A 57,671-nucleotide genomic window follows, 5' to 3' on the forward strand; every position below is an offset into this window, starting at 1 on the left:
TACCTAAGGCACCTATAACTGCCACACTGCTTATTAACCAAGGATTTGAGCCAACGTGTAAAACAATCAGTAATACAATACACACACCAGCACCACTACTTACCCCCAATAATCCTGGCTCTGCCAACGGATTTTGAAATAAAGCCTGCATAATAGCGCCAGCAATGGCTAAACTTGCTCCTACCATCATGACAGCAAGTATTCTTGGTAGTCGAATTTGCCAAATAAATAATTTAGCTTCATCGGTTAACCATTGATGTGGAAATAAGGAAATTTCACCGAGAGAAAGGGAAAAAACAAAAAGTAGACACAATATTGATGCCATTAAGAATAATTTTTTTCTATCGCCAATACTTTGTTTTTTTTTAAGTTCAATAAGAGGATTATCTTTACTCATTTTATTCCCTATTAACACTACCGCTTTTTTCATCGTTTTTATTTATAAAATACCTTTAATGCAACATAACATGTTCGTATTCAATGATGAAAAGCTAATTTTAAAACACTTTAATTGGGAGTGAATAATGACAAAGAGATGTATCTATGATTACAGTATTTAACTAAATGATAAATAATAAAAAACTACGATTATTAAAAAATAAAACATCTTCTAAATTGGAGAGCCATCATAAAATTACAGATAAAAAAGCAAAAAAAACGGCCTTCAATAGAAAGCCGTTTTGGGTGTTTTTAATTTTTACTCTTTTGGTGTTGCGCTTTCAACCCGGCTTTTTAACTTTTGTCCAGGGCGGAAAGTAACAACACGGCGAGCCGTAATAGGAATGTCTTCCCCTGTTTTCGGATTACGACCTGGGCGCTGATTTTTATCACGCAGGTCAAAGTTTCCGAATCCAGACAGCTTCACCTGTTCTCCATTTTCAAGAGAACGACGCACTTCCTCAAAAAAGGCTTCTACAAGGTCTTTTGCATCGCGTTTGCTAACACCAAGTTTTTCGAACAGATTTTCTGCCATTTCAGCTTTTGTAAGCGCCATAGGTCTAGTCCCTCAAGGATGCTTGGAATCGCTGTTTCAATGCTGCGACACAGTTACTTACTGTTGCAGCAATCTCATCTTCTTCCAGTGTATGCTCGATATCCTGCAAGATTATGCTAATAGCGAGGCTTTTATAGCCCTCTGCTACTCCCTTACCACAATACACGTCAAATAAGTTTATGCCAACTATTTGATTTCCGCCAACTTTCTTACATTCAGCTAAAATATCTTCTGCAGCAACATCATTCGGAACAACTACAGCGATATCTCTACGATTCGAAGGGTAACGAGAAACTGCTTTTGCTTGTGGTAAACTACGATTTGCAATTGCATTCCAACGTATTTCGAATACTACCGTACGACCGTTTAAGTCAAGTTTGCGTTCAAGCTCTGGATGAACAACGCCAATACAGCCAATGTATTCATTTCTCAGATAAATCCCAGCACTTTGTCCCGGATGAAGCGCTGAATGATTAGCTGCTTTAAATGTAATTTCATCTAGCTGGCCTGTCAATTCCAGAATTGATTCAATATTACCTTTCAAATCAAAGAAATCAACAGTTTGCTTCTCTAAAGCCCAATGTTCTTCATAACGGTTGCCCGCGATCACACCAGCCAGCATCAGTTCCTGACGTATTCCATATTCTGCTTGATTATCAGGAACAAAACGCAGACCTGCTTCAAATAACCTAACTCTAGATTGTTGACGATTTTGATTATATACAGTAGTCGTTAATAATCCGGTCAGTAGAGACAATCTCATTGCTGACATATCAGCTGAAATTGGATTAGGTAGAATTAATGCGTCTTCATTTGGGTGTAATAAAGCTTGGATCTTCGGATCAACAAAGCTATAAGTAATGGCTTCTTGGAAACCATTGTCTACCAGCATTGTTTTAACGCGTTTTAATGACAAGTTCGCTTCACGATGATTAGTCATCACCAAATCAGCACGTAGTGGCACATCAGGAATATTGTTGTAACCATAAATACGAGCGACTTCTTCAATAAGATCTTCTTCGATTTGAACATCGAAACGCCATGAAGGAACGCTTGCTAACCAACCATCATTTTCAACAGTAACGTTGAAACCTAGGCGAGTTAATGAATCCAGAACTTGTGCATCATCAATAACGTGACCTAATAAACGGTCTAACTTGTTACGAGTTAATTTAACTGGTGCAATATTAGGTAAATATGCTTTATTGGTTACATCAATCACTTCACCAACTTCACCACCACAAATCTCTAACAGTAGCTTAGTTGCACGTTCCATTGCCTTGTATTGAAGCTCAGAATCAACACCACGCTCAAAACGATGAGAAGCATCAGTATGTAAACCATAACGGCGTGCACGGCCTGTGATGGATAATGGAGAGAAGAATGCGCATTCTAAAAATACATTTTTAGTTTCTTCATTAACACCTGATGATTCGCCACCAAAAATACCCGCCATACCTAATGCGTGTTTTTCATCAGCAATAACTAAAACATCATCTTTTAATGTAATTTCATTGCCATCAAGTAAAGTGAGTTTTTCACCTTCTTTACCCATACGAACAACGACAGCACCTTCAACGCGATCAAGATCGAACGCATGCAGTGGCTGACCCATTTCAAGTAGAATTAAGTTAGTAATATCAACAATTGGATCAATAGAACGAATACCACCACGGCGTAATTTTTCTTGCATCCATAAAGGTGTTTTTGCCTTCACATTCATATTAGTGAAAACACGACCTAAATATCGAGGACATGCTTCTGGCGCTTCAACACGAACAGAAAATGTCGCTGAAGAAGTTGCCGCAACCGGCGACATATCAGGTACTTGGCATTCCATTTTATTGATAACAGCGATATCACGAGCAACACCTAAAATACCTAAACAATCAGCACGGTTTGGTGTAATGCTAATTTCAATCGCATTATCATTTAATTTTAAGTATTCACGAATATCCATGCCAATAGGTGCATCGGCAGGCAATTCAATAATACCTTCATGATTTTCTGAAATAGCTAACTCAGAAAATGAGCACAGCATACCTTCTGAAGGTTCACCACGCAGTTTTGCTGCTTTAATTTTGAAATCGCCAGGTAATACAGCCCCTACTGTTGCGACTGCAACTTTTAAGCCTTGACGGCAGTTAGGTGCGCCACAAACGATATCTAATAATCTCTCACCGCCTACGTTGACTTTAGTCACACGTAATTTATCTGCGTTTGGATGTTGCCCACACTCAACAACTTCGCCAACAAACACACCGTGAAAATCACCGGCAACAGCTTCAACACCATCAACTTCAAGGCCAGCCATTGTCAACTGTTCAGAAAGTTCTTCGCTACTAATCGCTGGGTTTACCCACTCACGTAACCAAAGTTCACTGAATTTCATGAGATAATCCCACCTTATTTAAACTGTTTGAGGAAACGAAGATCGTTTTCGAAGAATGAACGTAAGTCGGTGACACCGTAACGCAACATAGTTAGACGTTCCATACCCATACCGAACGCAAAACCTGAATAAACTTCAGGATCGATACCAACATTACGTAATACATTTGGGTGAACCATACCGCAGCCCAACACTTCTAACCATTTACCATTTTTGCCCATGACATCGACTTCAGCAGAAGGCTCTGTGAATGGGAAATAGGAAGGACGGAAACGAATTTCCATATCTTCTTCAAAAAAGTTTTTCAGGAAATCGTGCAGTGTTCCTTTTAAATTGGTAAAGCTAATGTCTTTATCAACAATTAAACCTTCAATTTGGTGGAACATTGGTGTGTGAGTCTGATCGTAGTCATTACGATATACACGACCTGGTGCAATAATGCGGATAGGTGGCTGTTTATCTTGCATGGTACGAATTTGCACGCCAGATGTCTGCGTACGCAGTAAACGTTTCGCATCAAACCAGAATGTATCGTGATCAGCCCTTGCTGGATGATGTGCAGGAATATTTAACGCATCAAAATTATGATAATCATCTTCAATTTCAGGGCCTGATTCTACAGAAAACCCTAATTCGCCAAAGAAAGTTTCAATACGTTCAATTGTACGAGTTACTGGGTGTAGACCACCGTTTTCAATACGGCGACCAGGTAAAGAAACATCAATTTTCTCAGCAGATAAACGTTCGTTTAATAATGCTGATTCCATAATCTCTTTACGAGAGTTCAGCGCTTGCTGAACTTCTTGTTTAGCCTGGTTAATGACAGCCCCTGCAGCTGGACGATCTTCCGCGGGTAAGTCGCGCAGCGTGGACATCTGAAGCGTTAAATGACCTTTTTTCCCCAAGTATTCAACACGAACCGAATCCAGCGCAGCAACATCCTGTGCCTCTTCGATAGCTGCTTTAGCTTGAGCAACGAGTTCAGCGAGATGTGGCATCGTTTCCTCTTCCTTTGACCTGATGAGGTCTATTAGTTGTTATCAATGATGACGAATAAAATTGCCCTTTTTGGTTTCTAACCCAGTATTGGGATCTGAAAACAAAAAAGCCTCCATATTGGAGGCTCAGGCGCTACTTTTCGTTTCTTTTCTTACGCGCAAAAGCCCCTTAATTTAGGCGCTAAAGTAAAAAAAGAAACGGAAAAAAGCGATATTTAACATGAGTAATGTCTCTTCAAATATTAACTTATTGAATTTATATCATTAAGCCACAAATTTAGACAAAATAAAAGAGGGAGAAAACTCCCTCTTCCATTGACTTAATAATTAAGCCAGAGCACCTTTCGCTTTTTCAACTAAAGCAGCAAATGCTACTTTGTCGAATACAGCGATGTCAGCCAGAATCTTACGGTCGATTTCAATGGATGCTTTTTTCAGACCATTGATGAAACGGCTATAAGACATACCGTTCTGACGAGCTGCTGCGTTGATACGCGCAATCCACAGCTGACGGAACTGACGTTTTTTCTGACGACGGTCACGGTACGCATATTGACCAGCTTTGATAACAGCCTGGAAAGCTACACGATATACACGTGAACGTGCACCGTAATAACCTTTAGCTTGCTTTAAAATCTTCTTGTGACGAGCACGGGCAACAACGCCGCGTTTAGCACGAGCCATATTAAACTCCTAATGTCTATATTCTGTTAAAAAAATGATACTTATGCGTATGGTAAGCAAGCTACGACCAGACCTAAATCTCCTTTAGAGACCATGCCTTTTGGACGTAAATGACGTTTACGCTTAGTTGATTTTTTAGTCAGAATGTGACGGAGGTTAGCATGTTTACGCTTAAAGCCACCACCAGCAGTTTTTTTAAAGCGCTTAGCTGCGCCGCGTACTGTTTTAATCTTTGGCATTTCTATAATCCACTTCGCATTGTTAATAACATAAAATAATGAGGCGAATAGCAATCAGCCATTAAGGCTGACGCTATTACTTGAATTGCCCGACTATTTCTTCTTCGGCGCGAGCACCATGATCATCTGGCGACCTTCAATCCGGTTAGGGAATGATTCAACAGTTACCAGTTCATCCAAGTCGGTACGGATACGGTTAAGCATTTCCATACCAATTTGTTGGTGAGCCATTTCACGACCGCGAAAACGCAGTGTGACTTTGGCTTTATCGCCATCTTCAAGAAAGCGAATCAGGTTGCGTAGTTTGACCTGATAGTCACCTTCATCTGTACCAGGACGGAATTTAACTTCCTTGACCTGAATAACTTTTTGTTTCTTTTTCTGTTCTTTGAGAGTCTTACTTTTCTCATAGAGGAATTTGCCGTAGTCCATAATACGACAAACCGGCGGCTCGGCATTAGGACTAATTTCAACTAAATCAGCACCTGCTTCCTCGGCTTTCTCAAGAGCCTCTTTCAGACTAACAACTCCAATCTGTTCGCCATCCAAACCTGTTAAACGAACTTCATGAGCGCGAATCTCACCATTGATGCGATTCTGACGCGTTGATTGAATTCTTTTTCCGCCTTTAATACCTTATTCCTCCAACTGATGAAGACTTCTGCTTCTAATTTCTTGCAGAAGCTTTTCTTTAAATTCGCTAACGTCAATACTGCCAAGGTCTTTTCCTCGACGAGTACGAACCGCCACTTTGCCTGATTCAACTTCTTTATCACCACAGACAAGCATGTACGGAACACGACGTAGAGTATGTTCACGAATTTTAAAGCCAATCTTCTCATTTCTCAAGTCTGCTTTTGCACGAATTCCGGCATCTTGCAATTCTTTGACGAGTTTTTGTACATAATCAGCCTGTCCATCCGTGATATTCATCACGACAACCTGCTGTGGTGCCAACCAAGTTGGGAAGAATCCTGCGTACTCTTCTGTCAGAATACCAATAAAACGTTCTAAGGATCCTAGCACTGCTCGGTGAAGCATAACAGGTACTTTACGCTCGTTGTTTTCAGCTACATAAGACGCACCTAAACGACCTGGTAGTGAGAAGTCTAATTGTACTGTACCACACTGCCATGCACGATCTAAACAATCGTAAAGTGTAAATTCAATTTTAGGGCCGTAAAATGCCCCTTCACCCGGCTGATATTCAAATTCAATATTATTATCAGACAAGGCTTTTGCTAAGTCTGCTTCTGCAACATCCCATAATGCATCTTCACCGATACGTTTTTCTGGGCGAGTAGACAGCTTAACAACGATTTTTTCAAATCCGAAAGTAGAATATACATCATAAATCAATTTGATGCAGTCATTTACTTCACTTAAAATTTGTTCTTCAGTACAGAAGATATGTGCATCATCTTGTGTAAAGCCACGAACACGCATTAAACCATGTAATGCGCCTGACGGTTCATTACGGTGGCAACTACCGAATTCAGCCATACGTAGTGGCAAATCACGGTAAGAACGTAAACCTTGTTTAAAAATTTGTACGTGACCAGGGCAATTCATTGGTTTAATACAATATTCACGGTTTTCCGAAGAAGTAGTGAACATATTTTCTTTGTAGTTTTCCCAGTGACCTGTTTTTTCCCAAAGAACACGATCCATCATAAATGGACCTTTTACTTCTTGGTAATCATATTCTTTTAATTTACAACGTACAAATGTTTCTAACTCACGGAAAATTGTCCAACCATCATTATGCCAGAAAGCCATACCTGGTGCTTCTTCTTGCATATGATATAAATCAAGCTGTTTACCAATTTTACGGTGGTCACGTTTTGCGGCTTCTTCTAAGCGGTCTAAGTAGGCTTTTAGCTGTTTTTTATCAGCCCAAGCTGTGCCATAAATGCGTTGTAGCATTTTATTATCGCTGTTACCGCGCCAATATGCACCTGCGATTTTCTGTAACTTAAAGTTATGACAGAAACGCATGTTTGGAACATGAGGTCCACGGCACATATCAACATATTCTTGGTGATGATAAAGACCTGGTTGAGAATCTTGGCTAATATTTTCGTCAAGAATAGCAACTTTATAATCTTCACCACGGGAAACAAATGTTTCACGAGCTTCAGCCCAGCTTACGCGTTTTTTAATAACATCGTAATCTGTTTTCGCCAACTCTAGCATGCGTTTTTCTAGAGTTTCTAAATCTTCCTGCGTGAGAGAATGGTCTAAATCTACATCGTAGTAGAATCCATTTTCGATAACAGGACCAATCGCCATTTTGGTGTGTGGCCATAATTGTTTAATTGCATGTCCCAGTAAGTGGGCACAAGAGTGACGAATAATCTCAAGACCTTCATCATCTTTTGCGGTGATAATCGCCAGATTCGCATCATGTTCGATTAATTCACAAGCATCCACCAGCTCACCATTAACACGGCCTGCAATACATGCTTTCGCAAGTCCAGGACCGATATCTGCAGCGACATCCATGACAGAAACTGCATTTTCAAATTGACGTTGGCTTCCGTCAGGAAGAGTAATAATTGGCATTTAAAATCCTTATTTACAGTGGTGACCCATACGCAAGATCACTTGTAAGCTTTTTATTTCATCTATATTCAGTACGTTACGACAATTTCTCACTTTACCTCGCGAGGTTTGCACACAGTTATGTACACATATTTATTTTATAAATATCCATAGCATCACTGAGCCTTATCATAACTCAGGAGGGATATTATCACAGACAGTAAAGATTTATACATTTATCTGCCTATATTTCCTCAAGAAAATACGAAATAGAAACCACAAGAAAATCTCACTCATCACATTGTGTTAATTGACTCAATATTCTTTTCTCTATCTCTTTTTTATCATCTCTATTTTTTATTGTATGGTTATATTCAAGATGTCGGAGTAAATAGCTAAAACAGGTTTTTTCCTTGCCATGATCATCCGCCAAGTAATTATATCCATTGCATTTATAATTACTTGTATTTACTAGATTATTATCCAATAGTGCTATAATTAAGTTCTTACTTCCATTACTAAAAATAAAGGTATTTATATCAAAAGGCATAATCCCTTCATCACAACCAGATGCGGACAATGCAGATGTATCCATAAGAATTTGAGTAAAGAGTTCAGGATTTTTCTTTCCTTCATCAACAATATATTTAATGTCATCTTCAATGATTGCAAAACCTAATTTAATAAAAGGATCATTTTTATCGAGATGTTTTTTAAGGTATTGAGCATATTTTAATCGGTGATTTCTGAGTGCGTATATAAACTCTTTTCGATCAAAAATAATATAGTTTTTAAATTCAGGACGCTGTAGAAGAATATAGTCAATCTTTTTCACATAATCATCAAAGGAGCCTGTATACATTAATCCTTCTTGAAAAGTTTGTATTATGGTATTGCCAAGTTCCTTTTTCTCTTTTTCTGGAAGAGTGCTATAAAATTCTTTATCGATAAATAAATCGACCACATTCTCATTCCATTCTGCTATTGAGAATTCATTGTCAAACAATGGGTAGTCAGTCAGTTTATAAAATAGAGCGAGTGATGCTGTCTTCTTATTTTGTTTTACACATTCAGTTAAAAACCAGAGTGATTTTTTATCAAATGTTTTTACCAAAGCTGTGTTATAAAAAAAATCGACTTCAATGCTATAAGGATCAGGGCAACTCCCTTTCCAAATTTTATCTAATGTTTCTAAGTCACCTTTTTGTAAAAGCTGAATAACTCTCACTTTTTTATCTCGCATCATTTTTTGTGGGAAATAACTTGCATTATAAGCTAAAAATGACAATGTGAAGGCTATCCAATAGCCCACTATTTTAGGGTTTCTTTTTCTGACAATATGAAGATAAATAAATGGGAGACAGAAAAATAATAGACCTAAAAAAATAAATTTAGGATCATTGCTCTTAATAAGAGCAAGCTCTCCCTTTGAAACTAAAGTGGCATTAAAATAGAAAAATATATTAATTAATATTAAAATCAAAGAGAACAAGATGGATTTTTTTAGTGGAGGCTGGATATATTTAAATGCTGATATCACAACAAAAAAATAATAAACGGGCGCTAAATACAAAATGGCCATTGCAATAAAAACGATAGTCATTATGAAAACAGCAATCTCACCACTCATAAGCATCCTTATTTTGTATTATGTAAATACACTTGTTTAATATATTTACTATTCTCCTATCATTTGCATAATCATATTATAGTGTGAGTTTTTCGTTATTCTGTGTTCCTCTTCTTATTTTCTATTATAAATAATACTTATTATTTAAATCATAAATACAGATGCATAAATCATCAAAAAACACTTATCTCTTTGCAATTTATAACTCGTTTCATTACCATCAGTACCCATCAAGCGGAAACCGTGGCTTTAAAAATAACATTCTCTGGGGCGGGCCAGAACTTTCATCGTTAATATAAAGGTATATAACGTGTTTTATCTAAAGCCTCGTCCTCGTAAATTAGTCTATGCCATTACTTTTGAAACTCTCGCGATTTTATTAAGCACTGTTTTACTGGCAATATTGAGCCAGAGCCAATCACATAATTCACTTCCTGTTGCAATCGCTGTTTCTGTTATTGCTCTAATTTGGAATTATATTTTTAATTCTTTCTTTGAATTAATTGAGTCGAAATTAAGGATCAAAAAACGTACAGTCATAGTACGACTTACCCATGCAATAAGTTTTGAATTAGGTTTATTTTTCTTTACTATTCCGCTTTATATGTGGTGGTATAACGTTGGTTTTATAAAAGCTATAAGCATGGAAATCACCATTTTGATGTTCTTTTTTATCTATACCTATTTGTTTACGCTAATTTTCGATAAATTATGCCCTCGAATTTACTCAGCGAAAAATAAAGCAGCGCAATAATTAGGCTTTCCTATATTCTGTAGGACTTTTATTAAAGTATTGGCGAAATACTTGGCTAAATGCAGAATGAGAATCATACCCTACCGCTAAAGCAATATTCTCAATATTTGTGGATGTATATTTCAATAACTCAGCGGCTTTATTAAGTCGCTGTTTAGTCACATATTGCATAACAGACATACCTAGCTCGGATTTCATTTTTCGTTGTAGCGTGCTTGCTGAAGTATTAAATGCTAATGCAATATCGTGTGTTGTGAGTGGCGTATGTAACTTATTTGCTAACCACGCATCAAGATTATCACGCCAATCTTTTTGTATTTCCATTTGAGCAAGTAAAAGCCGTGTTATGGTTGAATATTGCTCGGGAGGTTGGGGATATTGATGCAACCATTCTAATAACCCTATAGCGGCAGGTGACAAAGCAAATTGCCCCCCCTTTTCACTTAATTGCCATTGTGAGGTTACGGGCAATTCTAAGATAAGATTTTTATTATCTTTATTGCCAGAAAAAGCGTGATTAATAGTCGGAGGGATAATTAAGCAATTTTGATTAGAAATAAGAAAATCTTCTCGATTAAAGTTAACCTCCATCGAGCCAGACAATCCAAAAATAATCTGCCATAAATTATCATGCTGATGAGATACCGTCTCTTGTGTATAACATCGTAAATGTAATTGAGGTAATAACAAAAGACACTCCTCCTATTCAATGCGCTGGTTGATAAACACTATATCAAAACTCAACAGAACATCACTATCGAAGAGTATCTTGTTAGGAAATTATTATGTTAAACAAACTTAAGCCAAACGCGAGCCATTTGGTAAAGGCGAATTAAATTCAGCTAATACAATCGCACCTGTTTCATCTGGTGCTCCGGTAATTAGTACTTCGGATTTAATGCCAGCTATACGCTTAACAGGGAAATTACAAACACATAAAATACGGCGTCCAACAAGTTCTTCAGGAGTGTAATTTACCGTAATTTGGGCACTAGACCGTTTGATACCTAATTCACCTAAATCTACCTCCATAACATAAGCAGGTTTATTGGCTTTTTTATTTATTTCTGCACTAATAATCGTTCCTACACGCATTTCTACACGAAGAAAATCATCCCATTCAATTACATTTGTCATTTTTTACCAATCTATTTTATTTACAGTGATATCTTAATTACTGAGTTATAGATTAGCATGCATCATGCAACCTCACCTGTAGCAAGACAATCATTCTCTGTTGAGAGAGAGTCATCCTATTCTCTTTTTTCGCTATTTTAATTATTAATAATTTTCCGTATTTTTAACCATTATTTAAATAATCGTACCATTTCATAAATTTGTTATGTATAAAAAGTATTCTTAAATGACGATCCTTTTCACCACTAACGTAGGGAAAATATGAAATGAAAAAAATAACAGATTGGGTAACTCTTGAAGGAAAACTCGTACGCTTAGTGCCACTTAGTATGGATCACTATTCAGACTTATATGAGTTAATTAAAAAAGATAAACCCAATGAGCTTTGGTTTACAACTGTTCCTTCAGTGACAGAATTGAAACGTGATATTGAACATAAGCTTCAATTGCAGCAAAAAGGATTAATGTTGCCCTTCACCATTTATTCTCAAGCCAATAATCATGTTGTAGGCATAACAACCTTTATGAATATTGATAACCAAACACCAAGGTTAGAAATAGGCTCAACGTGGTATGCAAAAGAAGTACAAAGAACAGGAATTAACACTGAAGCTAAATACCTATTACTTAAATATGCGCTAGAAGAGTTACAGTGTATTGCTGTTGAATTTCGTACTCACATATTAAACCAAACAAGTCGTAGAGCGATTGAGCGCCTAGGTGCAAAGCTCGATGGCATTTTACGTAACCATAGACTAACAACAGGCGGTCAAAAAAGGGATACATGTGTTTATAGTATTACTGATTATGACTGGCTCTCAGTAAAAATGCATTTAGAGTGGTTAATGAAGAAATACCAATAAACAGTAAGATTATTATGCTTAAAAATAACTTTTTTGCTGTTTAATTTGTTATCATAAATACTCCTTAATTACCTGTTATTATAGGAGCTTTTATATTCCATGCACTCTGCTTACCAGTTTTTTCAGGCTATTGGCCTTGGTCTTATTTTACTTTTACCTTTAACTAATCCATTAACGACTGTTGCTCTCTGGCTTGGTCTTTCAGGAAATATGACCAAAGAACAGCGTAATCAACAATCTTTAATGGCATGTGTCTATATTTTCCTCATTATGACCATCGCGTTTTATGCAGGTCGCGTCATAATGACAACCTTTGGTATTTCGATACCCGGTCTTCGTATTGCTGGTGGGATGATAGTAGCTTTTATTGGCTTTAGTATGCTGTTTCCTAATACACCTAATGTTGATGATCCTATTGCTGACGATAATAATCCTCACCACAATCCCAAAGAACCCAATATTGCCTTTGTTCCTTTAGCAATGCCAAGTACCGCAGGACCAGGAACCATTGCAATGATAATCAGTACCGCTGCATCAATACCTTCGCGTACTGATATTGCTCAATGGGTATTATATGTTGCCCCTGTAACGACCTTCTTTTTAATTAGCGTGATTGTTTGGCTGTCACTTCGTGGCTCCACCCGCATTATGAAATATTTAGGTCACAGTGGTATTGATGCTATTTCTCGTGTAATGGGATTTTTATTAATCTGTATGGGTGTTCAATTTATGATTAACGGCGTTCTTGAAATTATTGCAGATTTGCCTGCTTTATTAAAACAGGCCCAAGCCGTAGCTAATTTGCCAGATTAATTATCCCCTGCATGGTAAGCAGCTCTTACTTTAGCTAAATAACGTGGTGCTTGAGTTGCCGGATGGTTTTTTTCAACGTAACGATAAAAATCGTCCGCACTCATTGAATTAATTTTAGCTATCGCATTATCTCTATCTTTATCAAATGTTCTTAATAAAGCGCCTGCGCCATTAACATAAGCAAGAATGGTGGCGTAATAAAGTGTTTCAGGATCAGCAATACCAACAAGGTGGCGCTCTCTTAATAATTGAATATAAGCAGTACCTAAATCAATATTAATAGCGGGATCTTTCAATTGAGCTGTTGTTGGTTGCCCCGCTTTTCCTCTATTTTGATAAACATCTCTTCCTGCTGTCGATGCTTTAATTTGCATTAATCCAACTGCATTTGATTTACTAATCACCTCTGGTCTAAAGTTAGATTCAACTTGGATGATCGCTTTAATTAATGTCTCATCAACATTATAACGGCTAGAGGCTTGCTGTATGTGGTTATCAAAAGGGGTTGCTTTCCATTGTGCCGTAGATATTGAAGCATTATTAATACGACTATTTATCGGTTTTTGGCTTAAAAATCGAGATGTATCTTTTTGAATTGGTTGACGAGCATGATCAGCACAACCAGCAAGAAGCAAAATTGCCAAAGAAAAGATGATTTTTACTTTCACGTTTTATCCTTTTGCATAAAGGGTTGTACAAGACATATTTGTATATCAACAAGTTGGAAATATATTATTCTATTTTCACACAAAAATGCATGTTAAAATATGGCAAAGCGCGAGAAATAAATCAATCTATTACTACTTCTAGTGTGTGCGTTTTATCTCAAATTTATCCTATTCCCTGTTTTCCTCCCAAAATCTCTCAATCAGAATTGAAGCAGCCATAATAGGTTTATATTGAGCTATTGCATATTCTAAAATAAATCATATGAATTAATTACGTTAAAAGGAGTTTTTATGGGAACTATAAAAACTGTAGAAGTATAACAAGTGTTGGTTTTTGAGGAAAAGTGAGCTTTATAAGTAATAAAAATAAGCTCTTGCACAAATAGTTACGAACGATTGTTAATTTTTGTGACAAAACCCGACAATCTACTTAACATTTGTTGGAATACATGTTGTTATCTTATTTCTAGTCGTTATCAAATGAAGCTTTTTACACAGAGATAACTTGACTTCTTTGAAATGATATTGATAATCATTATCAATTGAGAAAATAACTCTGCAACTATAAGGCAATAATAATATGGATATATTTCGCTCTGTAAACAAATTTTCACTAACGGCTTTATGCCTTATGGCAACTGTCTTTTTAACCACGCCTACACAAGCAAAAGATAAACTTAAAGTCGTCACTACCTTTACTATTATTCAAGATATCGCACAAAATGTCGCTGGAGATGCGGCGATTGTTGAATCAATTACAAAACCTGGTGCTGAAATTCATGATTATCAGCCTACCCCAAAAGATATTGTAAAAGCCCAAAAAGCTGATTTGATCTTATGGAATGGTTTAAATCTTGAACGCTGGTTCGAACGTTTTTTTAATGAGTTACGTAATGTTCCTGCGGTTGTAGTAACTGAAGGCATCACTCCAATGGCAATTAGTGAAGGCGCTTACAAAAACAATCCGAATCCACACGCATGGATGTCACCAAATAACGCATTAATTTATATTGAAAATATTCGTAAAGCACTTGTTGAACACGATCCTGATAATGCAGCAATTTATAATCAAAATGCAGCAAATTACGCAGAAAAAATTAAACAACTTGATACACCATTAAGAGAAAGATTATCTCGTATACCACAAGAAGATCGTTGGTTAGTGACCAGCGAAGGCGCTTTCAGTTATTTAACACATGATTATGGCTTTAAAGAAGTTTATTTATGGCCAATTAATGCAGAAGAACAAGGCACTCCGCAACAAGTTAAATATGTCATTGATACAGTAAGAAAACACAATATCCCTGTAGTCTTTAGTGAAAGTACAATTTCAGATAAACCGGCTAAACAAGTCAGCAAAGAAACTGGGGCAAAATATGGCGGTGTTCTTTACGTTGACTCACTTTCCGCTGAAGGCGGTGAGGTTCCTACTTATATTGATTTAATTACTATCACTGTGGATACAATTGCGAAAGGATTTGGTCAATGAGTAAAATAAAAACGAATCCAACGTTGACAGTTGATAACGCCACTGTCACCTATAACAATGGTCATACCGCTATCTTTGATGCAAGTTTCTCTATCACGGGCGGCACAATTTGTGCCCTCGTCGGCATCAATGGTAGTGGTAAATCTACTCTGTTTAAAACCATTATGGGGCTAGTAAAGCCCTCTAAAGGTAAAGTGACATTAAACGACAATCCTATTCAACAAGCGTTAAAGCAAAACATGATTGCTTATGTACCACAAACAGAAGAAGTTGACTGGAATTTTCCTGTGCTTGTTTCTGATGTTGTAATGATGGGTCGTTATGGAAAAATGGGTTTTTTTCGTATTCCATCAAAACATGATCATGAAGTTGTTGAAGCATCGCTAGAGCGTGTAGGGTTATCTGGATTAGGTCATCGTCAAATTGGTGAGCTTTCTGGTGGTCAGAAAAAGCGCGTTTTCTTGGCACGAGCAATGGCTCAAGAAGGTACTGTTTTATTACTCGATGAACCCTTTACTGGTGTCGATGTTAAAACCGAAAATGCTATTATCGAACTTTTACGTAATTTACGCGAAGAAGGTCATCTCGTTTTAGTTTCAACACATAACTTAGGAAGTGTGCCTGAATTTTGTGACCACGTTATTTTAATAAATAGAACTGTATTAGATAGTGGGCCAACTGAAACAACCTTTACCCAAAAGAACTTAGAACACGCATTTGGCGGTGTATTGCGTCATATTAGCTTGTCGGGCTCTGATCTTCACGATGACGATGATCCACGCTCACTTACTGTAATTACTGATGATGAACGCGCGGCCGTTTTTTATGGTCATCAAAAAGAACATACTCCAGCGCACCAAAGTCAGCGCAAACAAGGAGATTAGCCATGCTAGATTTACTCCTACAACCTTTTGAATATAACTATATGGTGAAAGCTATTTGGGTTAGTGCCTTAGTAGGTGCTGTCTGTGCGTTTCTTTCATCCTATCTTATTTTAAAAGGTTGGTCATTAATGGGAGATGCCCTTTCCCACTCCGTTGTTCCTGGCGTTGCGGGGGCTTATATATTAGGTTTACCTTATGCGGTCGGTGCTTTTTTTACGGGTTTGCTCGCTGCATTATCAATGACATTTATTCGCCATATCACACGCCTTCGTGAAGATGCCGTTATTGGCTTTATTTTTTCCACTTTTTTTGCCTTTGGTCTGTTGCTGGTTTCGCTTAAACCGACAGCCGTCAACGTTCAGACCATCATCCTCGGAAATATTCTAGGTATTGCAGATGAAGATGTATGGCAAGTTGTTATTATTACAGGTGTCTCTTTTCTCGTCTTATTTTGTATCTGGAAAGACTTACTGGTAGTTTTTTTTGATGAAATCCATGCCAGATCTATTGGTCTATCACCTTTAAAATTAAAAATTATCTTTTTTACTTTATTAAGTGCTTGCACCGTTGCTGCACTTCAAACTGTTGGTGCCATTCTGGTTATTGCAATGGTTGTAACACCTGGCGCAACAGCTTATCTACTCACCGATCAATTTAAACGACTTGCTATTATTGCTATCTGCATTGGCACAATAACCAGTGCTGTAGGTGCCTATCTTAGCTATTTCTTTAATGGCGCAACGGGTGGCGTCATTGTCACAATGCAAACTGTACTTTTTTTATTAGCATTCTTATTTGCACCTAAACACGGCATGTTAGCTGCTCGTCGCCGTGCTCGCCAAAGCTCACAACAGTTAATCTCACAATCTCATCAGCCCCAAGAAGCGCCAAAACAAGAAGAGGTGAAACTATGAATGAGCTAATTGAATTTTTCATTGAACCATTTCAATATCCTTTTATGCAACGGGCTATCATTGCCGCTATCATTATCGGGATCGCCTGCGCTATTTTATCTTGTTATATGGTTTTAAAGGGCTGGTCCTTGATGGGAGATGCTATCTCTCACGCTGTGTTACCCGGCGTAGTGCTTGCTTATGTCACTGCCATTCCATTAACGGTCGGTGCCTTTCTTTCTGGCTTGTTTTGCTCGTTTGCCACAGGCTATTTAAAAGAGCACAGTCGTATTAAAGAAGATACCGTGATGGGAATTGTATTTTCAGGTATGTTTGCCGTAGGTTTGGTTATTTTTGCCAGTGTCGATACAGACCAACATTTAATGCATATTTTATTTGGTAATATTCTGGGTATAACGCCAGATGTATTAACTCAAATTAGTATTATTTGTTTAATTACCATCACAATCATGCTAGTTAAGCAAAAAGATTTTATGCTTTATTGTTTCGATCCTAATCAAGCAAGGATCGTCGGTTTACCTGTTACCTTATTGCACTATGGCTTACTGTCTATTTTGGCATTAACTATCGTTGCTTCAATGCAGGCCGTTGGGATTATTTTAGTTGTCGCTATGCTTATTTCTCCGGGGATCACTGCGTATTTATTAACACGTAGTTTCTCTCGTATGATAATGCTAGCTATTATATTTTCTGTCGCATCCAGTGTGATTGGTACATTTATTAGTTTCCATATTGATGGAGCAACAGGCCCATGTATTGTGCTAACTCAAGCTATATTCTTTATTATTGCGTTATTCTGTAATCAGATTAAATTAGCAAAAATAAAGCGACAAACAAAACCCGCGAACGCCTGATAATCTCCTTTATCTTCGCAAAAACGGGATAATCATCCCGTTTTTTAGCTTTATACTTTATTGATTTAATTAAAGTGTTATTGTCATAAGATAAACATCGCTCGTTATTATTTTATTTGGGTCTACTGAGTAAACAACTTTGCGAGGTGTAAGTATGTGGCAGAATATAGGTCGTTTACTGGAATCAAACTTAGGATTTTCAGCAAAGATAAACGAAAAAACTCACCTTTCTAGTGGCGATATTCACCATACATGGAAAATTTATTATGGTGATACACCCGTCTTTGTAAAATCTAACTTACGTGAGTTTCTGCCTAATTTTAAAAATGAAGCAGAACAACTTGAAATGCTGGCAAAAAGCCAAACAATTCGTACTCCTCGCGTTCTTGGCATTGGTAATAGCAAAGATGCCAGCTTCTTACTCCTTGAATTCTTACCTGTTCAACCTTTTACACCACATAGTGCCTATTGCTTTGGTCAACAATTAGCAAGACTACACCAATGGGAAGATCAACCTAGTTATGGTTTTGATTTTGATACCCAAATCGACACAACTCCCCAACTAAATGGCTGGGAAAAACGCTGGAACCACTTTTATTCTGAAAAACGGATTGGTTTTCAACTGCAATTGGCATCAGAAAAAGGGATGGTCTTTGGTGATATCGATGAGATAACCCAAATTATTCATCATCGTCTAGCTGATCATAATCCACAACCGTCTTTGCTTCATGGCAACTTATGGCCTAAAAACTGCGCAGCAATTGGCCAATCTGAAGGGACAGTTTTTGATCCTGCCTGCTATTGGGGAGATAGAGAATGTGATATAGCGATGCTACCACTTTGTACTGCAGTACCCGCTAATATTTTCGATGGTTATCAGAGTGTTTGGCCGTTATCTGAAAAATTTTTATTACGTCAGCCCATTTATCAACTCTATTTTTTCCTCAACCGTTGTAATTTATTTGGTGGTGAAGAAGATTACTTAGAAGCGCGAAAAATTATTGATGATTTATTAGCTACTCCCTGACAAAAGATAAAAAAACAGTTTAAACCAGGTAATAAGCTAAAAATATAACCTCGCCAGCTCACATTGTGCGAGGTTTATTTTCCCTTCAGTTAGATAAATGAACTATCCTCGTTCATTATAAAGCACTATTACCACCCTAAAAATTTCAGTAAGAAATACCCAATTGCCATGACAATAATTGGTGATAGATAAAGCACCATAATTTGAGTGAAAATAGTATGTCGTGGTAATTTGATATTTTGTTGTAGCTCTTCTGCGGTAATGCCACTCTTCATCGCTCGTTCAATGATAAGCTGATCTTGTATATTTTCTTTTAAATACTTAACTTGGCGATAAATTCGTAATCCCGATGCACTAAACGCCAACCCAACAAACATAAGAAGAAAAATAACAAAGAAAGTGATGTTTTCCTGACTCAATCCCATTTGTGTATTAGGGATAGGTGAATTTCGCCAGAAGAAGCCTAAAAATGGTGTATTAAATTGTACCATTTCCGCTAACACACGAAAAAAATCATTGATCACGGCATTTACACCATCACCACTTGGGCGTTGGATTGCAGCCAATCCTATCAACGACACTGTTGTAGAAATAAAGGCAGGAATAAAAATAAGCCAACCAAGAACGCGCTTTGAAATGGCATATAATCCTGCATATTGATAACTCATCACATCCTCACTAGTAGAATTCGTCAATATTTATCTGTTTATCGTAGTCTAATTAACGGCTAATACGACAATATATTAATAGTAGCCATTCTCTCTATTTATTTTACTAAATAAATAAGAAACTGATTAAAAAGATTTTCTTTGTAACTCTTGCTACAATCGCCATTCGACAACATAGACCTTATTTATGGAGAGTAACATGTCTTTTAAATTCCCTATTGAAGCTGCTATTTTTGATATGGATGGTTTATTAATCGACTCTGAACCATTTTGGCAGCAAGCAGAACATGAGGTCTTTGCTGAATTAGGCGTCGATTTATCCCTTTCATCGGCAATGCCCGATATGGTTGGGTTAAGAATAAACGAAGTCATTGATTTATGGTATAAAGCCTCACCATGGCAAGGCGTTTCAAAACAAGAAGCAAAACAAAAAATGGTTTCTCGTGTTGTCAAACTGGTTGAAGAAACCAAGCCACTATTACCCGGTGTCGAACATGCTTTAGAACTTTGTAAATCATCAGGATTGAAAATTGCGTTAGCATCAGCCTCTCCTGATTTTATGCTTGAACGTGTGCTTGAGTTGTTTAATATTCGCCATTATTTCTCAGCTGTCGTGTCTGCTGATGAATTACCTCACAGCAAGCCACATCCAGAAGTTTATCTAAATGCAGCCAAAGCACTCAATCTTGACCCAATCCACTGTGTTTCATTAGAAGATTCTCGTAATGGTATGATTGCCTGTAAAGGTGCAAGAATGCGCTCTATCGTTGTACCAGCAGCAACACAATTTAATGATAAGCAATGGGGTTTAGCTGATGTGAAAATTGCCTCTCTTAATGAGTTAACACAACTACATTTATTAGGTTAGTTTCCATCAATAAAAGGGATATTTTGCTTTATTCGATATCCCTTTTATTCTGCTTCTAACACTTTATTCTTCAATACTACTTTTTTACTCTTGGCGTTTTCTTACTTATATGCCTTAATGCCACCAGCTCCCATTCCACCTTTTAGGTTTTTATCCTAAATTCGATCGTTTTTAAATCAATCAAATAAAATATTTCTGTTATTACTTAATATTTAAGGCAATTTTTATCTTTTTTGTCTGTTAGTTATCATCAAAACCTTTTATACTTTATCACTGTATAAATGAACAGCAAACAAACAGACTTGGAATGACCGCAGAAGGACATTTACTTTTTTCTGTTGCAACACTTGTGTTAGCACAGAAACTTGAAATAACGCCAGCTCTTGCTCATGGTGATTGGTTTCACATGATCCCTGCTGTCTTATTAGGCTCACTTTTACCAGACTTAGATCATCCAGGCTCTATCCTTGGGCGATTGTTCCGTGTTATTTCTCTTCCCTTATCAAAACTTTGCGGCCACCGAGGTTTCACTCATAGCCTACTCGCATTTTGTGGTTTAGCGATTTTATGGGAAACCCAAGTTTCACCACGCTGGGAAATTTCAGCCGATATCTTTCATGCTCTTTTACTTGGTTATCTTAGCCATCTCATTGCCGACATGTTAACCCCAGCAGGTGTTCCTTTCCTATGGCCTCTAAAAATGCGCTTTGCGCTACCTATTTTAGGTAAAAAAAATAATAAAAAAGGTGAACGTTTTATCTCCGTCCTTATTCTTGTAGGCGCACTTTTTTTGCCACCACACCTTACTGTTACATTGCCTTCGCAAGTCAATAACTGGTTACAGATGTACCACGACAAGCGCACTAATTTTTAACACCCCCTGACAAAACCCTACGTTTCTCTATTTATTTATAAATTCTTACATCTTTTTATGCCTATTTTCTTGTCTTTATAACTAAACGATTATATAAAAGAATAATTAATTATAAAAAGTTATTAACAATCCTGTTACCCTATAACGAGTTGATGCTGTTATATCCTTTCTTACTATCTAAGAACTCATATCGCATACAATCGTCGAAATTATATAAATAAAGATCTCGTTGGAGAGTTAAGATGAATTTTCCGTTAATCATTAACGTACTCGTCTTTGTTGTGTTATTACTCGTCTTGGCTAAATTAAGTCAACGTCAGTGGAGCCTTTCAAAGAAAGTTCTTGTTGGTTTAGTTTTTGGTGTTGCTTTTGGATTAGCACTACACGCATTCTATGACTCACACGATCCTATTATTAAAGAATCTATTCTTTGGTTTAATATCGTGGGTAATGGTTATGTTCAGCTATTACAAATGATCATTATGCCATTAGTATTTGCCTCTATTCTTAGTGCTGTTGCTCGTTTGCATCAAGCATCTTCACTAGGAAAAATCAGTGGGTTAACTATTGGTACTTTATTATTTACCACTGCCATTTCTGCATTAATTGGTATTGTGATCGCCAATTTATTTGGTTTAACCGCAGAAGGCTTAGTACAAGGCGAACAAGAAGCACAACGCTTAATTGCACTTGAACAAAATTACATGGGTAAAGTTTCTGACTTAACCATGCCTCAGCTTATTTTGTCGTTTATTCCTAAAAACCCATTTGCTGACTTAACAGGTGCAAGCTCAACATCGATTATTAGCGTTGTTATCTTTGCTACTTTCTTAGGTATGGCTGCGCTGAAATTACTCAAAGAAGACCAGCCTCGTGGCGAAAAAGTCTTAGTTGCGATTGATTGCTTACAATCATGGATCATGAAGCTAGTTCGTATTGTTATGATGTTAACTCCTTATGGTGTTATGGCGCTGATGACTAAAGTTGTAGCCAGCTCAAATATGCACGACATCATTCAATTAGGAAGCTTTGTTGTTGCCTCTTATGTTGCTATTGGCTTAATGTTTGTGGTTCATGGATTACTCGTTAGTTTTACAGGCTTAAATCCAGTTAAATTCTTCAAAAAAGCGGGCCCATTATTAGCATTTGCATTTACTAGCCGTTCAAGTGCAGCAAGTATCCCGTTAAATATTGAAACACAAATCAAACGTGTAGGTGTGCCAGAATCTATCGCGAGCTTCTCATCATCTTTTGGTACAACGATTGGCCAAAATGGTTGCGCAGGTATCTACCCTGCAATGCTCGCTGTTATGGTTGCACCAACCGTAGGTATTAACCCATTAGATCCAATGTGGATTGCCACTTTAGTTGCTATCGTAACCGTCAGCTCTGCAGGTGTTGCGGGCGTTGGTGGTGGTGCCACATTTGCAGCTCTTATCGTTCTGCCTGCAATGGGTTTACCTGTAACATTAGTTGCCCTATTAATCTCTGTAGAGCCATTAATTGATATGGGACGTACCGCATTAAACGTCAGTGGCTCAATGACAGCAGGTACAATCACCAGCCAAATTATGGGACAAACGGATAAAGCAGTCTTCAATCAAGATGAAGAAACAGAACTTACAGTAAAATAAACTTTATCTACCTCTATTGATCAAGCCAGTTCATTTGAACTGGCTTTTTTTTGTATCTATTTGTATCTATATTAAGTTACATATCTTCCATCTATATCATTCACCAATATCAATAGAAAAATCTATAAATATAACAAGGTAAAATCGTGCAAAAAATTATGCGAGTTTTGCGAAAACTCTATAAGTATGAAAACAGCCAGTATGATCCTGAACGCCAAGTTTCTCTTTATCATCTTGATGTTCTTTCAGAAAAGGAAAAAAACATATTATTAGCGACCAATTGGCAACCTAATATTATTGAAAAATTTGCGGATCACTCTGATGTTATGAATCAATTACATAGCTTAAAAAACAATCCGTTACTCACTCAAAAACGTTGTTTAGATGCATTTGTGGCTGGTGTGGGTGGTAGCTATCTTAGAGGACGTTCTGTTTTAGGTGCTTTTCATAAATTACAAAATTTACCACTACATAATTATGACGAAAAGCCTCAATATGCCTGTTGTTGGATTTGTAGTGATAGAAACCAACAAAAACATATTAATGATAGTTATTTTCAATATTGTCTCTATTACGGTAATTCTTATACTGGCAACCCCTCTTATGCTTATCTGAATTTAAAGCACTTACTAACAGTCCCTCCCGTAAGTCCAACGCAGGCAGACAAACAGACCTTTAAGCAATTACTTCATTTATTACGTAACGCCCCTGAAGATGAAACTCCGGGTAAGTTTGAAAAAAGGTTAAATGAAGCTAAATTAATTTCTGGTGATAAATACACCAAGCGGGGTATTTTGCACTCACTTGCTTTAGTAGGTGTTATTCCCAATGCCTTTATTTCATTATCTTTAAATAGCTGGGCCAATTTCGGTGATATTACCATTGCAGAGGATCAGCTTAATAACACTAAAGGACGTTCTGATATGGAGATGCCATGGGCGGGATGGAAAGGTAAGCTCAAGATTGATGAGGAAAAAACCGTGGCTTATTTTGGGGAATATTTAGATTAAATATCAATATGTTCCATAAAAAACGCCCAATACTGTTCATATTGAGCGTTTAAATATTGGCGTTAATTTATCGCCTATAATATTTTTATTTTAGATACTCACCATTGCGCAGTGCTTCAATACGCTTATCTAATGGTGGGTGAGATAAAAATAATTCACTGAATGACTTATTACGGCCATTAATACAGAAAGCCATCATACTGCTCTCTTCTTGTGGCTCATAGCTCGTTTTTAAACGTTGTAATGCTGCAATCATCTTCTCACGGCCAACAAGTTTTGCCGATCCTGCATCTGCATGGAACTCACGATAACGAGAGAACCACATGGTAATAATACTCGCCAGAATACCAAACACAATTTCCAGTACCATTGAAACACCCATATAAACCCATGGGTTACCATTGCTATTTTCACTCTCTTCATCACTCGAAATAAAGTTAGCAACGAATTGTGCAATGATACGCGAAATAAAGATAACGAAGGTATTCACAACCCCCTGAAGCAAGGTCATAGTTATCATATCACCATTAGCAACGTGGCTGATTTCGTGAGCAATAACCGCTTCTGCCTCATCACGACTCATACTGGCTAATAACCCTGTACTTACAGCCACCAGCGAAGCATCACGACGAGCGCCTGTCGCAAACGCATTGATATCAGGTGCATCATAAATAGCCACTTGTGGCATTTTAATACCGACTTGTTCAGATTGGCGTCTTACCGTATCTAATAACCAACGCTCTACTTCTGAAGTTGGGTTTTCGATAACTTGACCACCCACTGAACGTAATGCCATCCATTTTGACATTAACAGTGAAATAAATGCACCACCAAAACCAAACAAACCCGCCATGATCATCAAACCTTGAACACTGCGACCTTGTATACCTGTTAAAGATAAGATGATCCCAAAAACAAACATTACAGCTAAGTTTGTTAAAAGGAATAACGCAATTCTCATCATATTGATACTGTTCCTATTTTATCTAATTATCACATTGCAAAAACTACCTTATAAATAAGGCTTTTTTGAATTTTATCAAGTCTTTTAACGTATTTAATACTAAAAACAGTATAACTTTACATTTTGATAAATAAATAGGATTTAATTACCCACTTATTGGGCATTATTTAAAACTGGAAAGAGATGAGTGTTCAAAAATGGGCGGGACAACTTTTTGTATTATTTATCTAAAGAGATAAGCTCCAGAGAAGGCTTTATAACGTTTAATCTATCAACAAAAAAGTGGAAGAGATTAGCATATAAACAGAACACTATTATCGACGAGCTCACTGTAGCTATGCTCTTTGTGCACGACTTGTAAGTAATACAAATCGTGCACATAAGACAAGCAATAGCGTGATTAAGCTATAAACTAATTACATTTTAAAACGATATGTGGTTGTCATAGAGCCTGATAATGAATGTGCTCGTTGTGAATGACCATCATACAGTTTTGGTGTGGTGTAATCGTTTTCTTGCTGGTGGTGCCAACCGATACCACCACTTAAAGAAACAGAAAGATTTTTTGTTGGTTTCCAATAGCTAAATAAACCAAACTGTCCTTGTTTTAATCTTTCACCTGAATAACTGAACTCACTATAGTTAGTACGTGCACCAACTGACAGCTCTTTACTAATTCTGTACTCGGCTTCCAACGCACCCATAACCTCACCATCACGTACATAGTCAATATCAGCGTAAGCTGGTGAGTTAAAGCGTCCACGAGTATTACCAATTGGATTACGTGCAAATTGACCAACACCATTTGCTTTCTCAGCATCGGTATAAGTCACACCAGTACGCAATGTCCATGGTGACTCAGGAATTCGCCATTCCATCGTACCTGCAAAGTGCCATGCATCATTATCAAAGTTACGCTTGCCTTTATTGGCATCACTTAATGTACGTTTACCATCACTACCATAATCGTGATAATAAACAACACCACCAATAGTCACGTCTGAGGTTAATTTATATTTTGCTTCTAAGCCTTGCTGACGGAATACATCATCCGCTTGGCCATAGAAATAAAATACTTTTAACGGTTTGGAGTTATAGTTAATTCCACCAGTTAATACATGATCGATGTTGTGTCTGTTACCATTACCATCACTGAAATACATTCTGTCGATATTTGGACTATCACGACGCATTACTTTACCGTCAAGAAACAGTAAATCTAAGCTCCAATCACCCATTGCTGTGTTGGTAGCATAGCCATTATAGCTGTTTAATGATAAGCGCTGTGAGTTAGTAAAAATACCCGTATTTTTCAGCGTAAACCAACCTGCTTTACCGTTAATTAAAACAGGATCTAAATCAAATTTAACTTTTGCAAAGCGCTGACCAATTTTGTTATAGCCTTTTGCATCGCCATCATCATTATATAAAATTGCACGGGAGGCGAAGTCTTTACTTGCACCTAATTTGATACCACCATAATAAGAGACATCAAATCCGAGGATGCCACCTAAATAACCAGATCTGAAATCTGCTTGAAAGTTTTGCCCCCAAGCATTAGCAACTTGTTTTCTATAACGTTGTTCATTTTTATCGAAACGGTTTTCTGTCTTTAGGTATTTCCACATATTAATTGTAGAAAGCTCAAGTTCAGAGTCGGAAACAAATGCGCTCTCTTTAATAGAGTCTTCCCAATTTCCAGCATTGGCGGCGCTAACAGCTAAAAAACAAGGGGACAACATAAACAATACTATTCTTTTTACTTTCATTTTAAGTCAACCTGGTTAACAAATATTTGAGTTGATTTATATTGGCTTATATTCAACAAGTTCAACAAAACACCATTCTTATATTTAGCTAAAAAAACAACCCTTGATTAAATTTCTGGTTACATACATTTCAAATACTAAAGTTATTTTTAGGCATGAAAAATCCAATATGGCTATCTCACTGCACACCACATTTGTATTTATTCATTTTTTAGCAATAAAAATCCTTTAAGCAAATTATAGATTATTTGCCTTTTAGTTATTATTCCTTACGTAGAAAGACCACTCCTGAAAATATGATATTTCAGTTTTTACATGTGACTCTGATAATACATTTTGAACTCATAGAATAAAAACAACCCATTATTTAGATAAGTTTTTAGCTGTTGCATCAATGTCTCAAAGTGACACTAAATTTCTATGATCTGTATGCTATAGTAATTTTATGTCAATTTAAGCGATCATTGTCACAACATGTTACATTTATTGCAATAAGTAAACCATAAAACGTGAGAATAATCACAATAAATAATTTATTTACCTTTTTATTTTACTTACTAGATAAAAAACCAATTACATATCATCATTTGAAGAAATTTTTATCTAAAAGCTAATTTAATATCTTTTTTACCTCATAAACTTATTAGAAATATATTTCAGATTAAAAATTAAGCGAAACAAAGTTAAATTAAATATCCATATATTAATAATTATTTATATTACGGGTAACTTTATAGAATAAATAAACAAGAAGATAAAAGCTCTAAGCTCCAAAATATAGCCAATGTATTTAAAATACGCCTAGTAACTTGCTTGATAAACATTGGTTAGCAAAACCTTTTTTATATCTTAATGTACTTAAATATAAAAAAAACCCAGTAATTGGCTATCCAACTACTGGGGTAACTTTAAGTATCAGTTTTTATAATTGATAACTTAATTTAATAGTTTTTTCGGCTTAAGTACCTTTGAAAGATCAACTGCAATTTTCGCGGTCTCATCTAAATAAGGATCTGGCCCTTCATAATCCTTAGGTAAATCATCAAGTGATTTTAACAAAGGCTTACCTTCTAATTTAAAACGCTCATTAATACGATTTAATTTAATGGTTTCTAGCTCTTTGTTTTCTTTCTCTCTTTCAGCAAAATTCAGGATAACAAATTTATCTTCACCTTTTGCTTTAGCATCATTGTAGCGTTGAATATCATCAAAAATGTATGAGAATTCTCTGTCACTTGCAATACGTTTAGTATGCTGCTCCGTTAATGGTGCTAATGCTGTTTTCAATTTATCTGAGTATTCAGATAACTGATAACTAGCAGGAGAAATACTATCCCAAGGTAATGCGTTATCTTCAAAGCTCTCGCCCATTTCAGCACTATCAAAACTTGGTAATAATAAATCAGGTGTTACCCCTTTAAGCTGAGTACTACCACCATTAATTCGATAGAATTTTTGGATAGTGTATTGTACTGAACCTAAACCTGGCCAATCAGGGCTAAGCATTTGATCATAAACTCGTGTTAAAGGACGATATTGTTGAACTGTTCCTTTACCAAAGGTCTGTTCACCAACAATCAAAGCACGTCCATAATCTTGCATGGCTGCCGCAAAAATTTCAGAAGCTGAAGCACTAAAACGGTTCACAATAACAACTAATGGGCCTTTGTAATAAACAACATCGTCTCTATCAAAATCTTGTCGTACACGACCATTATTGTCTCTAACTTGCACCACAGGACCACTTGGAATAAATAATCCTGACAGTGAAATGGCTTCAGTTAAAGCACCACCACCGTTACCACGTAAATCAATAACTAATGACGAAACATTATCTTTTGCTACTTTTTGCAATTGAGTTTTAACATCATTAGTTAGACCAACATAGAAACTTGGAATATCTAAAATAGCGACTTTATCACCATTGATGACTTTTTCTGTCAATTTAACAGCTCGGTCTTCTAAACGGATCTGTTCTCTCACTATCGTGATTGTTCTTGGTTTAGCGCCTTTCTCATCAGAGATAACTTCTAACTTAACTTGACTACCTTTTGGACCTTTAATCAAGGCAACAATATCATCAAGTCGCCAACCGACAACGTCTACCATCGGTTTATTTTGTTGGCCTACAGCAATAATTTTATCACCAACTTTCAACTCTTTGCTTTTTGCAGCCGGTCCACCGGTCACCATCGAGTTGATCATAGGATAGTCATCATCCATTTGTAATACAGCACCGATGCCTTCTAATGAAAGACTCATTTCAGAATCGAATGCTTCTGTATTTCTTGGTGATAAATAACTGGTATGTGGATCAATTTCGCGGGCAAATGCCGACATAATAATTTGAAAAACGTCTTCACTTTGGCTTTGTGTTTGACGACGCAAAGCGGCTTTATAGCGCTTGGTCAACGTTTCTTTAATTTCACTGTCTGTTTTTTCAGATAATTTCAGTGTTAACCAATCGTATTTAACTTTTTCATCCCAAAGCTTATCTAATTCAGCTTGAGTTTGAGGCCATGGTGCTTTCGTTCTATCTAACTCAAACTTATCCTGACCAGTTAAATCCATTGGCTTATTGATACGATCTAACGCATATTGAAAACGTTCAAAACGTCTTTTTTGCGCTAAATTGAAGAGATCATAAAGGGGTTGAAGCTCACCTTTTTTCAGGTATTCACCCACTTTAGTTTTTTCTTTATCAAATTGGGCGATATCAGACGCAAGCAATACATTGTGACTATAGTCTAATAAATTAAGATAGCGATTAAATATCTTTTCAGAAAAGCTCGCATCTAGCGAAAACTGACGATAATGAGAGCGTTCAAAACGAGAGGTAACTCGCTCGCTCACAGTAGAGTGTTGTGGCTCTTGCTTTAATTCGGGTAACTGATCAATAGTTGCCACTGCTGGAGTGGCTGGTTTCTCAGCCATCACAACAGAAGTACCTGTTAATGTTAATCCGATTGCAAAAGCCACATTTAAAAGTTTGTTCATGCTCTGGTTGGCCTCCGTATCAGAACTTTAAATGTTCCGTGCGTACATTCATTGCCAAACCGTTAGGCAATTGTACACGTACACCCTCTTTTGCTATCTCTAGCACTGTCGCATTCATCACGCTACTACCGACGTTAACTTTCAGCGATTGACCAACAGTAAGAACTGATGTGTCTGTTACTGGAATTAACTTTTCAGTATTTTGGCGTGGTGCTTTACGAGGAGCTTGAGCCGCTTTTTGAGGACGAGGCTGCCGTTTTTCACCTTCTTTAGGTGTCTGACGACGCGTATTATTTGGCTTTTTCGCTGCCGGACGTTTACTGGTCTCCTTATCACCTTCAGCTTCGCGCTTTTTAGCACGTTGTTCAGCTCTTTGAGCTTGAACGCGCGCCTTGGCTTCTGCTAATTGTGTACGAGCATGTTCAATATGCTCAGCTTCCAGTTCGCCGCAGTCATTACCATCCAAATCGACACGTTTTGCCCCTTCTTTAACTCCATAAAGGTAGCGCCAACTTGAGGTATATAAGCGTAATGCGGAACGTAACTGTGTTTTGCTTAATTCAGCTTCATCTTTTAGAGCTTCAACAAGATCTTGAAAAATGCCAACTTTCAAAGGGCGAGCTTCGCCCTCAGCAATAAAACACTTAGGGAAACGTTCAGCTAAAAAAGCGATGATTTCTTTACTACTATTCAACTTAGGTTGATTTTCCATGAAATTTCCTGATTACAACGGTTTTGCCAACCAGCGCAGGCATGAACAAGCGACATTATAATAGTGTTGCCAACAATTTCTATGGCAAACGCCTGTTAACTTACACAAAATTCACAATATTTTGCTGTATGACAAGTTTTTAAATGCTCGCAGAGCACGTCACACAACGCTTTAAGCCCATTTTCATCTTTTTTATCAAAACGATTAAAAATAGGGCTATCAATATCGAGAACGCCTATAATTTGTCCATTCACCTCTAGAGGTAGAACAATTTCAGACTGACTTGCACTGTCACAAGCAATATGTCCACTAAATTGATGAACGTCATCCACTCTTAAAATTTTGTTTTCGGAGTATGCAGTTCCGCAAACTCCTTTTCCAAAACCTATCCTGACGCAAGCAATTTTACCTTGAAATGGACCAAGAACTAATGAATCACCATCATTAAGATAAAACCCAACCCAATTTATCGTATCTAACTTCTCGAAAAGAAGTGCGCTGGTATTAGCAAGTGATGCGATAAGATCATTTTCACCAGACAACAAGGCTGACAAATTATCAGTGAGTTCCTGATAAAAAAGCGAATTTGGCATCATTAAACCCTATTTACATAACTAAAATAGATAACATACTCGTAATTTAGCCTATTTTATCTTGAGGTTGAATACTCCATTTTCAAGAATTGGGTAAAAAAACGATAAAACTTCCTTAACATCTACAAAAAAAATCAGACTCTTATTATTGTAAAATGAAAGGCATAAATATAATAAAAATGATAACTTGTGAACCATTGAGTATAGGTACTTTTTTTTAGCTTAATCAAACGATAACTCTTAAGAAAGCTAACTTAGGCGAATTAATGAGCAACACTGAGAACAATATCGCAATTAACAAAATAAAATCAATACGCTGCCAAGAATGTGACCATCTTGTGGCACTTCCCCTTGCGCTTAAGCGTGGAGAAGATGCGTACTGTCCACGTTGCCAAGCTAAACTTGCCTCTTATCGAGACTGGTCACTAACTCGCTTACTTATTTTGTCGATTACAATGCTAATCTTGGCATCTATTGCATTTACTCAACCATTAATCAAAATCCATTTATTGGGCACAATGATAACCGCCAACGTGCTTGATGGTATTCGTATGATGTCAGAGCAAGGCTCTCCTCTTACTGCAACTATGGTTCTCTTTTGTGCTGTCGCCGCCCCACTTAGTCTCCCTATTGCTATTTTGTATCTTCATTTAGGTGCGCGTTTACGTTTAAATTTACGTCCAGTACTTTTAATGCTTGGCAAATTAAAAGAATGGGTAATGCTAGATGTTTATTTGATTGGGCTGGGTGTTGCAACAATAAAATTAGGTGATTATGCCACGGTTTATATTGGCAATGGGTTAATTGCTTTTGTTTCTTTAATGCTACTAAGCTTATTGATGCTGATTAATATTAATATGGACCAACTTTGGCAACAATTTTATCCACAAAAAGAGATCCAACGAAGCCCAGCAACATGCCATGCTTGCCATTATCATTTTAAAAAAATGCCTTCAACACATTGCCCACGTTGTAAATCTTGCTACACCCCAAGACAACCAATGAGTTTGCAGAAAACATGGGCAGCATTAATTGCAGCGATTATTTTATTATTACCTGCAAATTTATTGCCTATTTCTATTTTTTATTTAAATGGCCAACGTACCGAAGATACCATTTTTTCTGGCGTCATTGCCTTGGTAAATTCAGGTAATACCCCTATTGCTATTATCGTTTTTATTGCCAGTATTTTTGTGCCTTTTTTCAAAATTATTATTATGTTGGGTCTATTGTTGAGTATTCATTTTGATTCTCACATTCACCCTCTATTACGTATGAAATTATACCGTTTTGTCTCTTGGATAGGACGATGGTCCATGCTTGATCTCTTTGTGATCGCACTGATGATGTCATTAATTAATCGAGATCAACTGATGACGTTCACAATGGGCCCAGCAGCTTTTTATTTTGGTACTGCGGTTATTCTTACTATCCTTGCCGTTGAATGGTTGGATAGTCGTTTACTATGGGATACTTATGCAACACGAAGAAAACGACGCTCAGGAAACACAAGCCCAAATACGCCGCAAGCGTAGAATTTCGACATTTTGGCTACTCCCTGTTATCGCCATTTTTATTGCAAGTTGGTTGCTTTTCCAACATTGGCAAGATAAAGGCGTACAAATTACGATTGATTTTCAATCTGCTTCAGGGATTGTCTCTGGTAGAACACCAATCCGCTATCAAGGCGTTGATGTAGGAATAGTTAAAGATATCACCTTAAGCGATGACTTACGCAGAGTTATTGTGACAGCTGATGTACGAAAAAATCTTGCTTCTGCATTACGGAAAAATACGCAATTTTGGCTTGTTACACCTAAAGCGAGCCTATCAGGTGTATCAGGGCTAGATGCTTTAGTAGGTGGTAACTACATCAGTATGCTACCCGGTGATGGTGAAAAGCAGTTTAAATTTATTGCTCAAGAAGTTCGCCCTCAAGCAAATATTGATAAAAACCAGCAATTAATTACCTTAACTGCAGATAAACTGGGATCACTCAATGTTGACTCTCAAGTTTATTACCGCCAAGTTCCCGTAGGGAAAGTTTATAGCTACGCAATTCGCCCTGACAACCAAGGCGTTTTTATTGAATTAAGTATTGATAAACAATATTCACATTTAATTCGTCAAGACAGCCATTTTTGGAATGTATCTGGATTCCAAGGTAATTTTAATTTAAAAAGTGGCGTGTCCGTTAAAATGGAAAGTGTTTCTGCTTTAATTAACGGTGCGATAGCTTTTGACTCCCCAGAAAACAGTCAACCAGCACAAGAAAACCAGCAGTTTGTTTTACAATCGGCTACCTCTGTTGAGGCGGGTAAAGCAATATATGGTGAAGATGGATTAATTCTTTCTCTAACTAGTGAAGAAAGTTGGGGCGTCGATGCAGGACAACCTATTCTCTTTAGAGGCATAACTATTGGCCAAGTCATACAACGTAATATAAGTGATGATGGTGTTATCTTCGATGTTATTATCGCCCCTGAATATAAACATTATATTTATGAGGACAGCAAGTTTGTTGCCAATAGCCGAATAAACGTCAATATGGGCTTAAATGGTATTGATATTCAAGGTGCTTCTCCTCAAGAATGGCTTGAAGGCGGTATTCATCTTATTCAAGGTAACAAAGGTACCCCTAAAGAGCAGTACCGTCTGTATCGCAATGATTTTTTTGCTAAAGCAAGCATCAATGGTAATGAATTACCAGTGACATTAACGTTAAAAGCCTCCAGCCTTCCGGGTATTCAAAAAGGCTCTGTCGTGCTTTACCATCAATTTCAAGTTGGTGAAATCACTGATGTCAGACCATTAATTGATGAGTTTGATATTGATGTTTATATTTCCAAACAATATCGCCACCTTCTTACTGAAAAAAGCGTTTTCTGGACTGAAGGTGCGGCAAAAGTTTCCGTCAATGGTTCAGGATTAACCGTTGAAGCGACACCATTAAATAGAGCTTTAAAAGGCGCTATTAGCTTCGATAACTTTGAAAATATCAACAATAACGCCTCACGTTACAAACTCTATTCATCAGAAACCAGTGCTAGGGCTATTGGTGCTCAAATCACTTTAAAAACTTACGATGCTAGTAAGCTTTCTGAAGGCATGCCTATTCGTTATTTAGGCATTGATATTGGTCAGGTTGAATCACTGATCCTCTCGCCAGATAGAAAAGCTGTGACGGTTTCAGCAGTACTCTACCCTGATTATGTAAAAACATTTGCAAGATCAGGTAGTCGCTTTGCTGTTGTCACACCAGAGCTAACAGCATCAGGATTAGATAACCTAGACTCCCTAATTCAGCCATACATTAAAGCAGAACCTGGTAATGGTGGTGTTTATCGTCAATTTGAACTTCAAACATCTAACATTACAGACTCTCGCTATCTTGATGGGTTAAATCTTGTCTTAAATGCCACAGAAGCTGGCTCAGTACAAATTGGTACGCCTATTTATTATCGAGGTCTTGAAGTTGGTGCTGTGACGGGACTTGAGTTAGGAAACATGTCTGATAGAGTCTTAATTCACATTCGAATTAGTAAAAAATATCAATACCTTGTTAGAAATAATACCGAATTCTGGCTCTCTTCTGGATATAACTTCTCCTTTGGTTTAACGGGTGGCGTTATACGAAGTGGGACATTTAAACAATTTATACGTGGAGGTATTACATTTGCAACGCCACCTTCCACGCCACTACAATCAAAAGCGAAACAGGAACAGAATTTCATTTTAAATGCAAAAGAGCCTAAAGATTGGGATGAATGGGGAACTGCGATACCAAAGCCATAAAATAAGATAATTCCCCCTTATTTCCTACTAGTTATTTAAAGCGGATCACAAAAAATGATCCGCTTTTTTTATTTGTGAAATATATTTTGGAAATGAATTCCATTTATACTATGCTTAATTTTGTTTGGTCGAAAAGCATTATTCAGAATAAATGCCACCAACAAAACATAACGGAACACAACAAAACATCGCCTAAGCAGGAGTAATAATATGAAGAAAACAACGTTAAAAATTGCTTGCTATGAAATTGAAGATATTACTTTGAAACACTCTTCTGATAATCAATTAACTTATATTCATATTCCATGTGATTATGATACAGAGTTTTGCATGCAACTAGATGGATGGGATGAAAACACGAGCATTCCGGCTCAATTGAAAGATAAAAATATTCTGCTTTATCGCCATGCTTATGACAAAGAAAACCACCATTGGATCTTAAAAGTGGCATAAGAGATGTTAAAACAACATAAAAAAAGCCAGATAAATCATTTATCTGGCTTAGGGAAAAGGCTCATTGCGAGCCGTGCGCTAAAAAGTAATTACTGATTACTGCGTAAACAAAAAAATCGAGGACTCACTCAGACCTTTCTATTTCACAACCTACTGTTAAATATTAGCTAACAATATGTAAATATCCAGTAAACAAATCAATCGCACACTCTTTTCTATTCAAAAATTAATCTCAAGTGAAATTTATTTATTAAATCAATAAAATAGAAATAAAAAATTCCACTTTCAATTATTAATCACTTGATTAATTACTTTCGCAAAGTGCTTTAAATGCACCTTGAATAGCTTCTACTGATTTTTTCTTTTCAGGAGAATTAGGATCTGGAAGTAAAATAATATCGATTAGCTGCGCCTTAACTTTTCCACTTTCCATCTGTTTCATAGCAATTTCATTAAGTGGATACTGAACTAATGTTGCTGGATTAATCACAAACCAAGCGCCATCAGCACGGCAATTAAGCATTACCTCTTCTCGTGTAAATGGCCAATCATCACCAAATTGAAGCTTACTGACAGTGGAAATTGGAGCAGAAAATGCTTGAAAAGAGAAAAGCATTAACATTCCCGCTAATATAAAACGTTTCATGTTTATATCTCACTTAATAAATTAGATTTTTACGATTATATAACAATCTATACAGGTGAGTTAATCGCAAAGATGGCAACAGTAAAAATAACCATAGTTCCAAGTAATAGTTCAAACCAGCTATTAATTAGCAACCACTGAAAATTATTTTTCTTACGAATATGAGGCACCAAAACATAACGATTAATTACAGCCAAACCTAGCATTAGCATAACTAAGCTGATTTTAAGCCATAACATGCTTTGATATTCTGATGATAGGTGTATTGCTGGCCACCCTGGAATGAGCATAACAGCACTAATAACACCCGTGATGGTAACTAATAAAACAGCAACATGACCAAATAATGAAAATCTCTTCATTGTGCCAATAATTGGCTTGATCATCCCTTCTGCAAGCTCATCTTTATTACGCAAAAATTGTAAACAAGCAACAAATGGCCATAAACCACCAAACCAATACGCGGCACTAATAAGATGAATACTTTGATTAACTTTATAAAAGGTTGCTTCTGATCCTGTAAACATAGCACCATGTCCGATAGACGCATGTAGGATCAACATAATTGACGCAATTATTAATAAAGAAAAATTACGAATATAGCGTTGGTGTATAAATAATACAGCTAAAGCAAGAGTTGCTAATATCAACTGCCATTGCCAAACCTGACCAAATGAAGTACCTAATACCGCTTTCCATATTTCAAGTGACCAAGCATCCTCCCACCCATCACCCATAATGCCAGATTGCACAGCCATCCATAGATAAGTCGTAATAAAAACTGTAATAGTACTGATGGCTAATGCAGGGCGTAAACGGACTTGAATAAGAGGAATAAACTTATCTTTTGCAAGAATGGCAGCCGAGAAGCTCAGTCCGAACATAAACATGACTGCCACAAAATGAAAGAAACGGCATAAAATATAAACGTCTTCAGGTGTCATTATTTTACACTAAATTGATAAGAACCTTTTGTCTTGTGCCCATCAACAGAAACCACATTCCAATCAACTAAATAATTGCCTTCAGCCAGATCACTTTCTAAAGGTAATAATAATTTAGTGTTGTTAACAGGATCTAAACTCAGTTTTCCTACTGTGATTTCTTTACCTTCAGCATTTGATACTTTAATTTTACTAAAAGCAAGTTCAATGCCTTCAGAAAAATCTAGTGTGATAACTTTAGGTGCTTGTGACTGCTCAATAGCCGCGCCTTCTGCAGGTAACTGTGATTTTAAATGTGCGTGAGCTAATGCTTGTTGATACGACATACCTAGGAATAAAACCGCAATGGCTGATAATTTACCCCAAGATGTCTTAAGTGTATTTAATGACATAATAACCTCTTAAATTACAGGTGATTTTTTTATTTATGGAAATATTTTATAGCAAATTTACGTCAAGATCTTCGCTTCTTCTTATTAGAAATAAAAGGTTGTGAACTAGCACTCAAAATATATGTTATTTAGAGCAGTTTCTGTTTCAAATATCACCCATTTTTACACTTTAAAAAAATATAATACCCACATTGACAGTCTAAACAGTTCAATACATAACCAAATTAAGTTAAACGTAAAATAAATACCCTGTATAAATAACATCCAAAAACACATTCAGGATAAAAAATAGACAGTGTTAGTAAAGATAGACAGTGTTAGTAAAGGAAGAGATAAAAGGCATGAATAGAAAGAGAGGTAATGATAGAAGAATAAAAAAGCGCCCTACTATTCACTTATAGCAGGGCGTAATGATTCATTTATTAACTTATTATCTGAAGCTTTATGAATAATTAGACATGTGCAGATGTTGATAATGTATTCAGATCTTTATCTAACAAGAATAAAGCTTTACCACTATCACCAACCATTGCTAATTTATCTAAGATTGATTTAAATAATTTTTCTTCTTCATGCTGCTCTGCAACATACCATTGTAAGAAGTTAAAGGTTGAATAATCTTGAGTGGTCATTGCTACATGAGCTAATTTATTAATTTCAGCTGTAATATGTTTTTCATGCTCGTAAGTTTTATCGAACAATTCAGAGAGTGATGAAAACTCTGATGGTGGCGCTTCAATTGCACCAAGTAAAGGCATCGCACCTGTATCACTTAAATAATCAAATAAGCGATGCATATGCTCCATTTCTTCACGAGAATGTGCTTTTAAAAACTTAGCTGCACCATCAAATCCTTTATCGTCGCACCAAGCACTCATTTGTAAATAAAGATTTGCTGAATAAAACTCTAAATTTAGCTGTTCATTCAATTTATTAATCATATCTTGATGTAACATATTTTACGTCCTTTGCGATGAAAATTAACATTAGAGATATTATGCACAATTAAAAATAAAAATATACTTATTTAAATAGAGTTTGTTTATTTTTTTAATTAGTTAATGCGTAACAAAAATAAAAACCAATCTCATTTGCAATATAAATTTGTTATTTTAATAAAAGTTAAATGCTACTTATTATCATTGGCAACAAAAAAAACCAACACTACCGTAACACATTGTAATAATTGGTTATTGTTTAAAATTAAATTAATAAGGTTAATTTAATTATTTTTAGCCAATCAAAGCATTTAACTTTTATAAAATATAAACAAAGTACTAAAATTTAATTATTATCTTCTACTTTTAATTCTTTACTTTATTTACATCTCTATATATACATCTATTTATAGCCACTCTTCTTTTATATATCTATTTTAATACGATTGTAAAAAAACTTTATTATCACCTGTTAATTAACCTATTTTATCAGCAATTATTTCTAGTTTACTCCATTGTGTCCCTTCCTCTTAAATTACTACGATTTTTTTCATTTTTTGCATGTAAAAAAAACACACAACTCTCAAAAAATAAAAATATTTCTAATTTTTATACAGTTTTTGATTTTGGCTGATAAGATTAGTAGGTAACTCATATTTGTATGTACAAAAAATTAGTATTAAAGCCCTAATCATAATAAAGGTTAATTAGGAGCCACTATGACAAAAACAGTGTTAGTACCCGTTGATTTTACAGAGCTTGGTTTATTAGACAAGGTTGTTTCTCATCTAAAAGCATTGTCTGTCGCTGACAAACTGAATATTCATTTTTTATCTGTGATCCCAAGTTATGAATCTTTTGTTGGGTTTGCATTTGCAGGCCAAGACCGACTCGCAAGTGACAAACAACGTATTGAAATTGCGTTATCTACGTTAAAAGAAAATTTATCGCATGTTGAGATTTCTAACAGTACTTCTCAGTTTTATATTTCCATTGGTAATCCACGCGATAAAATTTTAGAAACGGCGAAAAAAATTCAAGCCGAGTTGATTGTTATCGGTTCTCGTAACCCCGGCATGAAAACTTACCTCCTCGGCTCTACTGCATCTTCTGTTGTTAGCTATGCTGAATCATCAGTATTAGTTGTCCGTTAATTACTTTATTCCCTTATAAGAAATCTGGTACAAGTCATAAACCAGATTTCTTATTCTTTATTCCGTAAAATGAAGTGAAAATAATATTTTATTTTATCATTCTTATTTTTGAGAGTAATTATTAATAATATATCTTTAAACAATAAGATAATTATTAAAAAACAAGAAGAAAAAGGTGTATTAATGATTAATATATAAATATATTAACAACCTATTAATACTTTTATATTGTTGATCATGTGAATTTATGTAAAGATACTTTTCTTTCTATGAAAACCAAATGTAATCAATATCGGTAAAAGGAATTAACATGAATAACGAGTACTCTGAAAAATGGCAAGAGCGTTTTTCATTTTTTGATAAATATGGCTCACCTAAAACTCCTGAATTTAAAGCGGCTTATAAAGAACTATCCTTTGGTAAACGTATTCTCATTGGAATGAATATCTGGGCCTTTTTCTTTGGTTTTATTTATTTTCTTATTTTAGGTTTATGGCGTAAAGCATTAACATTACTTGCCATTAACATTGCTATTTTTACTATTATCGGTTTCTTCCCTGTCAATAATGGTGTAATCAATGCTGTCGGTATTGCCATTAATATTTTATGGGCAATAACAGCTAACTATGCTTATTATTTAAAAGAAACCAAGAATGATCAAAGCTGGAATCCTTTTGATGGGGTTCTATAATAGTTTTTCTACAATAATATCAAAGGGGTAATTACCTCTTTAGTTTTTATATTCCTCAAATCCTTTTTACTAACAACACTACAGTACCTTCTACTTTTGTCATAAAGATTCATTTTCCTAACCAGAGAAAATTCTAGTCAATGCTATAATGCGTTAACTAGAAATCAGGGAAAAAATCATGTCGAATCATTTTCAAGGTAAATTTGAAGCAGAACTAAAATATCACCTTCAAAATCCAGAAAAATTTATTGCAGCATTAGAAAAAGCTGGTGCAATCTTATTTACGCCTAATAACCAAGAAACAGATTGGTATATGGAACATTCTAATCTCAAGTTCCCGACATCAAACATAAGCTTGTGTATAAGAAAAATGTTACCTTCAGGCATAAACCTTCTTATCGTTAAAGGCCCTGATTTATCACAATGTGAAGCAGTACGCATAGAAGATGCAGAAAAAACAGTCTCCATGTTTATCACACTAGGCTACCATTGTATTCTCAATTATACCAAATCAAGAGAAATCTATTTTTTAGACGAGTTTCATATCACCATTGATAAATTAGATAATCTAGGTTCATTTGCAGAATTCGCTATTATGACTGACGATCAAAGTCAACTGCCTCTCTATACGAAACAATTACAAAATTTAGCAGCACAGTTTGGGCTTACAGAAAAACATCTTGAAAAAAATAACTATAAAAAACTTATGTTAAATAGCTTAAAAAGATAACCTAATTTAAATTAAAGATATTCTTTCTATCACTTGTTCAAACACCGACATTATAACCTTATCCTAAATATCTGTGTTTTATCTTTCCCAAGATTATTTACCCCACGTAGTAAAAAATAGAAAAAACCTCCCTTGATACAAGTTTAAACTTGAATACTATTTTTTTGGAGAGCTTCTAAAATTTTTTCTTTTTTTTCTCTTTAATAACATTCAGATTTAGGCTAATAATGCTATTCAGATCCGATTTAAAAGATATTTTTGCAATACCACTTATATTAATGCTATGTTTTTATTAGAATTAATAAAAAAATATACTAATAGGAGGGGTTATGCTTGAAAATTACCTTAATATCTTCATTAAGGCAACTTTTATTGAGAATATGGCATTAAGTTTCTTTTTGGGAATGTGTACTTTCCTTGCTGTTTCAAAAGAAGTGAAAACATCATTAAAACTAGGACTCACGGTCACTGTTTTACTTATTATTGCTACTCCAATCAATAACTTAATTTATAATTTTATCTTAAAAAAAGATGTTTTAGTGGAAGGTATCGATCTTAGTTTTCTAAGATATATTACTTTTATTGGTGTTTTAGCCGCATTAGTTCAAATATTAGAAATGTTTTTAGATAAATTTATCCCTTCACTTTACCATTCATTAGGGATTTTTTTGCCTTTATTAACTATTCATTGCGCTATCTTTGGTGCCACCATTTTTATGGTTGAGCGTGATTATACATTTTCAGAATCAGTTATATACGGTGCAGGTTGTGGCGTAGGCTGGTTACTAGCAATTGTCGCTCTATCTGGCCTACGAGAAAAAATGAAATATTCAGATATTCCTAAAGGATTAAGAGGATTAGGTATCACCTTTATCACTGTAGGATTAATGTCATTAGGTTTTATGTCATTTTCCGGTATTTCACTTTAAAAAAACATTTAATATCATTTAATTCAAATTTTCATACATCATAAATTTTATTGAAAAAACAACATAAACTATAAACGGAAAGCTCACATTTTTCGTTTATAGTATTTTTATCTATTTTCTTCCTAACCCCCCTATTTCCTCTTACTTATTTTAACTCGCACAATCACATAAATACTTCTTATTTATGCTTGTAATAAAAGAAAAACTAATTTTATTTATTGCTCTTTATATCATAAGTATTTTTTTATTTTATAAATAGAATCACTTACATTATTAAAATCTAATTGTTTAAATTACAAACTATCAATTCACATTAAATTAATAACAAATCAACAGGTTATCAATTAGTTATTAAAAACAACATTTTTTATGTCATCTTTTTACTTTTTCAAATTTTAAGTCTTAAATTAAATTTAATGAAAATCAACACGTTACATCACCAAGGAATTCATTTGAAAAATTTATTAATAAGAACAATAAATAACCATAAAGAATATTTATAAAATGCCGATACTCTTTTTTAGTATTTGAAAAAATCAAAAGGATATATGGCATTAAATCAAAGAGTGTTCTAAAAACATAACTTTACTCGTTTTTAGTCATTTTTTGTCTATACCAGTTACAGGAAGTAAAAATAAAACTTAAAAATCAATAAATTGCACAGTTGTATTTTTATAAAAAAGGAAATAACTATTCATGTTTAAGAACTTCAAACAACGTTATTTGCCAAACGTCTCTTTTAATATGTCGAATTTAAAAACAACCACCTTAGTTTGGCTTATAACCGGCTCCTTGATTTTACTTCTTGGTTTAGCCTCTGTTTTATTTCTTTCATCTGTAAATGATTACAAGAGAAACTTAAACACACTAAACAATATCTACATTGAACAATCACTACTAAGTAACACCTGGGAAAATCTGCTACAAACTCGTAATACCTTAAATAGAGCAAGCTCTCGACATTTATTAATTATTAATAAAATGGCCACCGCAAATACTGATATTTCATCTTTATTACAACAAACTAAAGAAAAACTTCAAAGTGTTGAAAATGCTTGGAGTAGTTTTAAAAATATTCCTCATAATATTAAGAATGAAAGCTATATTCAGCAATTAGAACAAAAGTATACTGAACTTAATGCTGCATTAATTGAATTTTTAGCCTTCTTAGAACAAGGAAAAACATACGAGTATTTAAATCAACCGACACAAACCTACCAAGATAATTTTGAACAAGCATACATCAACTATCATCAACAGCTACAAAGCCATTACACTGCATCATTAAATGAAGGTGAGTTACTGTATGATAGGATCATTTATAGTTTAATTGTAATTACAATCCTCATTGTTATTTTTTCTTTTTTAGTCCAAGTCGTATTACGAAAAAATTTTATTTCACCTCTAAATGCCATTATGAAGAATATTGAAGATATCAGTAATGGTGAGTTAGCCACTAATGTCACGACAAAAGGTCTATTTGAAATAAACATCCTCACTAAAAATATTGAAAAAATGCGAGATCAAATAAAGCAGATAGTTAATAACATTAATAGCAGTTCAGGCCTTATCAATTCAGAATTAAATGATATTTCTGTTATGAACAATAATCTTGCTATTCGCGTTGAACAACAATCAGCAGCTGTACTTGAAACATCCGCAGGGATAAGACAACTAAGTGTTACCTCAAAACAGCATGCAGAAAATACCCAAGCATCATGTGAACTTGTGACTAAAACAGATTCTATGATCCATCAAAGTAATGAAATGTTAGCTAACGTAGTTGAAAATATGCATGAAGTCGTCTCTTTCTCTGAGCAAATTAATGATATTACATCAACAATTGACAATATTGCCTTTCAAACTAATTTGTTAGCGTTAAATGCCGCTGTGGAAGCCGCTAGAGTAGGTGAACATGGTAAGGGATTTGCGGTGGTTGCAAAAGAAGTCCGTGAATTATCCATTAGCTGTAATTTAGCATCAAAAGAGATAAAAGTACTTGTTGCAAATTCAAGTAAAAAAATAAACCAATGTTTTCAATTAGCCGCTGACGCAAACGATAATATGGTGGATATTTCTAAACATACTGAAAATATCAATGAAATGATCCACGATATTTCTATCTCAACTAATGAACAAAGTAATGGTATTGCTCAAATTGAAGATGCTATAAACCAATTAGATCAAACAACACAAGCTAATGCCACAATGACAAGGGAGCTAGTTAATTCACTAGATTCCCTACAGACACAATCAAACCAATTAAAACAAGAGTTAACTGTTTTTCATCAATAAAAAATGCTAACTAATTCAATAGAAAGTTATCCTAAGATAGCTTTCTATTGTTCATATATTAAAGTATCAAAAATGGCTAAATTCAGAGATCTCTTTCTTCCCATGTGATTTTAAAAAATCTAAAACTTTTCTTGGGGACATATTTAATATACGTTCTTCGGGAAAATCTATTTGAGTTAATACTTCTAATACTCGATCAAATTTTCCTAATGATAAAGCAATATGAGAGTCAGATCCTAGTGCAATCAATCCACCTGCATCACGAACTGCTTTAGCTATATCTATGCAGTTTTTCTCACTCCCTACTCTAGAATGAATAAATGATGAATTATTCATTTCTAAAGCAACGTTACTAGCAGCAGCCACTTTGGCAACTTCGGCAATATCAATGGGGTATTTAGGATTTCCAGGATGAGTTATCATTTGAACAACGCCACTTGTTATTGTCGCAATTAAAGCCTTTGTATTATCCACAATACCCAATGAACTCATAACTGGATCGTGAAAACCAGCAAGCACTATATCTAATTTCTTACTCATTTTTTCACTGCAGTCCGTTTCGCCTTTAATATTTTTAATATTTGCTTCAATACCATAAAGGATCCCAACACCATCAATCATACGGGGGATCACCGGTAAATTAGAAAAATGCCATTCATGAGGAGCATCATCCATATCAGGACCATGATCAGTAATTGCAAATAATTTAATTCCCTGCTTTTTAGCTTGCTGAAAATATTCACTCACCGTACTGTAAGCATGTGTACTGGCAATTGTATGAGCATGTAAATCAACGGGATACATAAATAATTCCTTCATAAAAAAGCGCTATGATCATCTATAAGATGGTTCTTCTTCAAATATAAGATCTACCTAAAATCGATGGGCTACAATAACAAAAATATGAAATAGCTTATAAGCTGCTATGTCTATTTTTTCTTACATTAGTAAGAAATGAAGATAAACTTCAATAAATATGCTTTAATCTTCAACATATTATTTAATATCAATTAGATAATTAATGTTTCACTTTAGTACTATACACAATAATTCTGAAAATACATTGTATAATGCTTTTTCATTTTAACTTTACAAAGGCTAATTATGTTCAACTATCCCGCAGTCGCTTATTTTGATGAAGAAAGTGAAACCTACGAAATTACTTATCGTGATTTTGATAATATACACGCTGTTGCTTACACGGAAGATGATATTGAGCTAGAAGCCTCTGATATTTTGCATGTTGGCCTTGAGGAATTTCTTTCAAGTAAAATGCCTATTCCTGCTCCATCAAAAGCACAACCAGGCGATTTTATTGTTTACTTACCACTCATCAGCTGTTTGAAAATCGCGCTTCATAATGCCATGCTAGAAACTAAAACAAAAAAATCAGACCTTGCAAGAAAAATGAATTTAACTAGCGCACAAATAGAACGTCTACTTGAAATTAATCAATCATCAAAAGTTGATAGCTTAGAACAAGCTCTTTATTTATTAGGTTATGGGATTTCTGTTAGCGTTTATAAAGACACAAATTGATAATACTAAAGATAAAAATGGCTCTAATAAAAATTAGAGCCATTAGTTTATATTATTTTATAATCCACAAATCTTGTTATTAGATATTATAACTTTTTGCTTGCTAAAAATTTGGCATGATTAGTATAAATCGCAATAATATCTTCACCTCGTCCTACTAATCCTGCAACTTGGTTAACCATATCAATGTGATCTTCAGCATAATCATCCTTAATTAATTTGCCTAATCGCATACTCGTTCGACCAACTAAGCCATCATTTTGGCGCTCAATGAAAAAAGCACTTAATACACGCATTGCGGCATGAGTCGGATCCAGTAAATTACCTTTTTCACCCGCAATTAGTCCTTGAATATAACTACCAAATGAGTAGTAATGCACGCCATTAACGATTTCTTTACCTTCACCACCACGAACTTCAGGTAGCCCTTGTGGATAATTCTTATTAAATTCAGTTACATTTTCAGTTGTTAATGCTTCTAATGCAGCGATAGCATCTTGGGGATTGCCACGATTACCAGAGAATGTAGAAATAATAGTGCCAATAGCTTTCATGACTGCATCAGCAATATATTCTGGCACACTATCCTTGCGCATAATGCGTCGTACTAAATCTGCAATTTCTGAACCATGATTTACACCATTAACAGAAGTAACAGAAGCAATACTTTTAGCATGTTTTGCAGCAACATAACGACAAGCTAATGGGCCTTGGCTATGACCAATTAAATTGACTTTTTTTGCTTTCGTTTCTTTAAGAACTTTTTGCACAAATTCCCAAAGTTGTTCACCACGAACTTCATTAGAATTAAATGCAGAAAGAGATGCTGTAAAAACTTTATGACCATCCTTTTCTAATGCATCCGCGATACCATAAAAGTAAGGGTAACCGACGATATCATCAAAACCAGATAAACCATGAACTAAAATAATTGGATATGTAGTTGACATATTTTCCACTCCTTGGGGTTAAGTTAATTAATTGCTAAACATCCTATTAGCAATACTTACAACAATCGGTAAAATACAATATTTATAATATGACATCATATTTTGACACTTCATTTGTCATAAGTGATTATTAGAATAATCTAAAATTTACGATCGTAAAGCCTTATTTTTATAAATTTTATATTTTTTAATCATCATCTGAAAAAATCAACATACCCTCTATCAAACCTTCTGCTTTTTTTAACTTTTTCCCAATATATGTATCTGAACATTTTTCATGTTTTGCAAGCTCAATAAAAGTTTTTCCAAAAACATAATAATTAATAAGTAATTGATAATCTTCTGTATTATACTTCATAAGCCTTTTCATTAAATCATTGATTATATTTGCTTTATGATGAGAACATTGTTTTCGTTGCTTTATTTTTTCCGGGATAATTTCTTTTTTGTTTTTATTTAAAAAGTAAACAGCAATATGATCATTAGCAACCCATGCTCCCCACTCTTCAAGTATTTTTGAAATATTCCTCATATTAACATCCTTATTTTTTCATATGGTGATAATCGCATCCAGCAATCATTTAAAAACACCTATCTAATTATTAATAGGTATTATAAATATAATGACAAAAGTTTAATTTACAACTGGATTTAATAAAGCGATGAAATTGAATGTTGAAACTATGAGAGGATATGAAAAATCTAAATATGACTTAGCTATTTTAATTAAGAATCGGATTATCTTTAAGTTATAAAGAATTTTATTCTGTGTTTTTCTTAAAATAGCCAGCCATATGAAATATCAGCGATTACGGTAATGTTTCTTCAGGTCGTAAAGTCAGTACTTCGTATCCATTTGAAGTAACCAAAATTGTATGTTCCGACTGTGCCGATAATTTTTTATCTCTCGTTACCACAGTCCAACCATCTTTTTTAGTTTTTATTTTAGCACCACCCTGATTAATCATTGGTTCAATCGTAAAAGTCATGCCTTCTTTCAATTCAATACCTTGCCCCTTAATACCATAATGTAAGACTTGTGGTGCTTCATGCATTTCTCTACCAATGCCATGTCCGCAATATTCTCTTACAACACTATATCCATGGCTTTGTGCAAAGCTTTGAATAGCATGGCCAATATCACCTAATGTTGCTCCCGGTTTAACTTCTTTAATACCTTCCCACATTGCTTGATATGTTGTTTTAGCTAATTTGCGCGCAATAGGAGATGCCTCTGGCATAATATACATTTTACTAGAGTCGGCAATAAATCCATTCTTTTCTAATGTGATATCAACATTAATAATATCTTTACTTTTCAGTCGTTCATCCGATTTTGGTACACCATGACAGACAACTTCATTAATTGACGTATTTAACACATACTCGTAACCATACTGGCCTTTACTCGCTGGTCTTGAGTGGAGTTCATTAATAATAAAGTCTTCCACTTTATCATTGATTTCTAATGTAGAAACACCTGGTACAATAAAGTCATCAAGCATTGTAAAAACTTGTGCTAATAAACGTCCAGATTCGCGCATTAATTCAATTTCATCAGACGTTTTGATTGTTATTTTATCCATATTCCTTTCCTCTTATTCTGCTTGTTGCTTGATAGCTTCTTTTTCCAGCATTTCGTTAATAATCATTGGGAACGTTTTGTCTGGATTTAACTCTGCTTGGATACCAATTTTTATCCAAAATTCAGCCTGAGCATTAACCGAGCGAGACATTACATTGCTTGCCTTTCTTAAATACTCATGTAGCTCATCAGAGATTTTTACAATACCCACGCCAATCCTTATATACAGATCATAATAAAACATATACGTTCTATAGTAGAATCAATTACCGATGCTTTCAATTGCTATTTAGTGCTGCCATAGGCATAAAATGCTCAAATAAAAAAATAAGAGTAAATAACAACCAAAACAAAAGGTCGTATTTTTTACTTTTTTTATATTTCAATACATTTATTCCAAAATGCTCAATGGTTTTTGATATTTTATTTCTTGTTATCTTAAATTAAAGATATTTATTTTTAAGTGCATTATCCTCAGAATTAGCTGAGAGACAAATTAGAAAACAAGCGTTAGTTTAATATTAATAAAACTTAGAACCGAATTTCGTATAAATACTAAGGAAAGCAATAATATGAATCCATTCAAAAAAATTACCTTACTTTCGCTATTAAGCAGTCTTTTAATATTAATCTCAGGTTGCACAACAATTGAGAGAAATTATCGCACAAGTTTAAGCGTCGCTAATGAACAAACTGAAAATAAAGCACTCTCAACAAAATGGGGAGAAAACTTATTATCTGTAACTCAGAGCATTGAGGCCCATCGATTATCACAAACACCTTCACAAACAACATCAATATATTATCAGAGCGGAGTTCCCGCTAGTTCTTACTCAAAAATTACACGTATTAAAGAGAGTCCCGTACAGATATCTATCCTGACTGAATCTAGAAATATAATTCCTCTCTATTATTCACAAAATAATCAATATTTATTATATGGTAAAGAGAATGAACGTTATATTATTTTCTTACATAACACCAGTTCAAGAAAAATATATGAAGCAATCATTACTGTTGATGGATTAGATGTTATTAGCGGTACAGTAGGCTCATACGAAAATAGAGGTTATTTATTAAGATCTGGAGAAACTTTATTTATTGAAGGATTTAGGAAAAATGACCAACAAGTCGCTGCATTTCGCTTCAGCTTACCAGATGAAGGGTATGTAAATTATAATGTACAAGGTGATAAAAGAAATATAGGCGTAATAGGTGTTGCTCTTTTCGAATCAGAAGAGGGACCAGAAAAGATAATGAAAAAATGCAGCTATTTACCTAATCCTTTTCCAAAGGATAACAACTATGCACCAGATCCTTGTATTCCCTAATATTAACCATTAATTATCTCTTATAAAAAATAGTGTATTTAGTTACACTATTTTTTATTTAGAAAATATTAATTATAATTTTTATTTTTTTATGTTATTATTCCTAGAGTTTATCTTTTATTACTACATTTTCACTATTCTCATTCTCTCTATCCCTTCAAAAAAACCTCATTTTTTATTCTGTTAACAATAAAAATTTTTAGGAATTGTTATGTCTAAAAAACCATATCGCATTATATTAACAGGCGGCCCAGGTTCAGGAAAAAGTACGTTAATTAATGCACTTAAAAATAAAGGCTACTCTTGTTCTTTAGAGGCAGGTAGAGCCATTATACAAGATCAAACTCTTATCAAAGGTAATGGGCTACCATGGATCGATCCTGAAGCTTTCGCACAATTAATGCTAAGTTGGGAATTGCGTTCATGGCATGAAGCAGCCAACGCTGAAACTCCCTATTTCTATGATAGAGGACTTCCCGATATTGCAGGCTATCTGTTATTGTGTGGATTACCCATTCCCAAACATCTTAACAATGCAATAATGTTATTTCGTTATTCAACAAATGTATTTATTGCCCCACCTTGGCCTGAAATCTATACGCAGGATAAAGAAAGAAAACAAACAATTAAAGAAGCAGAGGAAACTTATTTAGCAATGCTAGAAGTTTATAAAAACTATAATTATAGTTTGATTGAGTTACCTAGATTAGCAATAGAGAGTAGAACTAATTTTATTATCAATAAGATTTAATATCAGCCAGTAAGATATTACTGGCATAGATAATAATAAATACTTAGTAAGAAGCTATAATTTTTAGATCTGGTTTCTCCCCTCGCATTATAGCCCGTTGTTGTTCATGAACTGCCTCATTAATGGCTTTTTGTTCCCCTGGCGTTCGAGTGTTTTTACCGCAAACTAATGTAGAACACACCGGGCTACCTATCCTATGACTCCCTGAATTGCCTGTACTAAAAGTCACATTATCAGTTGTACAACCTAATAATAGAAAAGATAACAATAAAGTGATTACTATGCGCATAATTTTCCGTATAAAATTAAATTATAAATTGATATGACAGTATTAATAAGCATCAAAAGTATAATGTGGCTTTTGTATCCACTTAAATTCAACTGTTTGTTTTTTTTCATTCCAAATAGGTTCAGGAACTGGCATCGTAAAGCTTATTTTTTGAATAGGCTTCATTGTTGAGTATTCATTATTTATATATTGATTATTTACTGATGATTTTGGCTCATTTAAACCAACTTTAAAAAGTTGTCCGAATTTACGATTATCTTCTTGTACCTCTAATTCAAAACGTGACTGTTTCCCTAACATAAAAACCAAGTTATTATTAACTGCGTTACTATCAATGTGAGAATTATCAACTTCAGGATTATCAATATGTATATCAGAAAACTTAGCTTGAGCTACTTTGCTAGAGCTACATCCAGCGATAATGAACATAGAAAATAATAAAAATAAAGGGTAATGCATAATATAAATATCAATAAGAAATAGGAGTAAATAATTATTCCATAAAAAACATTTACTAACAAAATAATTTTTATTAATTATATAAAAAAAGAAAAATAGTCTTATAAAATAAAAACCAATAAATAATCGAGCTAAAAATAAAGCAATAAATAAAATTTTATAACCACATAAGTAAAATTAACAATATACTTCATATAAATTCATTTTTTATATGGTTCAATTTAATCTATATTAATTACATATACTTCTTGGGTAATATAACCACCTAATTAACCTGAATATAATTTTAAAAATATAAAAAATATCAGTAAAAGCATTTTTATTAAAAAATAGACTCAAATTATATTGTTTTTATCTATTCGTGTAATTTTAAAAGAGGAAGGTAATAAAAACCAAGATATAATTAATTATTTAAAATTTAAAAAATAAAAAATAAAAAAGCCTTATAATTATTAAAAAATATAAGGCTTATAATGCGCAGTATACTTTATTGACCTGCTGACATTTTCTTCATTTGTTCTAAAGAATCTAATGCTTGCTTACAAGTACTTTCTTGAACATCTGTAGGTAATGCTGCAAATTGTTCTTTCGCCTGAGCATACTGTGCTTTCATTGCTTCAGCTTGAGCTTTAGTTGCATCATTTTTTGCCATTAACTCAACATAAGAGTCTGTTTCTTTAAAATAGTCTTCACATGCTTTAGATAAATCAGCAGAAACAGCAACAGAAGAGATTGATAATAAACCCAATGCTAAAATAAGCTTTTTCATAAATATCCTTTAAGTATTGTTAACAGTTAGAAAGTAATTTCTATTATTTTTCTTAAGTCGGCATTATCTCAAAAAATAGTAAAATGGGGATAAGTATTATCTTAATTAAAAAATAAAGTTTCATCTAATAATGATTAGAATAATAAATAAAATCAAAATATGATAATTGAAAATTAGCTTGTCACTTTTAGCATTAACTCTATATGTTAAATTATTCCTTTTAAATTAATGTGTTATTCTTATTAATTAAGAATTTAATTTTTTAATCATAAAGCTCGTATAAAAATAATGCTCGATAAAATAATACCCACAAAAAAATATAGGTAAAAATAATAATTGATAAGATAGACTGGTACGCTTGCGATAACTTTCATTATGATCTTCTACTTGAAAATGGAATTAAAGAACTAGGAATGTTACGTAAGAGATCAATAAATAGGTTTACATTTCTTACCCAAGCTTATGACGAAAAATTTATTGACGACATTTAAATAATGAAGGATACCCTTTCTCACCGTACTATTACGGATCAGAAAATGATAAGTTTTTCAAAAAGATCGAAAATATTTTAGTTCAAAAACTCCCATCTTCTTATTATGTCAAAAAAACATAGGTAATTATCAAAATTTTTATTCTTAATTACAAATACATATGAAACACAAAAAATAAAGTAAATTGGTTTTAATTATTTCTGTATCAATTTAAAATTTAACTCTCACAACAATTATATACAACAATTTATTTAATTTATTATTAACTTATTGCTAATTAAATTAACATTTAAACTTTTAAATTTTGTTTTTATATGGTTTATTAATTTTGCCGTGATCTATATAAAAGAATCATGCTTCATTCTTATATATAGTTGCCCGTACTTAATAGGTTCTATTAGTCAGGGGGTTCCCCCACCAACGGAGGCATTTAATGTCTATAAAATGGGTTTTAATTATATCTGGAATTGCTATTGGTGCTATCGCTTTACTTCTTGGTATTAACGGAAATCCCCCTAATATGGGTGTTTGTGTTGCTTGCTTTATTCGTGACAGTGCAGGCAGCATGGGATTACATAATACTGAAACAGTACAATATCTTCGTCCTGAAATATTCGGTTTTATTCTCGGTTCATTTGTAGCTGCTTTACTATTCAAAGAGTTTCAATCAAAAGCTGGATCAGCGCCAATTATTCGTTTTACATTGGGCTTTTTAATGATGGTCGGTTGCTTAGTTTTCTTAGGTTGTCCATTAAGAATGGTACTTCGTATTGGTGCGGGAGATTTAAACGCAGTAATAGGATTAGTTGGATTAATAATCGGAATTGGTATCGGAAGCTTATTCATAAAAAAAGGATTTTCCCTTCCCAGAAATTATCGACAATCTCCTGTAGAAGGTTTTATTTTACCAGTTATATGCGTATTCCTGTTTGCTTTATTCTTATGGAATAGTGATATTTTTAATTCCAGTGTGAAAGGCCCTGGCGCAAGTCATGCTCCAATATGGATGTCTATTATTGCAGGACTTATTATTGGCTTTATTATTCAACGAACTCGGTTTTGTTTTATTGGAATGGCAAAACATGTCTTTTTATCACGTAACTATAATATGGCGCTTGGGGTAATCGCATTAACACTTGTTGTACTCTTAGGTAATCTCTACTTAGGCAAATTTAATCTTGGGTTTGAAAATCAACCAATTGCTCATAGTGATGGACTATGGAATTTTCTCTCTATGGTGCTTGTAGGCCTTTGTGGTGTATTTATTACTGGTTGTCCATTACGCCAACTTGCCAATGCAGGGCAAGGCAATTCCGATGCTGCAATTAGTGTATTAGGTATGTTAGTAGGTGCTGCTTTTGCTCATAATTTCTCTTATGCCTCAAGCCCCGCAGGTGTTACAGATAATGGCAAACTCGTTGTTATTATTGGTCTATTAGTTACATTCATTGTTGGTGTTATTTATACTTATGCCGCAAATAAAATAAACCACCATGAGACTAATAAAAATGACGCATAATTATTTATTCCTTTTTCATGAACAATATGCAGTCAAGAAACTTCACCATCAACTCCAAAAGGATAATTTTTTCTCAAGCATAATTGATGCACCAAGAAAATTATCTTCTGAGTGTGAATTAGCAGTATCTGTTTATTTTTCTAATAATGAAACTTATAAGCATTATATTAATGATAACATTAGAGTTATTTATAAAATAAATTCAGATCAATTTGATGTCCTATGGCAAGATAAAACTTGAAGTAAGATATTATTGAAAGCTCAACAATGAAAGGCTACATGAGTAGCCTTTCATTAATCAAATAAAATTTAGTGATTATACTTATTGTATTATTCAAATATAAAAAACCACCCAGATTTACAAAGGATGGTTTCAATATTTTAACTATTTATAAAATAATAATTTGCTATTCTTCTTCTGGTGGGTTTTTGAGGATCTGATGAATTTCCTCTTTTAGTCTTAATTTTTGTTTTTTTAACTCTACAACTTCTTCACCATACCCTCTTCTATCCTTATGTTCCAATCTTACTATTTTATGGTCAAGTTCATTATGTTGATCAAAAAGAGCGCGAAAATGAGGGTCTGTTTGGCGAAGCTTTGAAATTAAATCACGATATTCTGGAAACATAAATAGCTACCTTCCTTATTAATTGTGAATTAAGTACTATTTTAAGTCTTACTCAAACTGATTAACCTGTCATTGTCTTTATGTTAAAAATAAGACTAACATCAATTAATATTTCTAATTTAAAAATTACTAAGTATTTTTATATTAAACACTTTAATTATGATTTTTATACGTAATGCATTGAGTTATATAGCTTTATAAAGCTATTTATACTTAAGTAAATAAAAAGGAACAATACTTAGTTAATTTTTCCTATTCTGACCAAATATCTTCATAACCATCTCTATCAATAATAAAGTTATATCCTTCAGGAAGATAAAGATATTTCATTACCTCAGGTAACACTGTGTTTAAATGTTCTGTATGTAATGCCTGGTAAAAATCATCTCTTTCACAATATTCGCCACAATAAAAAAACCAACTTATCGTACCATCTTTAGATCTTTTTATACGTGTTCCATAGATAGGCGTTAAATTTAAGGTATCTAAAGCAATTGCTACCATCTCTTCCGGGTTTTCAGGTAAGACACCATATTTTTTGCATACGCTTTTTTGTTGTTCAACAATATGTAATATCTTGTTTTTATTTATCATCATATTCCAAAATTAAAAATGAGCTCAGTTAAAGCACTTTCCCCAGACAGGATTATAACGAGTTTGCTACTATGCACCTAACACCATAAAAACGAGCATTAATTTATTCAAACAGCTAGATACAAAAAACAGATAAATTCAAACAGAAAAGAATAAAAAAACACCAATTCACCTTAAAACTAGACAAAAAGCAGTATCACCGCATTTTTTGTTGAAAAAAAAGCACTTATTGTTAACTCATAAAATATAAATTCTCTATATTTGTAGTGATCTCTAATAGTTATTTATACCCATCTATTTGAGTCACTAAGCCCAATGCCGCCACATTGGGCTTTTTTATGAAGAATAGATCGATATTATTTTTCATTACTATAGCTTCAAACCTCTTTAAGTTTGTTCAAAAATACTAAACTGTAAAATCAATGGGTTTAATCAAAAATGTTTTAATTTTATATGATTTGAACAGTTTCCAGTAACCCTTAAATTTATACTAAAAATAGTAAAGTGGTTATTGCCGACCAACTCCTTTTTTGCCGGCATCAATAACTATTTATTAGGTAAAAGATCCTGCTCTTGTAATTTAGAAAGTGCTAACTCTTTCATCCAATCTGCAAGTAGTGGCGCTGTTTTTATTGAATCCAATAATGCACGCTCTTTTTTTGTTAAACGAATAATAATAACTTCTGTTTTCATTGTAGACATAATAATTCCCCATTTATAAAAGAGAAAATATTGGCACAAAATAGTAACAGAAAGGTCTGACTTACACGGTTTTACAAAATCATCATTTAAAGATAATTAGTAATACGTTATCGATAGGATATTGGCAATATAGTTCATTGTTTATTTTTAGAAAAAACATTAACATACTTATGATAAATTAGAAAATAGATAGGTATTATTCATGTTTCTAAATCCCAAAAGAACCGTAAAAGCCAATGTAAGAAAAAGAAACTCCATTTTTCCTGGTTTGGGAACTACATACAGTATTAGTCTTTCTGATGATGGGCCATCACCACAAGAAATTCAAAAAATAGAATTTAATAAATTTGCAGATAAAGCTATTGATGAAGTCACTACAATGATCGGTTGTTTTGAAAGATCAGAGAAAAAAAGTAAAAGCCCCACTCTGATAAACCTTTGCATTATGAGAAATTAGACAATGAGTTTCTCAGGCTTACTGTTTCATTTTTTCAAATTATTCAAGAAATTAGATATTCTGGTGACACTAGTCAACATGCAAAGAATAGAATTACCACCTCATTATTTGGGATAACACGCTGGCTAGATAATAAATATCCATCATGGAATAGTGAAAGAGCTGAAGTAGAAAGAAATAGTAAAGAAATTGAGAAAAGAGTTAAAAAAGAATTCAAAGCAAAAAGGTTTTATAAAACAAAATTTGCCATTTTAGCAGTTGCCACTTTTTGGGTTCCCTTTGTTTTTTGCTGGTTTTCTCTACAAAAAAAATATCCTAAATGGTTCAAAGTCATCAGTTTCTTATGGGCTATATTTGTTGCTCTTTTAGTATACAGAACACCTAAAATATAATAACTAGCTATTATATTACTCTCTTATCTTTATCTTATGGTGTTTCTTTTAAAATAAAAAATACCATAAGTCAAATAACCCACCTAAGATATATTATTATATATATTAAATAATTATATTTTTCTTTAATAGAGTTCACCTTAAGAAAGATTATATTCTAAATATATTTTTTTAAGGTTATTTAAATTGATAAATAAAGCAAACAATATGATCATTAAGAATAATTTAATAGTTATTACACAATAAAAAATAAAAAGGTTATTTTTCATGCTACTGAATAAACATTTTAGTAAAAATATTATTACTATTAGTCTTTTATCTTTCTTCGCTAATTCGGTTTATGCCAAAGAAAATAGTACAACGGACGGTCATCTCTCTAATAATGAAATTACATCTAATTCGACTTATAGCAATAAAACAAATCTTTATATAGATACAAACCACAAAATTCAAAATATTACTCTTGAAGATGAGGCAGTATTACGAATGAACGGCGACAGTCTAGCAATAGGTACAATTATTAAAGATGATGCCAATATTAGTATGTATGCTCATGGTATAAAAGATGTGGGTATTCCCACGATTAAAGATACTATAATAACAGGTACAAGTAATATTGATATGAACGCAAATTCATCATCTATAGGCAAATTATTTATAGATAAAAATGCCAAATTATATATTGATAACATTGATTCTGAAACTACTGATGTATCCAAAAATGATCCTGTTCCTTCAGCTAACATCTTTATAGAAAATTTAACACTAGCAGGTAAAACATATATTGCACCTACATGGAACGAAATTTATGGTGATGATGGTGATGCCCCGAGACCAGAAAAATCAGGCCCAGAATTAATTACTCATATTAACAATTTAGAGATGCAAGCTAGTAGCCAATTAGAAATGGGTCATTATGCTTCTGGCATGCAATTTAATCGACTTGAATTAAAAACACTCGCTGGTGAAGGTACTTTTATTTTAAGTAGTAGCTTAGCTGATGGTTTAAGCGATAATATTTATATTTCAGATCATGCAACTGGATATTTTGGTTTAAAAATAAATGATATCGGAGAAGAAATATATGACCCTAAAAATGTTCAATTAGTTTATGTGAATAGTGGTGATGCTAATTTTAATTTATTAAATAAAGGTGGTAATGTTGAAATTGGTGTTTGGAAATATAAATTAAATAGCAAGACTAATGATGGTCATACAGAATGGTATCTTGTAGGTGGAAAAACTGGTGAACCGGATATTTCTAAACAGCCTGA

General features: G+C 34.3%; 61 protein-coding genes and 1 other annotated feature (2 of these 62 only partly in view). Of the genes, 28 read left to right on the forward strand and 33 right to left on the reverse strand.

All coding sequences use genetic code 11. The features are described 5' to 3' along the window. The 9 genes from btuC to GWI68_RS19695 all read right to left on the reverse strand — a co-directional run. Positions 1-397 carry the 5' portion of a vitamin B12 ABC transporter permease BtuC gene (gene btuC, locus GWI68_RS19655; protein WP_166541379.1) on the reverse strand. The gene continues 611 nt to the left of window position 1, outside the view, so the window shows 397 of its 1,008 coding nt (coding positions 1-397); it begins with the start codon at positions 395-397; its stop codon lies beyond the left edge, outside the window. A 300-nt stretch (positions 398-697) separates the two neighbouring features. After that, complete coding sequence (gene ihfA / locus GWI68_RS19660; RefSeq protein WP_036937394.1) at positions 698-994, reverse strand: integration host factor subunit alpha; 297 nt, start codon at positions 992-994, stop codon at positions 698-700. A gap of 4 nt (positions 995-998) precedes the next feature. After that, a complete protein-coding gene (pheT, locus tag GWI68_RS19665; protein WP_166541380.1) occupies positions 999-3,386 on the reverse strand; it encodes a phenylalanine--tRNA ligase subunit beta in 2,388 nt (795 codons plus the stop codon). Between the two features lie 14 nt (positions 3,387-3,400). After that, a complete protein-coding gene (gene pheS / locus GWI68_RS19670) occupies positions 3,401-4,384 on the reverse strand; it encodes a phenylalanine--tRNA ligase subunit alpha (protein WP_072070368.1) in 984 nt (327 codons plus the stop codon). A 100-nt stretch (positions 4,385-4,484) separates the two neighbouring features. After that, positions 4,485-4,607, reverse strand: a sequence feature (Phe leader region). Between the two features lie 104 nt (positions 4,608-4,711). After that, positions 4,712-5,068, reverse strand: a complete 357-nt coding sequence (rplT, locus tag GWI68_RS19675) for a 50S ribosomal protein L20 (RefSeq protein ID WP_036937406.1) — start codon at positions 5,066-5,068, stop codon at positions 4,712-4,714. 41 nt (positions 5,069-5,109) lie between these two features. Then, a complete protein-coding gene (gene rpmI, locus GWI68_RS19680) occupies positions 5,110-5,307 on the reverse strand; it encodes a 50S ribosomal protein L35 (protein ID WP_004263702.1) in 198 nt (65 codons plus the stop codon). A gap of 93 nt (positions 5,308-5,400) precedes the next feature. After that, positions 5,401-5,940: a translation initiation factor IF-3 gene (gene infC / locus GWI68_RS19685; protein ID WP_166541441.1), complete on the reverse strand. Its 540-nt coding sequence runs from the start codon at positions 5,938-5,940 to the stop codon at positions 5,401-5,403. Between the two features lie 3 nt (positions 5,941-5,943). After that, complete coding sequence (thrS, locus tag GWI68_RS19690; protein ID WP_166541381.1) at positions 5,944-7,872, reverse strand: threonine--tRNA ligase; 1,929 nt, start codon at positions 7,870-7,872, stop codon at positions 5,944-5,946. Positions 7,873-8,140: 268 nt separating this feature from the next. Continuing rightward, positions 8,141-9,481, reverse strand: a complete 1,341-nt coding sequence (locus GWI68_RS19695) for a hypothetical protein (RefSeq protein WP_166541382.1) — start codon at positions 9,479-9,481, stop codon at positions 8,141-8,143. A gap of 310 nt (positions 9,482-9,791) precedes the next feature. On the opposite strand from GWI68_RS19695, the gene GWI68_RS19700 reads away from it, so the two are divergent. After that, a complete protein-coding gene (locus GWI68_RS19700; protein ID WP_166541383.1) occupies positions 9,792-10,235 on the forward strand; it encodes a PACE efflux transporter in 444 nt (147 codons plus the stop codon). Here the strand turns inward: GWI68_RS19700 and GWI68_RS19705 are convergent, their stop codons facing one another. Next, positions 10,236-10,925, reverse strand: coding sequence for an AraC family transcriptional regulator (locus tag GWI68_RS19705; protein ID WP_166541384.1), 690 nt, complete (start codon positions 10,923-10,925; stop codon positions 10,236-10,238). Positions 10,926-11,033: 108 nt separating this feature from the next. Then, positions 11,034-11,372, reverse strand: a complete 339-nt coding sequence (locus GWI68_RS19710; RefSeq protein WP_166541385.1) for a tRNA-binding protein — start codon at positions 11,370-11,372, stop codon at positions 11,034-11,036. Positions 11,373-11,638: 266 nt separating this feature from the next. Here GWI68_RS19710 and GWI68_RS19715 point away from each other — a divergent pair, with 266 nt between their 5' ends. After that, the gene (locus tag GWI68_RS19715) at positions 11,639-12,235 is read left to right on the forward strand and encodes a GNAT family protein (RefSeq protein WP_166541386.1); all 597 of its coding nucleotides are present in this window, start codon (positions 11,639-11,641) and stop codon (positions 12,233-12,235) included. Between the two features lie 99 nt (positions 12,236-12,334). Next, positions 12,335-13,048, forward strand: coding sequence for a MarC family NAAT transporter (locus GWI68_RS19720; protein WP_166541387.1), 714 nt, complete (start codon positions 12,335-12,337; stop codon positions 13,046-13,048). Here GWI68_RS19720 and GWI68_RS19725 read toward each other — a convergent pair. Next, complete coding sequence (locus GWI68_RS19725; RefSeq protein WP_166541388.1) at positions 13,045-13,716, reverse strand: transglycosylase SLT domain-containing protein; 672 nt, start codon at positions 13,714-13,716, stop codon at positions 13,045-13,047. The genes GWI68_RS19720 and GWI68_RS19725 overlap by 4 nt on opposite strands. Before the next feature lie 631 nt (positions 13,717-14,347). On the opposite strand from GWI68_RS19725, the gene GWI68_RS19730 reads away from it, so the two are divergent. The 5 genes from GWI68_RS19730 to GWI68_RS19750 all read left to right on the forward strand — a co-directional run bounded on the left by GWI68_RS19730 (position 14,348) and on the right by GWI68_RS19750 (position 18,884). Continuing rightward, positions 14,348-15,205 (forward strand): metal ABC transporter substrate-binding protein, encoded by an 858-nt coding sequence (locus GWI68_RS19730; protein ID WP_227336951.1) that lies wholly within the window; start codon positions 14,348-14,350, stop codon positions 15,203-15,205. After that, entirely contained in the window at positions 15,202-16,089 is an 888-nt protein-coding gene (locus tag GWI68_RS19735; RefSeq protein WP_109408653.1) for a manganese/iron ABC transporter ATP-binding protein, read from the forward strand. The genes GWI68_RS19730 and GWI68_RS19735 overlap by 4 nt, the downstream gene beginning before the upstream one ends. A gap of 2 nt (positions 16,090-16,091) precedes the next feature. Continuing rightward, the gene (locus GWI68_RS19740; protein ID WP_166541390.1) at positions 16,092-17,003 is read left to right on the forward strand and encodes a metal ABC transporter permease; all 912 of its coding nucleotides are present in this window, start codon (positions 16,092-16,094) and stop codon (positions 17,001-17,003) included. Further along, positions 17,000-17,857: a metal ABC transporter permease gene (locus GWI68_RS19745; RefSeq protein WP_036937443.1), complete on the forward strand. Its 858-nt coding sequence runs from the start codon at positions 17,000-17,002 to the stop codon at positions 17,855-17,857. The genes GWI68_RS19740 and GWI68_RS19745 overlap by 4 nt, the downstream gene beginning before the upstream one ends. A 154-nt stretch (positions 17,858-18,011) precedes the next feature. After that, entirely contained in the window at positions 18,012-18,884 is an 873-nt protein-coding gene (locus tag GWI68_RS19750) for a fructosamine kinase family protein (protein ID WP_166541391.1), read from the forward strand. Between the two features lie 128 nt (positions 18,885-19,012). Here the strand turns inward: GWI68_RS19750 and GWI68_RS19755 are convergent, their stop codons facing one another. Continuing rightward, positions 19,013-19,552 carry a YniB family protein gene (locus tag GWI68_RS19755; RefSeq protein WP_109408650.1) on the reverse strand — a complete coding sequence of 180 codons (540 nt, stop codon included), beginning with the start codon at positions 19,550-19,552 and terminating at the stop codon, positions 19,013-19,015. A gap of 199 nt (positions 19,553-19,751) precedes the next feature. On the opposite strand from GWI68_RS19755, the gene hxpB reads away from it, so the two are divergent. The 4 genes from hxpB (at position 19,752) to GWI68_RS19775 (ending at position 23,938) form a co-directional block, all read left to right on the forward strand. Next, positions 19,752-20,420 (forward strand): hexitol phosphatase HxpB, encoded by a 669-nt coding sequence (hxpB, locus tag GWI68_RS19760; protein WP_109408649.1) that lies wholly within the window; start codon positions 19,752-19,754, stop codon positions 20,418-20,420. Between the two features lie 307 nt (positions 20,421-20,727). Continuing rightward, the gene (locus tag GWI68_RS19765) at positions 20,728-21,294 is read left to right on the forward strand and encodes a metal-dependent hydrolase (RefSeq protein ID WP_109408648.1); all 567 of its coding nucleotides are present in this window, start codon (positions 20,728-20,730) and stop codon (positions 21,292-21,294) included. A gap of 242 nt (positions 21,295-21,536) precedes the next feature. Continuing rightward, on the forward strand, positions 21,537-22,928 hold the full coding sequence (locus tag GWI68_RS19770) for an L-cystine transporter (protein ID WP_072070396.1): 1,392 nt from the start codon (positions 21,537-21,539) through the stop codon (positions 22,926-22,928). A 146-nt stretch (positions 22,929-23,074) separates the two neighbouring features. Continuing rightward, the gene (locus tag GWI68_RS19775) at positions 23,075-23,938 is read left to right on the forward strand and encodes a hypothetical protein (RefSeq protein WP_227336788.1); all 864 of its coding nucleotides are present in this window, start codon (positions 23,075-23,077) and stop codon (positions 23,936-23,938) included. Between the two features lie 85 nt (positions 23,939-24,023). On the opposite strand, the gene htpX is transcribed toward GWI68_RS19775, so the two are convergent. The 5 genes from htpX to GWI68_RS19800 form a co-directional block, all read right to left on the reverse strand. Next, on the reverse strand, positions 24,024-24,902 hold the full coding sequence (gene htpX / locus GWI68_RS19780) for a protease HtpX (protein ID WP_109408646.1): 879 nt from the start codon (positions 24,900-24,902) through the stop codon (positions 24,024-24,026). A gap of 416 nt (positions 24,903-25,318) precedes the next feature. Next, positions 25,319-26,671: an OprD family outer membrane porin gene (locus GWI68_RS19785; RefSeq protein ID WP_109408644.1), complete on the reverse strand. Its 1,353-nt coding sequence runs from the start codon at positions 26,669-26,671 to the stop codon at positions 25,319-25,321. 936 nt (positions 26,672-27,607) lie between these two features. Then, the gene (prc, locus tag GWI68_RS19790; protein ID WP_166541392.1) at positions 27,608-29,668 is read right to left on the reverse strand and encodes a carboxy terminal-processing peptidase; all 2,061 of its coding nucleotides are present in this window, start codon (positions 29,666-29,668) and stop codon (positions 27,608-27,610) included. Between the two features lie 19 nt (positions 29,669-29,687). Then, entirely contained in the window at positions 29,688-30,380 is a 693-nt protein-coding gene (gene proQ / locus GWI68_RS19795; protein ID WP_166541393.1) for an RNA chaperone ProQ, read from the reverse strand. Between the two features lie 95 nt (positions 30,381-30,475). Continuing rightward, positions 30,476-30,973, reverse strand: a complete 498-nt coding sequence (locus GWI68_RS19800; RefSeq protein WP_166541394.1) for a GAF domain-containing protein — start codon at positions 30,971-30,973, stop codon at positions 30,476-30,478. A gap of 266 nt (positions 30,974-31,239) precedes the next feature. On the opposite strand from GWI68_RS19800, the gene yebS reads away from it, so the two are divergent. The 3 genes from yebS to GWI68_RS19815 all read left to right on the forward strand — a co-directional run bounded on the left by yebS (position 31,240) and on the right by GWI68_RS19815 (position 35,221). After that, the gene (gene yebS / locus GWI68_RS19805) at positions 31,240-32,508 is read left to right on the forward strand and encodes a membrane integrity lipid transport subunit YebS (RefSeq protein WP_109408640.1); all 1,269 of its coding nucleotides are present in this window, start codon (positions 31,240-31,242) and stop codon (positions 32,506-32,508) included. Next, a complete protein-coding gene (locus GWI68_RS19810; RefSeq protein WP_166541395.1) occupies positions 32,450-34,768 on the forward strand; it encodes an MlaD family protein in 2,319 nt (772 codons plus the stop codon). The genes yebS and GWI68_RS19810 overlap by 59 nt, the downstream gene beginning before the upstream one ends. 210 nt (positions 34,769-34,978) lie before the next feature. Next, positions 34,979-35,221: a DUF1480 family protein gene (locus tag GWI68_RS19815; protein WP_072070409.1), complete on the forward strand. Its 243-nt coding sequence runs from the start codon at positions 34,979-34,981 to the stop codon at positions 35,219-35,221. Positions 35,222-35,525: 304 nt separating this feature from the next. Here GWI68_RS19815 and GWI68_RS19820 read toward each other — a convergent pair whose 3' ends face one another. The 4 genes from GWI68_RS19820 to ftnA form a co-directional block, all read right to left on the reverse strand. Beyond that, positions 35,526-35,867, reverse strand: a complete 342-nt coding sequence (locus tag GWI68_RS19820; RefSeq protein ID WP_109408638.1) for a YebY family protein — start codon at positions 35,865-35,867, stop codon at positions 35,526-35,528. A gap of 47 nt (positions 35,868-35,914) precedes the next feature. Further along, on the reverse strand, positions 35,915-36,811 hold the full coding sequence (gene copD, locus GWI68_RS19825; protein WP_166541396.1) for a copper homeostasis membrane protein CopD: 897 nt from the start codon (positions 36,809-36,811) through the stop codon (positions 35,915-35,917). Continuing rightward, entirely contained in the window at positions 36,811-37,203 is a 393-nt protein-coding gene (copC, locus tag GWI68_RS19830) for a copper homeostasis periplasmic binding protein CopC (protein WP_166541397.1), read from the reverse strand. Before copC ends, copD begins: the two co-directional genes overlap by 1 nt. A gap of 452 nt (positions 37,204-37,655) precedes the next feature. Continuing rightward, the gene (gene ftnA / locus GWI68_RS19835) at positions 37,656-38,159 is read right to left on the reverse strand and encodes a non-heme ferritin (RefSeq protein WP_072070414.1); all 504 of its coding nucleotides are present in this window, start codon (positions 38,157-38,159) and stop codon (positions 37,656-37,658) included. A gap of 701 nt (positions 38,160-38,860) precedes the next feature. Here ftnA and GWI68_RS19840 point away from each other — a divergent pair. From GWI68_RS19840 to GWI68_RS19860, 5 genes are all read left to right on the forward strand, one after another. Continuing rightward, complete coding sequence (locus GWI68_RS19840) at positions 38,861-39,295, forward strand: universal stress protein (RefSeq protein ID WP_109408635.1); 435 nt, start codon at positions 38,861-38,863, stop codon at positions 39,293-39,295. A gap of 310 nt (positions 39,296-39,605) precedes the next feature. Beyond that, positions 39,606-39,986, forward strand: coding sequence for a DUF2628 domain-containing protein (locus GWI68_RS19845; protein ID WP_166541398.1), 381 nt, complete (start codon positions 39,606-39,608; stop codon positions 39,984-39,986). 178 nt (positions 39,987-40,164) lie between these two features. Beyond that, on the forward strand, positions 40,165-40,716 hold the full coding sequence (cyaB, locus tag GWI68_RS19850) for a class IV adenylate cyclase (protein WP_166541399.1): 552 nt from the start codon (positions 40,165-40,167) through the stop codon (positions 40,714-40,716). 329 nt (positions 40,717-41,045) lie between these two features. After that, positions 41,046-41,645, forward strand: a complete 600-nt coding sequence (nqrE, locus tag GWI68_RS19855) for an NADH:ubiquinone reductase (Na(+)-transporting) subunit E (RefSeq protein WP_109408632.1) — start codon at positions 41,046-41,048, stop codon at positions 41,643-41,645. A gap of 696 nt (positions 41,646-42,341) precedes the next feature. Continuing rightward, a complete protein-coding gene (locus tag GWI68_RS19860) occupies positions 42,342-43,940 on the forward strand; it encodes a methyl-accepting chemotaxis protein (RefSeq protein WP_166541400.1) in 1,599 nt (532 codons plus the stop codon). 66 nt (positions 43,941-44,006) lie between these two features. Here GWI68_RS19860 and GWI68_RS19865 read toward each other — a convergent pair whose 3' ends face one another. Then, entirely contained in the window at positions 44,007-44,744 is a 738-nt protein-coding gene (locus tag GWI68_RS19865; protein ID WP_166541401.1) for a phosphatase, read from the reverse strand. Positions 44,745-45,044: 300 nt separating this feature from the next. Here GWI68_RS19865 and GWI68_RS19870 point away from each other — a divergent pair, with 300 nt between their 5' ends. Continuing rightward, positions 45,045-45,479, forward strand: coding sequence for a hypothetical protein (locus tag GWI68_RS19870; protein WP_166541402.1), 435 nt, complete (start codon positions 45,045-45,047; stop codon positions 45,477-45,479). 86 nt (positions 45,480-45,565) lie between these two features. Here the strand turns inward: GWI68_RS19870 and GWI68_RS19875 are convergent, their stop codons facing one another. From GWI68_RS19875 to GWI68_RS19890, 4 genes are all read right to left on the reverse strand, one after another. Next, entirely contained in the window at positions 45,566-46,429 is an 864-nt protein-coding gene (locus GWI68_RS19875; protein ID WP_166541403.1) for a triacylglycerol lipase, read from the reverse strand. Between the two features lie 187 nt (positions 46,430-46,616). Then, positions 46,617-46,961 carry an antiterminator Q family protein gene (locus tag GWI68_RS19880; RefSeq protein WP_166541404.1) on the reverse strand — a complete coding sequence of 115 codons (345 nt, stop codon included), beginning with the start codon at positions 46,959-46,961 and terminating at the stop codon, positions 46,617-46,619. Positions 46,962-47,238: 277 nt separating this feature from the next. Next, positions 47,239-48,015 (reverse strand): type I methionyl aminopeptidase, encoded by a 777-nt coding sequence (map, locus tag GWI68_RS19885; protein ID WP_109408627.1) that lies wholly within the window; start codon positions 48,013-48,015, stop codon positions 47,239-47,241. Between the two features lie 12 nt (positions 48,016-48,027). Then, positions 48,028-48,225 (reverse strand): ParD-like family protein, encoded by a 198-nt coding sequence (locus GWI68_RS19890; protein ID WP_036937502.1) that lies wholly within the window; start codon positions 48,223-48,225, stop codon positions 48,028-48,030. Positions 48,226-48,586: 361 nt separating this feature from the next. Here GWI68_RS19890 and GWI68_RS19895 point away from each other — a divergent pair, with 361 nt between their 5' ends. Continuing rightward, positions 48,587-49,345 (forward strand): hypothetical protein, encoded by a 759-nt coding sequence (locus GWI68_RS19895; protein ID WP_166541405.1) that lies wholly within the window; start codon positions 48,587-48,589, stop codon positions 49,343-49,345. A gap of 211 nt (positions 49,346-49,556) precedes the next feature. Further along, on the forward strand, positions 49,557-50,096 hold the full coding sequence (locus GWI68_RS19900; RefSeq protein WP_109408625.1) for an AAA family ATPase: 540 nt from the start codon (positions 49,557-49,559) through the stop codon (positions 50,094-50,096). A 43-nt stretch (positions 50,097-50,139) separates the two neighbouring features. On the opposite strand, the gene GWI68_RS19905 is transcribed toward GWI68_RS19900, so the two are convergent. The 3 genes from GWI68_RS19905 to GWI68_RS19915 form a co-directional block, all read right to left on the reverse strand. Continuing rightward, positions 50,140-50,385, reverse strand: a complete 246-nt coding sequence (locus tag GWI68_RS19905) for a hypothetical protein (RefSeq protein ID WP_109408624.1) — start codon at positions 50,383-50,385, stop codon at positions 50,140-50,142. A 42-nt stretch (positions 50,386-50,427) separates the two neighbouring features. Then, positions 50,428-50,844, reverse strand: a complete 417-nt coding sequence (locus tag GWI68_RS19910; RefSeq protein ID WP_109408623.1) for a hypothetical protein — start codon at positions 50,842-50,844, stop codon at positions 50,428-50,430. Positions 50,845-51,331: 487 nt separating this feature from the next. After that, positions 51,332-51,613 carry a DUF5339 domain-containing protein gene (locus GWI68_RS19915; RefSeq protein ID WP_109408622.1) on the reverse strand — a complete coding sequence of 94 codons (282 nt, stop codon included), beginning with the start codon at positions 51,611-51,613 and terminating at the stop codon, positions 51,332-51,334. 924 nt (positions 51,614-52,537) lie between these two features. On the opposite strand from GWI68_RS19915, the gene yedE reads away from it, so the two are divergent. Both yedE and GWI68_RS19925 read left to right on the forward strand, forming a co-directional pair. Then, entirely contained in the window at positions 52,538-53,623 is a 1,086-nt protein-coding gene (yedE, locus tag GWI68_RS19920; protein WP_166541406.1) for a YedE family putative selenium transporter, read from the forward strand. After that, entirely contained in the window at positions 53,613-53,864 is a 252-nt protein-coding gene (locus GWI68_RS19925; protein WP_166541407.1) for a putative Se/S carrier-like protein, read from the forward strand. Before yedE ends, GWI68_RS19925 begins: the two co-directional genes overlap by 11 nt. A gap of 166 nt (positions 53,865-54,030) precedes the next feature. Here the strand turns inward: GWI68_RS19925 and GWI68_RS19930 are convergent, their stop codons facing one another. From GWI68_RS19930 to GWI68_RS19940, 3 genes are all read right to left on the reverse strand, one after another. Continuing rightward, positions 54,031-54,252, reverse strand: coding sequence for a DUF465 domain-containing protein (locus tag GWI68_RS19930; RefSeq protein WP_072070432.1), 222 nt, complete (start codon positions 54,250-54,252; stop codon positions 54,031-54,033). A 252-nt stretch (positions 54,253-54,504) separates the two neighbouring features. Continuing rightward, positions 54,505-54,846: a hypothetical protein gene (locus tag GWI68_RS19935; RefSeq protein ID WP_166541408.1), complete on the reverse strand. Its 342-nt coding sequence runs from the start codon at positions 54,844-54,846 to the stop codon at positions 54,505-54,507. A 546-nt stretch (positions 54,847-55,392) separates the two neighbouring features. Continuing rightward, positions 55,393-55,548, reverse strand: a complete 156-nt coding sequence (locus GWI68_RS19940; RefSeq protein WP_166541409.1) for a hypothetical protein — start codon at positions 55,546-55,548, stop codon at positions 55,393-55,395. Between the two features lie 202 nt (positions 55,549-55,750). Between GWI68_RS19940 and GWI68_RS19945 the strand changes: the two genes are divergently transcribed. The 3 genes from GWI68_RS19945 to GWI68_RS19955 all read left to right on the forward strand — a co-directional run. Then, a complete protein-coding gene (locus GWI68_RS19945; RefSeq protein ID WP_166541410.1) occupies positions 55,751-56,005 on the forward strand; it encodes a hypothetical protein in 255 nt (84 codons plus the stop codon). After that, entirely contained in the window at positions 55,987-56,397 is a 411-nt protein-coding gene (locus GWI68_RS19950) for a hypothetical protein (RefSeq protein WP_166541411.1), read from the forward strand. Before GWI68_RS19945 ends, GWI68_RS19950 begins: the two co-directional genes overlap by 19 nt. 267 nt (positions 56,398-56,664) lie before the next feature. Continuing rightward, a protein-coding gene (locus GWI68_RS19955; protein ID WP_166541412.1) for an autotransporter outer membrane beta-barrel domain-containing protein crosses the window boundary here: on the forward strand, positions 56,665-57,671 show its 5' end (the start). It continues 1,159 nt past the right edge of the window; only the first 1,007 of its 2,166 coding nucleotides appear in the window; its start codon is at positions 56,665-56,667; its stop codon lies off the right edge, out of view.

It is taken from the genome of Proteus sp. G2669, from assembly GCF_009915245.1.
Lineage (GTDB): Bacteria > Pseudomonadota > Gammaproteobacteria > Enterobacterales > Enterobacteriaceae > Proteus.

Bases quoted from the DNA above. Each gene is read 5' to 3' on its own strand.
- GWI68_RS19720 (WP_166541387.1), top strand. From the start codon at position 12,335: ATGCACTCTGCTTACCAGTTTTTTCAGGCTATTGGCCTTGGTCTTATT.
- GWI68_RS19785 (WP_109408644.1), bottom strand. From the start codon at position 26,671: ATGAAAGTAAAAAGAATAGTATTGTTTATGTTGTCCCCTTGTTTTTTA.
- htpX (WP_109408646.1), bottom strand. From the start codon at position 24,902: ATGATGAGAATTGCGTTATTCCTTTTAACAAACTTAGCTGTAATGTTT.
- GWI68_RS19730 (WP_227336951.1), top strand. From the start codon at position 14,348: ATGGCAACTGTCTTTTTAACCACGCCTACACAAGCAAAAGATAAACTT.
- yebS (WP_109408640.1), top strand. From the start codon at position 31,240: ATGAGCAACACTGAGAACAATATCGCAATTAACAAAATAAAATCAATA.
- GWI68_RS19755 (WP_109408650.1), bottom strand. From the start codon at position 19,552: ATGAGTTATCAATATGCAGGATTATATGCCATTTCAAAGCGCGTTCTT.
- proQ (WP_166541393.1), bottom strand. From the start codon at position 30,380: ATGGAAAATCAACCTAAGTTGAATAGTAGTAAAGAAATCATCGCTTTT.
- GWI68_RS19895 (WP_166541405.1), top strand. From the start codon at position 48,587: ATGAATCCATTCAAAAAAATTACCTTACTTTCGCTATTAAGCAGTCTT.
- GWI68_RS19840 (WP_109408635.1), top strand. From the start codon at position 38,861: ATGACAAAAACAGTGTTAGTACCCGTTGATTTTACAGAGCTTGGTTTA.
- GWI68_RS19765 (WP_109408648.1), top strand. From the start codon at position 20,728: ATGACCGCAGAAGGACATTTACTTTTTTCTGTTGCAACACTTGTGTTA.
- pheT (WP_166541380.1), bottom strand. From the start codon at position 3,386: ATGAAATTCAGTGAACTTTGGTTACGTGAGTGGGTAAACCCAGCGATT.
- nqrE (WP_109408632.1), top strand. From the start codon at position 41,046: ATGCTTGAAAATTACCTTAATATCTTCATTAAGGCAACTTTTATTGAG.
- GWI68_RS19770 (WP_072070396.1), top strand. From the start codon at position 21,537: ATGAATTTTCCGTTAATCATTAACGTACTCGTCTTTGTTGTGTTATTA.
- GWI68_RS19910 (WP_109408623.1), bottom strand. From the start codon at position 50,844: ATGCATTACCCTTTATTTTTATTATTTTCTATGTTCATTATCGCTGGA.
- GWI68_RS19815 (WP_072070409.1), top strand. From the start codon at position 34,979: ATGAAGAAAACAACGTTAAAAATTGCTTGCTATGAAATTGAAGATATT.
- GWI68_RS19740 (WP_166541390.1), top strand. From the start codon at position 16,092: ATGCTAGATTTACTCCTACAACCTTTTGAATATAACTATATGGTGAAA.
- GWI68_RS19875 (WP_166541403.1), bottom strand. From the start codon at position 46,429: ATGTCAACTACATATCCAATTATTTTAGTTCATGGTTTATCTGGTTTT.
- GWI68_RS19800 (WP_166541394.1), bottom strand. From the start codon at position 30,973: ATGCCAAATTCGCTTTTTTATCAGGAACTCACTGATAATTTGTCAGCC.
- map (WP_109408627.1), bottom strand. From the start codon at position 48,015: ATGGATAAAATAACAATCAAAACGTCTGATGAAATTGAATTAATGCGC.
- GWI68_RS19940 (WP_166541409.1), bottom strand. From the start codon at position 55,548: ATGTCTACAATGAAAACAGAAGTTATTATTATTCGTTTAACAAAAAAA.
- GWI68_RS19695 (WP_166541382.1), bottom strand. From the start codon at position 9,481: ATGAGTGGTGAGATTGCTGTTTTCATAATGACTATCGTTTTTATTGCA.
- prc (WP_166541392.1), bottom strand. From the start codon at position 29,668: ATGAACAAACTTTTAAATGTGGCTTTTGCAATCGGATTAACATTAACA.
- GWI68_RS19905 (WP_109408624.1), bottom strand. From the start codon at position 50,385: ATGCGCATAGTAATCACTTTATTGTTATCTTTTCTATTATTAGGTTGT.
- GWI68_RS19750 (WP_166541391.1), top strand. From the start codon at position 18,012: ATGTGGCAGAATATAGGTCGTTTACTGGAATCAAACTTAGGATTTTCA.
- GWI68_RS19930 (WP_072070432.1), bottom strand. From the start codon at position 54,252: ATGTTTCCAGAATATCGTGATTTAATTTCAAAGCTTCGCCAAACAGAC.
- GWI68_RS19745 (WP_036937443.1), top strand. From the start codon at position 17,000: ATGAATGAGCTAATTGAATTTTTCATTGAACCATTTCAATATCCTTTT.
- GWI68_RS19845 (WP_166541398.1), top strand. From the start codon at position 39,606: ATGAATAACGAGTACTCTGAAAAATGGCAAGAGCGTTTTTCATTTTTT.
- ihfA (WP_036937394.1), bottom strand. From the start codon at position 994: ATGGCGCTTACAAAAGCTGAAATGGCAGAAAATCTGTTCGAAAAACTT.
- hxpB (WP_109408649.1), top strand. From the start codon at position 19,752: ATGTCTTTTAAATTCCCTATTGAAGCTGCTATTTTTGATATGGATGGT.
- thrS (WP_166541381.1), bottom strand. From the start codon at position 7,872: ATGCCAATTATTACTCTTCCTGACGGAAGCCAACGTCAATTTGAAAAT.
- GWI68_RS19880 (WP_166541404.1), bottom strand. From the start codon at position 46,961: ATGAGGAATATTTCAAAAATACTTGAAGAGTGGGGAGCATGGGTTGCT.
- GWI68_RS19810 (WP_166541395.1), top strand. From the start codon at position 32,450: ATGCAACACGAAGAAAACGACGCTCAGGAAACACAAGCCCAAATACGC.
- GWI68_RS19735 (WP_109408653.1), top strand. From the start codon at position 15,202: ATGAGTAAAATAAAAACGAATCCAACGTTGACAGTTGATAACGCCACT.
- copD (WP_166541396.1), bottom strand. From the start codon at position 36,811: ATGACACCTGAAGACGTTTATATTTTATGCCGTTTCTTTCATTTTGTG.
- ftnA (WP_072070414.1), bottom strand. From the start codon at position 38,159: ATGTTACATCAAGATATGATTAATAAATTGAATGAACAGCTAAATTTA.
- GWI68_RS19865 (WP_166541401.1), bottom strand. From the start codon at position 44,744: ATGTATCCCGTTGATTTACATGCTCATACAATTGCCAGTACACATGCT.
- GWI68_RS19860 (WP_166541400.1), top strand. From the start codon at position 42,342: ATGTTTAAGAACTTCAAACAACGTTATTTGCCAAACGTCTCTTTTAAT.
- yedE (WP_166541406.1), top strand. From the start codon at position 52,538: ATGTCTATAAAATGGGTTTTAATTATATCTGGAATTGCTATTGGTGCT.
- GWI68_RS19945 (WP_166541410.1), top strand. From the start codon at position 55,751: ATGTTTCTAAATCCCAAAAGAACCGTAAAAGCCAATGTAAGAAAAAGA.
- rpmI (WP_004263702.1), bottom strand. From the start codon at position 5,307: ATGCCAAAGATTAAAACAGTACGCGGCGCAGCTAAGCGCTTTAAAAAA.
- GWI68_RS19820 (WP_109408638.1), bottom strand. From the start codon at position 35,867: ATGAAACGTTTTATATTAGCGGGAATGTTAATGCTTTTCTCTTTTCAA.
- GWI68_RS19925 (WP_166541407.1), top strand. From the start codon at position 53,613: ATGACGCATAATTATTTATTCCTTTTTCATGAACAATATGCAGTCAAG.
- GWI68_RS19715 (WP_166541386.1), top strand. From the start codon at position 11,639: ATGAAAAAAATAACAGATTGGGTAACTCTTGAAGGAAAACTCGTACGC.
- pheS (WP_072070368.1), bottom strand. From the start codon at position 4,384: ATGCCACATCTCGCTGAACTCGTTGCTCAAGCTAAAGCAGCTATCGAA.
- GWI68_RS19710 (WP_166541385.1), bottom strand. From the start codon at position 11,372: ATGACAAATGTAATTGAATGGGATGATTTTCTTCGTGTAGAAATGCGT.
- GWI68_RS19900 (WP_109408625.1), top strand. From the start codon at position 49,557: ATGTCTAAAAAACCATATCGCATTATATTAACAGGCGGCCCAGGTTCA.
- GWI68_RS19915 (WP_109408622.1), bottom strand. From the start codon at position 51,613: ATGAAAAAGCTTATTTTAGCATTGGGTTTATTATCAATCTCTTCTGTT.
- GWI68_RS19935 (WP_166541408.1), bottom strand. From the start codon at position 54,846: ATGATAAATAAAAACAAGATATTACATATTGTTGAACAACAAAAAAGC.
- cyaB (WP_166541399.1), top strand. From the start codon at position 40,165: ATGTCGAATCATTTTCAAGGTAAATTTGAAGCAGAACTAAAATATCAC.
- rplT (WP_036937406.1), bottom strand. From the start codon at position 5,068: ATGGCTCGTGCTAAACGCGGCGTTGTTGCCCGTGCTCGTCACAAGAAG.
- copC (WP_166541397.1), bottom strand. From the start codon at position 37,203: ATGTCATTAAATACACTTAAGACATCTTGGGGTAAATTATCAGCCATT.
- GWI68_RS19870 (WP_166541402.1), top strand. From the start codon at position 45,045: ATGTTCAACTATCCCGCAGTCGCTTATTTTGATGAAGAAAGTGAAACC.